The organism is Candidatus Nitrosotalea sinensis (assembly GCF_900143675.1).
Classification (GTDB): Archaea; Thermoproteota; Nitrososphaeria; order Nitrososphaerales; family Nitrosopumilaceae; genus Nitrosotalea; species Nitrosotalea sinensis.
In genome coordinates this window covers 172,643-230,313 of the sequence record NZ_FRFC01000001.1, presented here as the reverse complement: position 1 = coordinate 230,313, position 57,671 = coordinate 172,643, and the positions used below count along the sequence as shown (strand labels likewise).

Below are 57,671 nucleotides of genomic sequence, written 5' to 3'. Positions count from 1 at the left end.
TTGCAAAAAAATATCCAAACATCAAGGGCAGCATACTAATTGAAGGCGTAGAACTTGCAGAAAGACATGGCCTGTCCTGTATAATCTCAAACTCTAGCATCAAGGAACTCAAAAAAATGATAGACATTGGAGTTCCGCCAATTGTCATACTTCCTGGAGTAAAAGATGTAGTGCAACATGCATCACTTGTAGTTGGATATGATGACACTGAAAAGACAATATTTCACTATATACCAGAGCCTGAAAAGATTGGCGCAATACCTGAAAAAATATTTGATGAGCAGTGGCAACAAGATGATAGATTGATGATACTTGTAGTACCACAAGATATTCTCTCTGACATTGGTTCATTTGACAAAGATATGGTGCAATCTAATCGCCTGTGCTTTGATGGGGAAAAACAAAGGCTGCAGGGTGATAGCGTACAAGCAATTTCTACACTAAGAAAAGCAATTGATATTCACAAATCCAACTCTACTGCCATGTGTCTTTTGGCAGGAATTCTAAATGATCAAAACTCGCAAGATGCAGTGACATACTATACAAAAACAATACAACTAAACCCAAAATATTATCTTGCATACAGGGGTCTTGGAAATTACTATCTAAAGACAAAAGACTATGCAAATGCCGAGGAATACTATTCCTTGGCACTTGAGATAGACTCTGCCAGGTTTGCACCATTATACAAAAACAGGGGACTTGTAAGATACGAGCAGAAAAAACTAGAGGAGGCAAAGCAAGATTTTGTAAAATATCTAGAGCAGATGCCTGATGCGCGTGACAGATCTGGAATAGAGCAGGCAATAGCAGAACTGTGATACCACAAAAGAAATTTAACACTAGATAATTTTTTACAATACAAATGGACTGCATCTTCTGCAAGATAGCAAATGGAACAATTCCTGCAAAGAAACTCTATGAGACTGAAAAATCACTTGCATTTCTTGACGCCTTTCCGCTTGCTCAAGGCCACACACTTGTCATACCAAAAAATCACTATTCCAAGATACAAGAGATGAGCAAAGCTGACAATCTAGACCTCTTTGATACAGTCCAAGTAATGGCAGCAAAACTTGAATCAATATCTTCTTCTTGCCTTGTTGCAATACACAACGGAAAAGAGAGCGGCCAAGAGGTTCCGCATGTGCACGTGCATCTAATTCCAAGGAAAGCATCTGATGGTGCAGGTCCAGTACACAGCATGTTTACAAAAAGACCTTCTCTTGGCAGTGATGAAATTAATGATATATGTAATATGATAACCGGAACAAAATAAGTGCGGAGTGCGGGAATTGAACCCGCGACCTTCAGCTTGGGAAGCTGACGTCCTGCCAGGCTGGACTAACTCCGCCCGAACAAAATTTGGTGTCTAACATTATATAGTTTAGTTGATAAACAAAATGCATGGATGCCAAATGCCCACAGTGTGAAAAAATTGCAATTCTTGATGATGATGCAACATACGTCAAGTGTCCTAACTGCGGATTTGAGGCAGAGTATGAGAAATATCTTGATTTGATGAGAGAAAAAGTGGGCGAGATGTCGGAGAACTTTCAGTTTGACAGACCAGGCTTTTAGATTACCAATACGAACCCTTGTCTGAGCAGTCTAGGTGAGCCCCACAATTCGTGCATATCATATGGCATGCCTGCATTGCAACCATTATCTTGTCACAGCGAGGACACTTGATCTGCTCTGTCATATAACGAAAAACGTTTTTGCATTTTTAAAAGATTTAGTGATAATGTATCATATCAAGCCCCAAACGTTAATTAATAGTTCAAAGATTTTTTTCACTACTTGGCCACATTCAAGCTAAACATATCCGATAAGAAGGGAAAAACCATTACCAAGGAGGTAAAGGATAAGGACGCAGGACCATTCTTGGGCCTTACAATAGGTGCTGAGGTTGATGCTGCTCTAGTCGGAGAAGCAGGAAAGCTCAAGATAACTGGCGGTAGCGACAAGTCTGGAGTGCCATTGCGTGAAGACATTCACGGCGGTGCTCGAAAATATATCATGCTATCAAAAGGAGTTGGACTGCGAGAAGCTGAAAAGGGCCAGAGAATTAGAAAACTTGTACGAGGAAATACTGTATCAGAAGAAGTCTACCAGCTAAACTGTTTCTATGATGGAGAATTGAAGGTAGAAGAAAAACCAGCTGAGACAGAAGAGAAAAAGGCATAGGTTAACATATTACGCATTTTTTAGTTTGTGCGTGCATTGGAAAGAAACTCTTCCAGAATGGTATACAAAAAAATACGGTTATCAACCATGTGTAAATATTGGAACTGCTGGCCATGTTGACCACGGAAAGACCACTCTAATTCAAGCTCTCACCGGTGTGTGGACAAGTGCACATAGTGAGGAATTAAAACGAGGAATTACAATCAAAGTAGGATATGCCGATGCTGCATTTTACAAGTGTAAAAGCTGTGAAGTACCACTTGGATATTCTGTGACACCCACATGCAACAATTGTGGTAAAGAAAGTGAGCTCTCACGAGTTGTAAGTTTTGTAGATAGTCCGGGACATGAAAGTCTTATGGCAAACATGCTTTCTGGGTCTGCATTGATAGACGGTGCAATGCTCCTTGTTGCTGCAAACGAAAAAGTTCCGCAGCCTCAGACAAAAGAACACCTTCTTGCATTACAGACACTTGGGATAAAACAGGTTGTCATTGTACAAAATAAGGTTGACCTGGTGTCATATGAGCAAGCAATGGAAAACTATGCCGACATTGCCAAGTTTGTCAAGGGGACTAGTGCTGCCAAGGCACCAATCATTCCAATATCTGCCCAATCAAAACTAAACATAGATGCACTAATTGGGGCAATTGAAGATAGCATACCAACACCTGAGAGAGATGACAAAAAGGATACTGTCATGCATGTGTTAAGATCATTTGATATCAACAAGCCTGGAACCAGAATAAAGGACATCAAGGGTGGAGTCATTGGAGGAAGCATAATCCAGGGCACGTTTAAGGTGGGAGATGAAATTGAGATAAAGCCAGGACTTGCAAATGAAAAGACTGGAAAATACGAGTCAATCTTTACGGAGATTGCATCACTTGGAACAGGTGCAGGTATAGTAAAAGAGGTAAAAGCTGGTGGACTGATAGCACTTGCAACAAAATTAGATCCTGCGATGACTCGTAGTGATTCCTTGATAGGCTCTGTCATAGGCAAACCAGGTACACTTCCTGAAAATTCCTATAATGCAAAGATTGAGGTAAATCTGTTTGACACTGCAGTAGGCTCTGGAGAGGAGATCAAAGTCTCTGCAATACAGACAGGCGAATCATTGAGGCTAAGTCTTGGAACTGCACCCTTGCTATCTAAAGTAACAAGTGTACGTGGTAAGACAGTAGAGCTGCAATTCAAGAGACCTGTATGTATTTTTGAAAACAGCAAGGTGGCAATAAGTCGAAGAATTTCTGAGAGATGGCGACTGATTGGTGCTGGTGTAGCAAGTGGTTAAGATAGTTTGTGATTCTAGCTTTTTGATGATTCTTGCCTCTAAAAGAATAAAAAATATCTCTAGCGTGGAAACTGAGATTGGTGCACTAGAGTATGTTGTGCCAGACATGGTTGTAAAAGAACTTGAAGGACTGGTGCATGATGATAAAAAAAAAAGCTCTGCACAAAATGCGTTGCGCATAACACAAAGTTTTCCAAAAATATCAATATCTGGCAAGTCTGTTGATGATGCTCTAGTCTTGTATGTAGAAAAAAATGGGGGAATTGTGGCAACAATTGATGCCAAGCTAAAGACTAGGATAAAACAAAGTGGAGGTTCAGTTCTTTCTGTGTCAAATGATAAGATCATACTTGAACCGGGTAAACTTTAATTCTGGTTGAAAGAAATTTGTCTTGTGTTTGAATACAAGGGCATCAAGATACGCTGGCTAGGCCATGACTCGTTTGTACTAGATAATTACATCAAAATAATCATAGACCCATACAAGATAACAAAACATGACAAGGCCGATCTCGTATTGGTATCACACAATCACTTTGATCATCTAAGTGTTGATGATCTAAAAAATGTCTGCACAGAAAAGACTGTGATAGTTGCTGCAAACGAATGCATCAATATGATAACTGGATTTGCATTCAAGGAAAAAATTGGCATGTTTCCAGGTCAAGAAAAAACAATACTTGGCACAAAGATACGTGCAGTGCCTGCTTACAATCTAGACAAGATAAACCCCGACACCAGAAAACCATTTCATCCAAAAGAAGACAACAAGGTTGGCTTTGTAATACAGATGGGAGATGTTGTAATATATCACACTGGAGATACTGACCTGATCCCAGAAATGACTGACATACAGCCTGATATCGCTCTTGTTCCTGTAAGCGGTACATATGTAATGACTGCAAAAGAGGCTTCCCAGGCAATATCTAAGATAAAACCCAAGATTGCAATACCTATGCACTATGGTACAATTGTTGGTAGCAGCAAAGATGCAGATGACCTAAAAGAGATGGTCACGTCATGCCAGATACAAATACTTGAGAAAGAAAAGTAGCTCTCTATGGCACAGACTCCAGTTTAATCTCCATGGATTTATAAACCCAAAAAATTCCATTTAAAACTGGTTTGTTACAAGATGCCAAACTATTCACTGTACGAAACTTTGATTTTCATCTCAAGCATCTGCTGATAATAGGAATTCTTGCAATATCATTTTCCATATCTGTAATGGTCCGCTCACAGGCAGCAGATTATGGATTCCAACTAAACGAGTTTGACCCGTTCTTCAATTATCGTGCAACACAATATCTTCTAGATCATGGTCTTGATGCATACGTTCATTGGCATGATGACATGAGTTGGTATCCAACAGGCAGAGATGTCTATAGTACTGCACAGGTGCCATTGCATGTAACTGATGCGGTATTGTACAAGATATTTGGCGGCGGTATGAGCCTTTATGACTTTACCATACTATTTCCTGTGATATTTGGTTCCATGACTGCAATAGTTGTATTTGCTCTGGTTCGCGTACTTGGTGGTACAAGTGCAGGATTGTTTGCATCATTGTTCTTTTCCTTGTCTCCCCCAATCATAGTAAGAGGAACAATTGGTTGGTTCAAGTCTGAACCGCTTGGCTTGTTTTATGGGCTGCTTGGAGTATACCTGTTTCTTAGCGGACTAAAATCTAAAAACAAAAAAGTAGCAATCGCAAAACTATCTGGAGGTGGATTCTTCCTTGCAGTGGGCTTTGCATCCTGGGGTGGAATTGAATTCTTCTTAATACCGCTTGCAATATTCTTTGTAGCATTACCGTTTATACGAAAAGATCACAACTTTTTGCTGTGGGCAGTTCCATTGTTTGTTGCAGTAACAATGGCAATAGCAGGCGGGTTGTTTGCAAGACCTGGTCCGTCATTTGTATTTGGGGCACGTGGACTTGCAATGATTGGGCCTGCCATACTTCTTGTGATAATAATTTTTGTTCAAAAGTACAGCAAGGAACAACACCGCGTACGAAACAGTCTGTTGGTTCTTGTCGCCCTTCTAATAATTGGCGGTGTCATCATGGAATCAAGTGCATTCCATACTGTGAGTTTCCGTTACCTCAACGCTGTAAACCCATTCCTTACCTCTGAAGACCCGCTTGTTGACTCGGTTGCAGAACACGCCACTCCAACACTTACGCAAAACTTTACGTACTTTTCAGTATTGATGCTGTTTGCGGGCCTTGGCATATGGCTTGTCTTTAGAAAACGGGACGGCAACTCTAGGTTTTCAGTAAGAAATGAGATGATAGTTTTTGCTTTGATAATTGGTATGGTTGGGGCATATTCTGGCTCTACATTCTCTAGACTCGAATTACTTACATCGACTTCTGTCATTATATTGTCGTCTATAGGACTTGCAATTCTTGTGGGCGACATACTAGGACGTGATACAAAACCAGTTAGTGTGACAGAACCAAAGAAAGGTGCAGGAAAGAAAGATGCACCCACAAAGAAGGCTGAATTGCTTGGAAGACTTCCAAAGATTGCATTTGTTGCAGTAATTGTTGCTTTATTGCTTGTTCCTACACTTTATCCTGTAAATGCAAATTGGATAACAATGACCAAAGCTCCACCTACCATACTAAATGGAGGCTCAAACTTTGCAATTGCAACAGACGACTGGCCCAATGCAATGAGCTGGCTAAAAAATAACACACCGACAGACTCTGTAGTTGCATCATGGTGGGATTATGGATATTGGGTGCAGACTTTGGGAGATAGGAAGACACTTGCTGATAATGCCACTATTGATACTCATGTAATTGCAAATATTGCAAGAATGCTCTTGAGTTCTCCTGACCAAGCATGGCAAATGTTGCGAGACTCTGGATCAAACTATGTACTTGTATATGTGGTAGGACAAAAGTTCACTTCAGGCAACCAAGACCTATACGTTCTTGGCGGTGGAGGAGATGAGAGCAAGAAACAATGGTTCATGAAGATAGGAGGCCTAGATTCTTCCAAGTTCTTACAGGATGATTCCTTTACACCTACAGACTATTTCTGGAACAATACATTGCTTGGAAAGATGTTTCCATTTACTACTGTTACATACTACGATCCAAATACCCATAATGAATCACCAACATATTCAACCGGATACACTGCAATCTACTCAAAGACAATCAAATATCCTGCAGATGGCACAGGACCACTACGACTGATATACTCTTCACCAAGCATTGACAGAAAAGACTCGGGTGTATTCTCTGAAGTCTTGATATACCAAGTAAATCCTGATTACAAGCCAGGCACACAGCAAACAACGCAGCCAAGCCAAGTAATTACCAAGCCAACAAGTACCACACCTGCAGGAGGAAATATTGCAGTGATTAACACCAAGTTTGGACAGATAAAATTCCAGTTACTAGATAACGTGGCACCAAAGACAACTGCCAATTTCATAAAACTAGCACAATCTGGTTTCTATGATGGAACTGTATTTCACAGAATAGTTCCAGGATTTGTAATACAAGGGGGAGACAAAAATTCCATTAATGGTTCAAGAAGCACGTGGGGACTAGGAGATGCTGGATATACCATCCCGCCTGAATTTAGCACAAGTGTCAACTTTACAAAATACATGGTAGGTATGGCGCGAGGCTCTGATGTAAACAGCGGAAGCTCCCAGTTCTTTATCACACTTGATGATACCCCGTGGCTAAACAACCAGTATACATTGTTTGGTCAAGTCATATCAGGCCAAGATGTTGTTGACAAGATAGCTGCATTAAAGACAAATTCTGACTCTCAACCTGTCGATGCTGATTCTGCTCGAGTGTCAACAATTACAATCGAGTCAGGCAATAGCACCAAATAATATTCTGTTATAATATCGTAGCAGTGATTTTACTTGTATCTGTCTGATATACGGTATCTTGCATACTTGTCGTCTGGAGAATATTTTCCTGGGTGTACCGTAACTGTCTGGTGACCGCACTTGGGACACTGGTCCTTTAGCGTGTATCTCTTACAATCTGGACATTTTCTCATCTGAAAGTGCATTTTCTAGCCTTCTCTTGTTTTCTTTGATTCTTCTCTTGTAAATTTGAATGTGCCACCCTTTTTCTCAATTGTATTCTGGACTGTGGCCAAGATTGGCTTGAGTTCCTTTTCTGCTTCCTTAAAGTTTGGGGCTTCAAGTGAAATACGATACTTGGGAGCACCAATGTATGTGACAGATATCTCCTTTTTGTCTTTGGTTGCATCAATTAATGCATTTTTGATTATCTCTATGCCGTTTGACTTGTTACATGTAAGCTCAAAGATTCCCCGTATCTCAACATGGGGAACTTGAATTTTTGAACCAAGCTCAGAAATTACTTCAAGTGCCTTTGCTGGAATCTTGAGGCCATCCAATACTGTTGTACCCTTGGCGGAAACTTCTGAAAATGCGTCATATATGGAGCCAAACTTGTCCACTAGAACATTTTCCAATTTAGCCATCTCTGACTCGGATAAACCTGCACGAGACTTGAGGTTATCAACTAGAGCGTCTTCTTTTTCTCCTCGCTTTATCTCCAAGAGTTTCTTTTTCTTTTGGTCTGATGATACCTGCTTTAGTGATAGGTCTATCTCAGATCTTCGTGGGTCGACACGCTTTACAAGAAGGACCTTTTTTTCTCCAATCTTGAGGAACTTGCCCACATTTCGTATCCAACCTGTTGCAATCTCAGAAACATGCAAGAATCCTTGAATATTGTTAAATTCATCAAGGGAAACATAGGCTCCCTGATCTACTATCCTTGTAACTGTTGCAATGACAATCTCTCCAACTTCTGGAAAGTCTTGTACAGTTGTTGTCATGGATTTTCAGACCTGATGTACATAATTTAATGTTGCTGGTGACTGGAATAGTTAATTTACAAATATGTATATTTTCTAAAAGTCAATTCCTTTCTTTGCTTTGATTCCTGACTTGAAAGGATGTTTTATTTCTCTCATCTCTGTTACAAGGTCTGCTTTTTCAATGATTTCATCTCTTGCATGATTCCCGGTAAGGACTATGTTGACATCATCTGGTCTGGCTGCAATTACATCCAAAATATCTTGCAGATTTATCAATCCAAGGTTTAGTGCATAATTGATTTCATCTAGTATTACAAGATTGTATATTTTGGAAGTTATCTTTTCTTTTGCAACCTTGAGTGCCTCTTCTGCCATCTTTTTATGATCTTCAATGGGACTCTTGTCATCTAATATTCCTACAAATCCCTTGCCAATTGCTGTAAGCTCAAACTCTGGTTCTAGTCTCTTTGACGATGTCATCTCGCCATAGTGCCAGGAACCCTTGATGAATTGTATCATGCAAATTTTATGATTGTATCCGACTGCTCGAAGGGCCATACCTAGTGCTGCTGTAGTTTTTCCCTTGCCCTTTCCTGTATACACTATGACTAGTCCTTTTGTCAATGCCAAACAATTTTTGTGTGTTAGGTAAAAAGATTGGGATTAAAACCACAGCTTATAATGTTGTATGAGAAAAATTTGGGTGATATTGGATGGTAAAAAATTATAGTTATGATATTGTTATAGTGGGAGGCGGGCCTGCTGGGCTTTCTGCAGCATGGGGTGTAGCAAAAAAAGGTCTCAGCGTTGCTGTACTTGAAAGAGATGAAGCAATAGGACAGTATGTAAGAACAAGTGGAGTTACGTGGATAAAAGAAGCGCAATCTTTTGGAATTCCTGCAGAGTGTTACAATGAAATACGAAACTATGCATTTTATTCTCCAAATAATTATGTGATAAAAAAAGGCCAGACTGCGCATGCGGCAGTGCTTGATGTGAGAAAGACGTACCAGTTTCTTGCATATGAGGCAGCAGCAAAAGGTGCAGATATTTTTCTTCGAACAAGCGCAACTGACGTGATACAAAACAATGGAAGACTGGTTGGGGTCAAGGCAACCTCATTAAAAGAAGAGTTACAGTTTGACGCCAAACTTGTAATTGATGCAAGTGGCTTTTACTCTGTTGTTGGGAGAACGCTTGGAATTGTTCCCCCGTGGAAGAGGTTTGGGGCAGGTGCAGAATATGAGGCGTATGTGGATAATGTAACTCCTGACACATGGCATCTTATGGTGGGCTCGCAATATTCTCCTGCTGGATATGCATGGGTGTTTCCACTTGGTAAAAATAAAGTGCGCATAGGAGTGGGGGTTGGCAAGCCAAATTCTCAGGCAGATGCAAGCAAGTTGCTAGTTGAGCTTGTGCAAAAAAAACCAAGACCGCTTGATTCTCTAGGGAGAATTGTTCCAATCGAGTTTCATTATGGATTGATTCCAAATGAGGGGCTGCGCCAATCTACAATCTCTGATGGCCTTATCATGGTGGGAGATTCTGCCGGACAGGCAAACCCGCTAGTGCTTGAAGGAATTAGATATGCCATAGAGTTTGGCAGAAAAGCAGGAGATATTGGGGCAGAATGTGTGTCCAAAGGGGACACATCACGAAAATCATTGCAATCCTATGAAGATGCCATGCGAAAATCAATAGGTTCCAAGATTGCATCTGCAATAAAGGTCCAGTACAGGTGGCTTGATCTTAGTGACTCTGAATGGGACAAGGAGCTTGAAATAATTGACGAGCTATCAGCAGAGGAATTTCTTGACTTTATCAAGGCAGATTTTGGAATGGCAAACATGTTCAAGCTTGCAGCACACCATCCAAAGCTTGCTCTACGGCAATTATTTCAAATAATCAAAAACACTGGCAATGATAAAGAGGCATGAAACTACCAAGAATTGTTCTTGCAGGTGTTACAAGCGGTGTAGGAAAGACATCCATTACTTGTGCAATAATACATGGAATTCAAAGCAGGGGGTACTCAGTTCAGCCATTCAAGGTTGGGCCTGACTTTATAGATCCGAGTTATTTGACGTCTGTCTCAGGCAGAACTGCCCGCAATCTTGATGTCTGGATGATGGGAGAAAAAGGAGTTTTGAAAAATTTTGTACAAAATTCAAAACAAAATCTATCTGTAATTGAGGGCGTCATGGGATATTATGATGGATTTGACGGCAAGTCTAGTTATGCAAGTACATACGATGTTGCCAAGATTGTAAAATCAAACGTAATTCTTGTACTTGATGCAAGCAAGGCGGCCCGCTCTATTGCTGCAACTGCCATGGGGTTTGTAAAATTTGAGAAAAACTCTAGGATATGCGGCGTAATACTGAACAAAATTGGAAGCAAAAGGCATGAAGCATTGTGCAGGGATGCCATGAAAAAAACTGGACTGCCAATACTTGGTGTCATTCCAAGAGATAACACTATTCAACTAGAGTCAAGACACCTTGGACTGGTTCCGGTACCTGAGAATAAAGATCTTGAAAAAAAGATCAAGTCTGTTGCAAGACATGTCTCCAAATTTATTGAAATAGATGAGATAATCAAGATCTCAAAGGATTCCTCGTCTCTGCCAAAAGTTTCTCCAAGAGAGAAAAAGAAAACAAAAACAACAATAGCAGTTGCACTAGATGAGTCCTTTAATTTCTACTATCAAGACAATCTGGATATATTATCAAGTCTTGGGGCAAAACTTGAATTTTTCAGTCCATGTCATGATACCAAAATACCTGATTGTGATGGGATCTATATTGGTGGTGGATTTCCAGAGGTGAAAGGCTCACTGTTGCAGAAAAATCAAGCCATGAAAAATATTGTAAAAAAACTTGCACAGGATGGCATGCCAATTTATGCAGAATGTGGGGGATTGATGTATCTTACCAACTCTATACAATACGACTCGGGAAAATTCAAGATGGTCGGTCTGTTTGACGCGACGACTATAATGGAGAAAAGTTTAAAGCTAAATTATACAAGTGCCAAAGCCAGGCCTGGTTCTCCATTTTCATTGTCTGGCATGATCAAGGGACACGAGTTTCACTATTCTGAGATTGATCTTTTGTCAAGGGACTCTAAATTTGCATATGAGATGTCAACTGGTATTGGAATCAAAGACAAAAAGGACGGGCTTGCCGTATACAATACTCTTGCATCCTACATGCATGTACATTTTGCAGGCTCGCCGGTTGCTGATAATTTTGTAAAATCCTGCATCTCTTATTCTAAAAAATAAAAGCTACTCAGGTAGATCTCTTTGCTATGATTTTGTATAATGCATTGACAATTGCAGAGGCGCATGGGCTTCCGCCTTTTCTGCCAATGTTTGTTATGTATGGTGTATCTAGCGTACGCAATTCATCCTTTGATTCTACTGCACAGACAAATCCTACTGGAATGCCAATTACAAGTGCAGGTGATGTGATTCCTTCTCGTATCATCTGTATGACTTCTGTTAGGGCAGTGGGAGCGTTGCCTATTGCTACAACACCATGGTCCATCTGTCTTGCTACAAGCCTCATAGATGTCTGGGCACGTGTCTTGTTGAGCTTTTTTGCTTCTTCAATTACTGCAGCATCTGATATGTTGCATATGACTTGGTTTCCAAATTTTTTCATGTTATCCTTGTTAAATCCTCCAATTACGCCGTTGACGTCTGTTATGATGTTGCATCCCTTTTGCAGTGCATCTGTAGCACTGCTTATTGCATCCTTGTGAAATACAATCTTGTTTGCTCGTGCAAAATCAAAATCTGCAGTAGAGTGGATTATTCTTTTTACTATTGTCCACTCGTCTTCTGAATATGGGTGGGAACCAATCTCGCTGTCTATTATTTCCATGCTCTTGTCTTCTATGGATTGGCCCTTTTGTGTAATCATCTCTCTACCTCTCCTGCTCTCTCAATTATAAGATCAACCATTTTTTCATCAGTGCCTAGGTGCTGTGTTATCAATACTTGTTTCATCTTGTGTTTTTCTAGTGCAGGCACAAGATCTACGTTGATATCTCTTTTTACATGTGCACCCTCATGCAAAAAGTAAAAAACAACAACCAGGACCTCTGGATCCCTTTGCTTGCATATTTTTATTCCCTGTTCTATGTTTGGTTCTTCTATTTCAAGAAAGCAATAATCTGCATTTCTGTATGACTTGGCAAGCTCATCTGTTATGTACTTGATTGAGATCTTGGCATTTGGATCCTTGCTTCCATGGCCAATCACAAGAACATCTACCTTGTTGTTTGGCAATTTTACTCCTTCTTTTTCTAGAGCTGACTTGATTCTGTTTTCTACAAGTCTCACAAGGGTAATGTGCATGGACATGGGTTTGGTTACAAGAAACTTGACGTCTGTGGTTGCTTGGTGTTTCATTACTTGTGTCACTGCAGCCTTGACTTTTTTTCCTGGATACAAAAAGTATGGAACTATTGTAAGAGAATCTATCTTGTTTTTAAGAGCCTCTTTGATGCCTTCTTCGATATACGGAGGCCTTACCTCCAAAAAGCAGTAATTTGCAAAGACATAGTCTCCTTTTTTTTGCACCTCTTTGCAAATTACTTCAAGCTCTTGGGCTGCCTCCTGCTCCTTGCTTCCTCTGTCTATTAGTAAAATTCCACGCTTCAAGTTGTACTCCTTGCTATTGCAATTGTAAGGTTTGGCGGAAACTTTTGCTTTTGCACTATTAAATCTCCTCCTGATGCCTTGATTGCAGATGCCTCTGAGACACTTGGAGTGCCCTCAAAGCTCTGTACCACATCTGATGGATTTGGTATGGTTATTGTTGCTAATTCAGATTTGTCAAAATATACTAGTGGCACATTCATTTCCCTTGATAATTCCTGTAATCCCTTTACGTCTGCTTCCTTTTTAATTGATGCAAACTTGGCAACAGAGTTGGCACTAAGTTTGAACTTGGAGAGGCAAAACTCCATTCCCTCCCTTATGGTCTCCTTTGTGGTATCCCAGTGGAGTCCGACCCCTACTACCAGTGTTTTTGGCCTATATGTCACAGAACGGCCGTCTAGTTCCTTGTTTTGGAGTATCTTGTCTGAAATTATGAGAAATCCCTTACAGTCTGAATTTACCATCTCGTCAAGTGAATTGTAAATGTGGACATTTTTTGGAAGTTCTTTGTTGGGCAGCCACCAGTCCTTTCTTCCTGCATCTTGGAAGACTCCAATTTTTTCTTCGTTTACCATAAAGGCGCTAACCTTTGTCACTGTAGAATTTTCATCTATTGTCCAGCCGAACTCCTTTCCTACCAGGTCTACTGCAATTGTCTTGTTTACATCTGCCGCAGTAGTAATCACAGGTGTTGCTCCTAGAGTCTTTGCTATTTTTTCTGTCAACTCGTTTGCACCGCCAAGGTGGCCTGAGAGTGTACTGATTACAAATTTGGCAGTATCATCAATTACTATGACTGCCGGATCTGTCTTTTTGTCTTTCATGTGAGGAGCAACAAGTCTTATCACTGCACCAAGTGAGAATATGCATACAAGTGCGTCATAGTTTTGGAATAACTCCTGTACCTTCGATGTTGTAGAATCTTCAAACCACTCTATGTCTTTTCCATTTTGGAAAAACTTGGAGGGGCAAAATATCTTCCATGTTGAAAAATTATTCTTCAGGCGTAATGCTGTCTCTATGCCATTTTTTGTTATTGCAAGTACTGCTGTCTTGTTCACGATGTTACCTTTCTAGGTCTCAAGATATTTGTTACTCTTTGGATACAGTCCGATTATCTTTCCGTCAAAATCAAACATTATTACCTCGATCTCAAACTTGTTGTCTGAATATTTTCCAAGCTGCATGTGTGCTTCCTTGCATATCATATCAAAGTAGCCCTGAACTTTGTTTTCGTTTGTTATCTCAAAGACATGTCTTGCAGTGTTTGCAGATTTTATTTTGTCAACTATGTCTTGGGATGCTCCGCATTTTTTTGCAAGCTCTGAGAGAAATTTCATGTCCACCTTTGAGCCTTTGACATGGGTCTGCTTTACACCCATTGCCATCTTTGCAAGCTTGCCAATAAAGCCTGCAACATGGGCCTTTTTGATGCCTTTTTTTGCGCAGACTTGAACTGTATATCCTGAAAAATCTCCCATCTGGACAAAACAGTGGTCTGGAAGGGAAATTATCTTTCTTGAATAATCCTCGCTTCTTCCACCTGTTGTAAGTACCACGGTGTCATCACCCATTGCCCTTGTTACCTCTATGCTTTGCCTTATTGACGCTGCAAAAGAGGCAGTAGAATATGGCACAACTATGCCGCTTGTTCCAAGAATTGAGATGCCTCCAAGTATTCCAAGCCTTGGGTTGTCTGTCTTTATTGCAAGCTCTCGTCCCTTTGGGACTGATACTAGCACCTTAATTCCATTTTTTGCAAGAATGTCTTGTGCTATCTCTAAAATGTTTTCACGTATCATCTTTGTTGGGGTTGGATTTATTGCAGCCGCGCCAATGTCAAGTCCCAGTCCTGGTTTTGTAACTCTTCCAACCCCTTCTCCTCCATCAATTTCTATCTTGCCTACATTTTGGTCAAGTGTAACTTGGGTTATTATTTCTGCGCCATGTGTTACATCAGGATCATCTCCGCCGTCTTTGATTACGGTACATGTGGCAGAATTTTTTTCAAATTTGCAATCTGTAATTTTTATTTTAATTTGTGATTTCTTTGGAAGCGTTACATCGATATGGTCTATTTTTTTTTGGTTTATTATGCAAACAAGTGCTGCTTTGGCGCCTGCAGTTGCGCATGTTCCAGTTGTAAAGCCGGTGCGCATCTTTTCTTTTGGCTTGTCATCTTCCATGGATATTTCCTTGTTTTACTGCGTATTAATCCCTTGAGATATTACTTGAGTATGGTTGATAGAATTATCCAGAGTGCCATGGCACCAAGCCCGCCATACAGTATGAGGTGCGTACTGATTGGTGAGCCCTCCTTTTCCTGGTTATGTTCATAATCCTGAGTTGCACTTGCCCCGAAATCTCGTCTAAACTCTGCAAAGTTTGGACCGAAATTAAATTCGCTACCTGTTCCCTTGTCGTACTTTTTCCAAAAATCAGAGTACTTGGTGGCAACTTCGCTCTCTGAGATTTTGTCTTTTTTCTTTTCTTCGCTTCGAAGTTGCTGGTACGCCTCTGTTACCTTCTTGAATGCCTCCCCGTCACCCTTGTTCCTGTCTGGGTGGTACTTGAGGGAGAGTTGCCTGTATGCATTTTTGATCTCCTTCTGGGAAGCTCCTGCCTGTACTCCCAGGATATTATGGCACTCTGCCGTATTCAATTGGTATACCATCATACCTAACCACCAAGACCAAAATTAATTTGTCGGCAAAATGCTTGATTTTGGTATGAATGTAGCAATCACGGGCGCAAATGGCTTTGTGGGAAGAAATGTTGGTGCACATCTTGCAAAAAATGGATTTACAATAACAGGAATTGCAAGAAAAGCAAAGGATGAGAAATTCCCGATCATCCTCTCTGAAGATTTGGCAGAGGCAAGGCTTGGAAATGTTATACAAAACTATGATGCATTGATTCACTTGATTGGGCAGGGAAGACAGAATGTACGTGATACGTATGAAAAAGTAAATGTCTCCCTTACAAGAAATGCCGTGGCTTTATGCAAAAGGGCTGGAATAAAAAAAATAATTTACATGAGCGGTCTTGGTGTTGACAAATCTACAACACTTGGGTATTTCATATCAAAGTATAACGCTGAGCAAGAGATTGTAAAATCTGGACTTGACTATACAATATTTCGAGCATCGTATATTGTTGGCAAGGACGATCCATTATCAAAAACTTTGAGGGAACAGATACGAAAAAGAAAAATCATAATTCCTGGATCGGGCAACTATAGGTTCCAACCGATCTTTGTAGGTGATGTCTCTGAAATAATTGGAAAAGCCATTGTGGAGAAAAGATTCTCAAATAAAATAATTGATCTTGTAGGGCCTCAAATAATCAACTACAACTTGTTTGTGAAAAAATTTCTTCATGGAAGAAATGTACCGATACAAAGGCTTGACTTTGAAGATGCATATCATGATGCGCTGCATGGAAAGGGGTCTTTTGGTGTAGATGACTTGGCTATAATGGCAGGTGACTATATCGGGAGCCACAAAAAACTTGCATCGCTTGCAAAGATGAAATTTATCAGATGGGACGAGATTCTAAAGTCCGGCAGCCTTTCTTAGTGTGTCTGCCTTGTCTGTCTTTTCCCAGCCAAATTCAGACTCACTTCTTCCAAAGTGTCCATATGCTGCAGTCTTTTTGTATATTGCATTTTTGAGCTTGAGATGAGATATAATCGCAGAAGGCCTCATGTCAAAATGTTTTCTGACAATGTTTTCTATCTGATCCTCTGGAATCTTGCCTGTGTCAAATGTATTAACCATCAATGAAACTGGTTCTGCTACGCCTATTGCATATGCAACCTGGACCTCACACTTGTCTGCAAGTCCTGCCGCAACTACATTTTTTGCAATGTATCTGCACATGTAACATGCAGACCTGTCAACCTTTGACGGGTCTTTTCCAGAAAATGCTCCTCCTCCATGTCTTCCCATTCCGCCATAAGTGTCCACAATTATCTTTCTTCCAGTAAGACCTGCATCTCCTGGTGGACCGCCTATGACAAATCTGCCTGTTGGGTTTACGTGAATCTTTATCTTGTCATTCCATAATGAGCCGCAGACTGGCTTGATTACTTTGTCAATTACTTGTTTTCTAATCTCTTCATTTGATATCTCTGGAGAATGCTGTGTTGATATTACAATCGCATCAATTCTCTTTGGTTTACCGTTCTCATACTCTATTGTAACTTGAGACTTGCCATCAGGTCTTGCCCATGGAAGCTCTTTTTTCTTTCTAGCTTCTGCAAGTCTGCTTGTAAGCTTGTGTGCAAGCAAAATTGGCATTGGCATTAAATCATCAGTTTCATTTGTAGCATATCCGAACATCAGTCCTTGGTCTCCTGCACCCTGATCCTTGTTATCTGTTGCAGTAACTCCCATTGAAATGTCTGGACTTTGTGCATGCAATGATATCAATACGCTACACGAATCTGCATCAAATCCATATTGTGGATTGTCGTAACCTATCTCTCTGATTGTTCTTCTTACTACGTCCTGTATGTCAAATCTTGCCTTTGATGTAACCTCGCCTGCAACAAGTACTACGCCTGTTGTTGTTAGGGTTTCAACTGCAACTCTTGAATCTGGATCTTGCTTGAGAAATTCGTCTAGAACTGCATCTGATATCTGGTCACAGATCTTGTCTGGATGACCTTCAGTTACTGATTCTGAAGTAAATAAGTAGCTTCTAGGAGAGGCCATGATATAACTTCCTATAATTCGTTCTCTAGTTTAATGAATAATACGTTGTTTCCTCGTACTATGACTCGGCCATAATTTGCAATGACTTTGCCATTGCTGATTTCTTCGGCATCTGTCATGATTAGATTCATGTAGGAATCTACGTTGTTCATCTTTCCTTTGTATTCAATTTCACTTTTTAGTCTAACAGTAACTTTTTTGTTTATTCCCTTTTGCAGTGTAGTTAAAGGTCTTTTTGGTGTTGATGCCTGTGACAATCACAAATCACTTGTCACCACTTCTTGAAATAGGGAATAAAAGGGTTCTGTTAATGTTAAAATTGCAAATAATGCGACAACAAATTCTCCGATGACCACTTATACCAATCTTTGATATGATTTTGTAGGTTGGCATTTATCTCCACAGGTCTTTTGGGATTAGATGAACTGCTTGGCGGAGGCATTTCCGCTGGCACAATAACTGATATCTCTGGACCTGGTGGCAGTGGCAAGACACAACTTGCAATGCAGATATCGCTAAACTCTTTACAACAAAGTACGGTGCTATACCAGGATACCAGTGGAGGGTTTAGGCCTGAAAGAATGTTGGAAATGATAAAAATGCGAGGCCTTGAACCATCGCTCTTAGATGATGTCATTGTTGCAAGGATAACAAATACTGCAGAGCAGCTAGAATATGTAAAAAAAATTCCTGCTATGCAGCCAAGGCTGGTAGTGATTGAAAACATCACTGACTTGTTTTCATTTGAATATTCCAAGGAATCAAGCATGCTTGAAAAACATGTCCTGTTTATCAAATACATGCATGAGCTGAGTTTTTTGGCAGTTCAGAACAAGATTGCCGTTGTTGTGACAAATGTTGTAAGAAACATGGACGGCAGAGAGGTTGAAAACCTGAATAATTCAATTAGCATGTTTGTGCACAAAAAAATAAAGTTACAAAAAGATGGCAAAAAGTATCAGGCTCAGGTACTGCCGTCCTTTGGGGGAAAAAAAGAGATCTTGTATACAATAACACAATCTGGGATTGAAGCACCTTAAGATATTTATCACTGGAGGTGTTGGGTAATCTATGGCAGGAATTTTTGATTATATACCAATTATATCTGCCGTCTTGTTTGGCATAGGTCTGGTCGGTGTGATGGTATACGAGCGAGCTAGAACAAGACAAAGCACAGAGCAACAAGAGCCTGCTTCCTGAACTTGAGACAAAGTTTCGTAATCTTGGGTTTGTACATCTAACTGAGATACAGCAACGGGCAGTTCCTGTAATATTTCAAAAGATTGATTCACTGGTCATTGCACCGACAGGATCTGGAAAGACGGAGACTGCTGTAATACCGATATTTGCAAAGGTTGCGACATCAAAAAAACAGGACAAGATAAAGGTGCTGTATATCACGCCACTTAGGGCGCTAAACCGGGATGTCTTTAAGAGGATAATAAAATATGCTGAAAATGACGGCCTTCGAATCGAGGTGCGACACGGGGACACGTCGCAATCTATGAGACGCAAGATAAACTTGGCACCTCCTGATGTCTTGATAACTACGCCTGAAACTCTGATTATACTTCTTACACAGCCTGTCATGCTAAAGGCGCTGGATGAACTTGAATGGATTGTAATAGATGAGGTTCACGAGTTACTTGGAAATGAGAGGGGCGCCCAACTATCACTGAGTCTTGAAAGGCTGCAGGCAAACACAAAATTTCCGATGACAAGGGTTGGGCTTTCTGCAACTGTGGGAAACACTGAAGAAGCTGCCAAGTTTGTGGTTGGAACAAAAAGAAGATGCAAAGTAATACAAGATGATTCCATTAGAAAATATGATGTAGAGGTAAAATACATTGAAGGGACAATTACCGATGTTGTAGATTATGTAATTGACTATGTATCAAAAAACTATGCTGCATCGCCTGTATTGCTGTTTACAAATACAAGGGGCGAGTCAGAGTATATTGCATCGGTCCTAAAGGAAAGGTCAAGCATATCAGTGGAATTACACCATGGGTCATTGTCGCAACAAGTGCGAGAAGAGACAGAGGACATGCTGAGGGCCGGAAAGCCTGGAATAGTTGTATGTACGTCATCACTTGAGCTTGGACTTGATATTGGCTCTGTGGAACTTGTCATTCATTATGGATCTCCAAGGCAAGTATCAAAATTGATGCAAAGAATTGGGAGGAGCAGGCACACAAGGGGATCTTCTGCAAAGGGATTGATTGTTACAAACAACCCTGATGATGAAATTGAGGCACTTGCAATACTTGACAGGGTAAAAGAAAAATCAATTGAGGACCAGATAGTCCATGATGGCGCACTGGATGTCTTGGCGCATCACTTGGTTGGAATGGCAATGCAGTTTGGCAAGATGTCACTTGACAAGGCGTTAAACATGATAAATCAGGCATACTCGTTTCGAAATGTAACAATAGAGCAACTAATTGAGGTGCTAGAAGTTTTGCAGGGTGGAAACATTGTATCACTTGATAAACAAGAGATGTCATTTACAAAAAGGGGACGCTCGTTTAGGTACCACTTTGAGAATCTGTCCACGATTCCTGACATATTGAAATTCAAGGTATTTGATACTGCATCTAAAAAAATAATCGGAAGCCTTGACCAGAGATTTGTAGGCGACAACGGGGAGCAGGGAAGTGTATTTGTGTTGCGTGGGATGCAGTGGAGAATTCTAAATGTTGATGATAGCTCCCTTAAGGTAAATGTAGAACCAATCCAGTCTGCTGGGATAAATGTGCCATACTGGGAAGGGGAGAACATTCCTGTGGACTATACCACTGCAAGAAGGGTAGGCATGGTAAGGACAAAGACGATTGTTGCTCCGTTTACAAACATGGTAATCCAAAATCTAAAGCTGCATGTGATACCTGACGAGAAGAACATCGTAATAGAATCACAAAGATCAAGGAATACAATTGTGATTCATTCTTGTTTTGGTACAAGGATAAATGCAACACTTGCAATGTTGTTGTCATCAATGATATCTGCAAAGAGCGGATATCTTGTTGATTCAAGGTCTGATGCATACAGAATCATGCTGTCATCAAATGGAAGAATTTTAGAGCAATCTGTGCGGGATGTGATATCTGACAAATACAATCTGGAGGATATAGTGCAGGCATCGATTGCGGGAACCCACAATGTAAATTGGAGGACATGGTGTGTTGCAAAAAAATTTGGCATGGTTGGGAGGGAGGCAGTATATGACAGAAAGTCTGCAAGATTTTTGTTTGAGAGGTACTCCAAGACTCCGCTTGCTAAAGAGGCACTGCGGGAGCTATACCATGACAAGTATGATATTTCAAACACGGAACAGCTATTGGAAAATATCAACCGGGGTATCATAAAAATAACATGGGTTGAGGTAGAGTCTTTTACAAAACTTGCAGAGCCAATACTTGATCATACCACAAAATACTATGCATCCCCTGCAAACATGGACAAGGGAATACTTGATCTTGTAAAGGCCAGATTGATGAAAAGCAAGCATAGGCTTGTTTGTGTAAGGTGTGGCAAGTGGGAAAAAGTTGTGGAGACAGGGCAGATAAGTGATATTCCACCGTGTCCGTACTGCAAGTCGCGACAGATATCTGCCACCTTTTACTCGGACTATGACTTGCCAAAAATAGTGCAGAAAAAAATTGCTGGAAAAAAGATAACTGCGGAGGAGAGCCACAAGTTTGCTCGTGCATGGAAGGTATCATCTTTGATTGCAAACTTTGGCAAGACTGCGCTTGTTGTGTTATCTGGATATGGTGTGGGTGCAGATACTGCTGCAAGAATCTTGCGCAACATGATAGGTGAGGAGGAGCTTTACAAGCAGATTTACGAAGCAGAAAGGCAGTATGTCACCACTAGGGGATTTTGGGACTAGTTCTTTCTTGTAATTGATGAATGTGATGTAAGGAAGAGCTCTATTCGTCCCTCAAGGCCTGCCTTGGCGTTTACTGCAGTTACTGTGATTATCTCGCCTTGGGTGAACTGTTCTAAGAGTCGTGCCTGTGATCTCCATCCTTTGAGCCATATCTGTCCTGTATCATCTTCGATAAATGTCTCTGACAGCAGTACGGTCTCTCCTGTTTTGGTTTGAATCTCTTTTTTTTCTGGAGTCTTGAGAATTATTGCTTCCACGCAGTATAGTGACTCTGATGGCTTGACATCTTTTATCTTTGTTCTAATATCTGCCAATGTTGAAATTGTGGAATCGTCAATCTTTCGTACAAACGAGTCTGTCTCTAACATTATTGATTTTCCATACACCTTTGATGGCATGCATTCTATGACGTCTCCAAGTGTGATGCTGTTTGTTACAAGTGCTGTATCTGTGATGCTTACAAGCTTTTTGTCTTTTGTTGTGCCAAGTATCATGGAATTTCCTGAATCGCTTTTTGAAATTGATAATACACGAACTACAATTGGCTGGATGTCTGTTGCGCCGTCTATCTCAAGGACTGTTCCTTCGTCTCCGTGAAGCTCAAGGCCCATCTGGCCTACTTTTGTCTTGACACCAATCAGTCTTGTCTTGGCGCCAGATGTTACTACTTTTGGTACGGTACTTGGGTCCTTGTTCCAAAGTACAACTCTGATGCTGTTTCCGTCCTTTCCCTTTAGTCTAAACTGCAATGATCTTCCTGGCTCTCCCTTGAAATTTGTAAATTCTGATGTGCGCAAGTTTCCATCAAGGATTCCTGTAACAACTAGGTTCTGCTGGTTTTCTTTTACATTGCTTACATCGTCTGTGATGTCATCCAAAGATGGTATGGTGCTTGTTGTGCCGTTTGGCTCGATATTGGAACCCGAGCCTACATTGATTATTGGATTTCCTTTCATGTCGGATTTTACATAGGCCTTGATTATCTTGACTAGGTCTCCTGGTTTTAGGGTCTCAATTCCTGGCAGGTTTGCCTTTTCATCCCATAGTTTTACCTGTGCTCTTGAATCGCCGTCATATACTGTCATGGTTCTCAAGAGAAACTGGGAGCCGTCCTTGCGGGAGAATTGCTTTACTGGATATACATTCATGACACGTGTTGCAAGTGTAATCTCTTTTGCGCCTACATAGAGGTCCTTGAGGCCCATCTCTACCTTCAACTGTTCATTTAGTGAAGCTCCCAGGTCTGATGCAATAAGAAATAGAGCTCCCTGGTCTGTAAGATAGCCCGCACCAATCTTCTCTTTTTTCTTTTGTATCATTTCGTCTATTTGGGCTCGGGTAAGATCAGGCCTTTGCTCTAGCAATCTAGCTAACAATGAATCAAATTCTGACAATCAAGACCTCATGGATGGTATATGATATAAAAATTGTTTCAAGATGTGCGATCTTTTTTTGCATTATATTTGAGTCTAAATTCTAGTTATAGAGGGAAAGACAATGTACAGCATTCAGGTAGATTCGTTATCAAAATCATATGGAAACTTTGTTGCAGTTGATGGTATTGACTTGGAGGTTGAGCGCGGCACAATCTTTGGTTTTCTGGGACCAAATGGGGCTGGAAAAACTACGACAATGAAACTATTGACTACGTTGATTGCACCAAGCAGTGGAAAAATCAATATCTTGGGAATTGACGGTGTAAAATCTCCGCTTGAGGTACGCAAAAAAATTGGGGTTGTATTACAGCAGCCAAGCTACGAGCCGACGCTTAGTGTTGAAAAATCGCTTGAAAAATATGGCATGATGTGGAATGTTGATTCAAAAACAAGAAAAATGCGCGTTGAAGAACTGTTGGTTGCATTTGATCTTGTAGATATACGAAAAAAGAAAAATGATGATTTGTCCATAGGGCAGAGAAGGCGGGTCCAGGTTGCACGGGAGTTTATGCATGACATGGATTTGTTGTTTTTAGACGAGCCAACAGTGGGACTTGATCCGTCTGCAAGAAGAAATCTGCTTGATTACATCAAGGCGCGAGTACGGGATGGGCTGACTATATTTTTTACAACTCATATTTTAGAAGAAGCAGAATATCTATGTGACAAAATTGCAATAATTAACAGGGGAAAGATAATTGCAGTTGATACCCCCGAGGAGCTAAAAAACAAGTTTGGCAGGCAAAAGACCATCAAGATGCATCTTGAACAAAAACAGGATGTGTCTGCCCTTCTTGGAGAAATACCTGGCTGTACCATAGAATATGATTCTGGGACTGTGATAACAATACACTCTGACAGGTCTGAGCAGGTGCTGCAAGATGTATTGAGAATCCTTGCATCAAGTGGTATCTCAATAGAGGACCTAAGCGTGGTGCCAACAAGTCTTGAGGAGATATTTCTTTCAGTGGTGAAAAATTCTAATGAATCCAACAATTCGTCTAGTAAATAGGAATTTGACAATATCCCTGAACATGGGATTTGTGATATGGCAGATTGTATTTCCGTTGATTTACATCTTTGTTGCAGGATTTGCGTATACTGCATTGATACACAAGGTGCCGTTTGGGAATGTGTCCCTTGGGTATCCTGCCTTTATTGCAACGGGGATGATTGGGTTTAACATAATGAACAGTACGCTAATTTCTGGAATAATAATCTGGAATGACAGGCGGCATGGGATGTTTGAGCAGATACTTGTAGGTCCGTTCACACGGGCGCAGTATATTTTGTCAAATGTCTATACAATTGGGATTATTGGACTTGTTAGCGCTGCAATGATTACTGCGGTGGGATACCCGCTGTTCTTCCAGGATGTCAAGTTCAATGTACTTACTGTACCGCTTGTTGTATTTGCTTCAATTACCGGTTCTATATTGTTTGGTTCTATTGCGTCAATCATATCAACTAGGCTAAAATCAAGTGAGGGGTTTAATGTTGTGATAAATACGGTGTTTCTGTTTTTTGCATTTGTTAGTACGGCATTTTATCCTGCCCAGGGGGCACCGCCAATTTTATCATCTGCATTTTACTTTAATCCTCTGACATATCTTGTTGATGTGGTGCGTGCTGGGATATTTGGGCACTTTGATGGGTTGGTGGCCCAAGAGATGATAATTCTTGCTGCAGGTGCAGGTGTGTTGTTTGTTGTTGCAACAAGGATGCTCTCAAGGCTTGAGGTATGACAATCTTGCAGACGAAATTTCCTTTAAATTAAAGTTTGACGGTATCATACCATGCAAGTAAGACAGAGAAGCGGACTTTGGTTCTTGTTGCCTATCTTGTTTAATGTAGTAGGTGGTATCATTGCGTATTTTGTCATACGGGAGGACGATCCTAAAAAGGCAAAGAACTGTTTGTACCTTGGCATAGTTCTTGCTGTCATACCTGTATTGCTGGTTATAGTTCCGATACTGATTGGTATCACATTAATCCCACACATTGGATCACCTGCAATGCCAAACATGCATTACATGTGAGCTATGGTCTGTAACATTTAAGTAAATAAAAGATCAAAAATTAAACAATGAAGTATAGAGTACTCATACAGAAAGATGAAGATGGCGTCTTTGTAGCAAAATGTCCATCTTTGCCTGGTTGTATATCTCAGGGAAAAACACGAGAAGAAGCTCTTGATAATATCAGAGACGCGGCAAATGGGTACATACAAAGTTTGAAGAAACACAACGAACCTTTGCCTTGTATAGAAGAAGAACTGGTTGAAGTAAGTGCCTAAAATTCCAATAGTTTCATCTATTGAGGTCATCAAGGCACTAGTAAAGATTGGCTATCAGACAGATCACCAAACTGGCAGTCATATTATTTTGCGACATCCGCAAACTCGAAAAAGACTTACAGTTCTAAATCACAAAGAAATAGCCCGAGGTACTTTGAAGGCCATAATAGAAGCTGAATTGACAGTTGCCGAGTTTACAGATCTCCTGTGATCTTTTGTCACTTTGGAGTTTAATAGCCCGGCCCAGATTCGAACTGGGGTCAAGGGCTCCAAAGGCCCCTATGCTTGACCGCTACACTACCGGGCTTCTTTGAAACCTTGATTTGTATTCCTTTATAATGTTACTTGAAAACATGTATCAAGCCTTTCAAAGGTGTTTTAGAAATTCTTCTCTTGAGATGCCACTCTCTTCAAGAATTGCTCGCACTGTTCCCTCGGGAAGAGGATCATAGCGTGGAATGGAAACTGCAAACCCGTCAGAGTTTTTCAATATAATATGACTTTCCCTTTCGCGCACTGGGTAAAAACCAAAACGACTCATGGCTTTAATCTCACGCCAACTGTGGTTCCTGAGGCTCAACTTATTTCTATAATCTCTTTTCGCTTTGTCTGTGTTTCTTCATTTAGTGTCTCAAGTACAAGCGAAATGGCTTCTTCCATGTTCTTTTTTAGCTCATCAATTGTTTTGCCATAACTTATTGCACCTTTCAATTCAAGGCATCTGCCTGTGTATCCGCCCTCAGGCTCGTCTTGTATTATGATGGTGAACTTGCGTTTTTCTGCCAACATTATATCTAGCAATATGTTATATTTCTAGTTGCTTGATCTTCTTGTATATTTTCATGCCCCTCTGCATCTTGGTATGAAACTATACGCTTTCCTTTTAGTCTTGATACGAGAAGCTTATTAGACCTGATGGACAGTCTTTGATTCATGTCGCGTCTGTTGCTTGTTGTGTTACTAGTAGTATCAGTATGCATGGCAATGCCTGCCATATCATATGCGGAGACGCCAAATGTAATCATCTTTGTGCAGATAAAGGTGCGTGACTCGTCAGGCAACTTGGTCTCATACATAGAGTCAACCAAGATTACACTTGTAAACGCAAATACTCTTGGCAAACTGCTAGACCAGGACTCGCCATATATTGCAAAGACCTTCATGCAAAGTGAGGGCCAGAAATTTGAGGTGATCAAAATCAACGATACCATAACTCAACCGTCGCAGACTGTAGTATCACAGAATATCGTATCTGCGACAGACGGCAAGAGCTCAAAGGTTGTGCTTGTTGCAGAACATGATGGATACCCTGTTGTGAAAGGTGATGTCACTACTGCATACTGGACAATAATTCGTCCTGCCTAGTTCTCTTTGATAGCAACACGCCTATACCTATTGCGAAAAATACAACAAGTGAGACAAACCTGTAGGGTTGGTTTGTCTGGTCTGTAGTTGACATTAGTACAGGTGCTGTGAGCAATATTGTTAGAATTGACACCAGTATGGAATCTGCGTGCAACACTCCTTTTCTTGCTGCAAAAAAGAGCATCACTGTAACTGGCAATAGGAAAGTGATTGTAACATAATCAAACCTCATCTGAAGTGTCATTGATGTAAAGCCCTGCCAGAAAGAGTCGTGTTGCATGTTTCCATTTGTGACACTTGCGTTAATTGCGGCAGAGCCTATTACAAGTATTACAATGATTACTCCGTATGATATCAATGATATGATCTTTGAGCGTTTGGGGATTTGGGAGCGGGATATGAAATACAGCATTGCTGGTAAAAATGCAATTGTTAACGCCTTTGAAAAAATTGATGCAAAAAATGACACAGGAGAGGGAGGCCAGAACTTTTGTATCAGGTATAGTGCAAACAGGTATAGCAAAATCCATGAATTGTCATAGCTTGCGGTGGTGCAGTAGGCAAGAAACGTTTGGGCCTGCAATAAAATAATCATTGCTACAACACCTGAGATTCTTTTTGATGTGATGCTTTTTGTGAAAAAATATGTGACAAGTAATAATGCAATACTTGTGATAAATGGTATTACCCTGATGTTTCCAAAGATATGTAGTGATGCTGAGAGCAGCATGTATCTTATGTGAGGCTCAAAGGAATGGGTAAATTGCGATATGTTCCAGGACTGGACTCGCTCTTTTACTCCTGCATAGTCTACCCAGGTCTCTTCCTTTGCAAGGGTTCCTGCAGTCAATGCTATGAAAATTCCAAGTATTACAATTACTACAACAAGGGCTTGTTTTTTTGTCAGATCAAAGTTTGTTATTTTATGTATGACTGGCCTGTACTTGCATTCTTTCTTCTTATAGTATGCTATGCCGATTGCCAAGAGAATCAGGTTTATTGATATAATTGGTATTGCCAAGATTCCTGGCTGGAATGGGTTGACAAACTCTGGCATTGATATTGGGCCCTGAAATGGGCTTGTTGCTCTTGTAAGCAGCGCTGGAAAGATTGCAGGTATGATACTAAGAAACACGACTGAGACTGTTGGAAGAAACACTGCCCAGGCAAGAATCTTGGATTTGTCCATTGGTGACTTGCCTTGAATGTCTTTTGTATTATTTGAAGAATTATCCTTGTTATCCTTTGGTGTATCCCTGGATGAATCTTTTTTGTTTTTGCCCAAATTCTCTTTTTATTTTACAAAGTACCCTGCTTAAATCTTGAACCCTTTTATGCATCGATGCCATGAAAAATACATGTGTTTCCAGTGGAAATTATTTTGGGCAGGTGTTATGGTATAAACAAAAAAGAGATAGATGATATCATATCCCAAATAGAAAAGGAAGAGTCGGTATTCAAAAAATCCGCACTTGACCCGCTGATGCCACCTGGTACCATCATGGGAAGAAAAAAGCAGACAGAGCAGTTGGTGCGATATCTGGTTGGGCACAAGAATGGATATGTTGTACCGTACATTTCTATATATGGGAGGAGCGGGTCTGGCAAGTCTTCTCTTGCCAAGTTTGTTTGCTCTAATGTCCCGGGGATATCATATGTGCTTGTGAATCTTCGCAAGGCAAAGACTGTCTTTGGAGCTGCAAACTTGATACTTGCAGAACTTGGTGTGCCTGGACTGCAAAATGCTCAAGGAATAAACTTGGCAATTGATTCCGTACAAAAGGAAATAATCTCCATGTTACGCAAGCAGGGAAAAAGGCTCTTTGTCCTGGTACTTGATGAGCTTGATGCAATATTTTATGACAAGCGCGGCAAGCCGTCTGATTTTGTATACAAACTGGTTGTGCTTGCAGAAAAGATGCGAGAGCAGGGGCTCTTGTTGTGCATAATTGGGATATCAAACAATGTATTGTCAGAGTATGGTCTTGATGATAGGGTCCGCTCAAGGATTGGCTCATCTGAGATATTCTTTGAGCCATATTCAAAATCAGATATTCTTGGCATACTCAAGGAAAGATCTCAAGAGGCATTCTCAAGTAAGATAAATCCAAAGGTGCTTGAATATTGTGCTGACATGAGCTCATCAGAGCATGGTGATGCAAGAAGAGCAATTGATCTACTGAGGGTCTCTGCAGAAATTGCCATATCACGTAAGGAGCCTCTTGGGATATCGCACCTTGAGATGGCGCAGGAAGAGTTGCAAAAAGACAGGGTGGAAAGGACGCTTGCAAATGCGTCATACCACATGAGGTTGGTGTGTGGCGGGCTTGCTAGGGTATCGTATCTTGATGGTGGCCAGTGGTACTCGACATCTGTTCTGTACAAGCAGTACTGTTCTGTCTTGCAAAAGGGTACAAGGCAGCTTGGTTATAGGAGAATATCTGAGATGCTAACAGACCTTGAGAACACCGGCCTTGTCATATCGCAGACTGGCTCCAAGGGAAGAAATGGGTATGGTACTTTGTACAAACTTGTTGTACCTCCTGAGGTTGTTGGAAATCTGGTATCAAAGGAGTGGTGGGATGGCATAGTGGCAGCAAAGACTGCCCATGAATCTGCACAAAACAAGGCTTTTGGTTCAGGAGCAGGATTGTCCTCTTCAAGAAAAGGACTGTTTGGGGACCTGGTAAAAACATTAGAGCAGAACAGCAAAGAGGAATGGAAAAGATATGTTGGGCTTTAAGAAATGCTGTAAGGACTTGTCTTAAATTCGGTATTTTGGTAAAATCATTGGGGCATCTTGTCTCTGGCATTGCAGTTTGATGTGCTAGTCTCTTGTCTTTACTACTGTCTGATACATTTCCATAATTTTCTTGTATAGTGTGTCTTGGCTGTATTTTGTTTGCAGGACGTGGTTTCCTGATCTTCCCATCTCTGATGACTCTGAGGGATTTTTTGAGAGGTGCAGCATGTGCTCTGCCCAGAGATTTTCATCATGCGGGTCTATGACAAGGCCGTTTTGCTTGTGGGATACAATGTCTGACATGGGTCTTAGATCTGACACCAGGACTGGCCTTGATTGGTCAAATGATTCCAGTATGACAAGCCCAAAGCCCTCACAGAGGCTTGGGAATACCAGGGCATTTGATTCTGATAGGGTTTTTATTTTTTCATCTGCATCCACATAGCCCTTGAACTGTATGTTTTTTTCTAGTTTGAGGTCCTGGACCATTTTTTGTAGTGTTTGCTTGTGTGGTCCGCTGCCAATTATTGTTAGCTTGATTTTGGGTTCTGTGTTTTTTATGATGTCTATTGCTTTTATGACGACCTCGAGATTTTTGTAAAAGACCAGCCTTCCAATGTATACAAACTGGAATGGGTTTGGCGGTATGTTGTTTTGTGGTGTCATGTCAACTGCATTGTGGATGACATGGATTGGTTTTTTTGCACCGAACTTTATCAGGTCATCTCTTGTGGCTTCACTTACTGTATGGATGCAGCTGTATCTTAGCTTGATTGAGAGTTTTTCAAAAAGTGGCGCTACAAGTACGTTCAATCTTGATATGTCGCTTTGCTTGCCCCATTGTTTCCAATAATTTTTTCCGCAAAGCGAAAAGATGTCATGGACTGTAGTGATGTGGGGTTTGGAGGTAAGGCTTGATAGTATAGAGCCTGCAAGTGCCGGGGCAAAGTTGTTTGAATGGATGATGTCTATCTTTTCATTCTTTATTGTCTTGAGGCCTTGTCTTACTGCATTGATGGTATATCTTATGTTGTCTGAGAATCCTGGCGGCAGTCCTCCCCTGTATTGCAGTACAGGCGGCACAAAGATTACTTGGATGTTCTTGTGTTTGATATAATTCTCACCTTCAATCTTGTTTGTTATCACAAATACCTTGTTGTCCTCTGCAAGCTTTTTTGCTATGATGCTAAAGACATATTCTCCACCCCCTCTAGTTGTTGAGAAGAATTGGGAGAGCAATAGCACATTCATGGTATTGCTAAAAGTATGGATACTGTTAACTTTTCAGTTTTCAAATAGATTCAACACCGCATTATGTCAATATGAAATTGAATTTTCTATCTATAATTCCACAAAAACCGGCACTTGACAAGAATTTAACATAGGAGTTTCTTCCAATCAAACATTATTGAAGTTCAATACCTTTTAACTAAACATACGTAGGTGTGTCTTGAATGTCAGAAGACGACTTGGGATTAAACCACCCAACTGGGTTTCGCCATTATCGAAGTTATGTTGGATCCTCCAAGAAATATGACATAATGGCAGCACATCAATTTAATTTACTAACTTCACTAGGATTAAGAGAAAATCACACTCTTCTAGATATAGGATGTGGTTCCCTGAGAGGTGGTCGTCTTTTCATTACCTATTTGCTGCCCAACAAGTATTTTGGAATCGAACCGGAAGAATGGCTTCTTGAGGAAGGCATAAAGAAAAATCTCGGTCAAGAAATACTAAGAATCAAGAAACCAAAATTCAGCAACGAAAAAGAATTCAAGCTTAGAGTCTTTAATCAAAAATTTGATTATATTCTAGCCCAGTCTATCTTTTCTCATGCTACACAGAAGCAGATTCTTACTTGTCTTTCAGAGGCAAAGAAAGTAATGACAGAGTCTTCTTTTTTTGTTGGTACCTTTTATCTGGGTGATGCCAATAACACTAAAACAGAGTGGGAATATCCAGGACCTGTTACATATACAAAGGACTTTATGAAAAATGCAGCTACAGAGAATAAACTGGAATGCAAATTTCTAAAATATGAACACCTCAACGGACAAACTTGGATGGTGATTACAAATTCTGCAAATATCCAAAAAATTCCAGATTTGTAATCTAATACACATTATGTATTTTGATGTATGTGGTGGAAATTTCTCTGGTAAGAGTGAGTCCATACAAGACTTTCTACGATGATATTGTATGGATGCTTTTTAACTAGGTAGAGACCAGATGTTTCTGCATGCCTTTTTCTACACCTGAACTGTTTTTGCAAAAAATCAGAAGACAATTTGCTAAACCGCGTGTAAGTATACTCGTGCCAGCCTTCAATGCCAGAGAGTTTATTTGTGAAACATTGGATTCACTGAATGATCAGACTTTTCAAGACTTTCAAATTCTAATTTCTATCGACAAGTCAGATGACGATACTGGAACCATTGTGGAAAGATGGTGTAAAGAACATGAAAACATCCAAACAAAGATCTTTTACCAAGCACACCTGTTGGGTTGGGTACAGAACATCAATTTTCTTCTAAAACAATGTACGACAAAATATTTTATTATGATGCCCCATGATGATTTAATTCACAAAACATATCTTGAAAAGTTATTTCATCATATAAAATCAAATCCGTCTGCATGTGTAGTTTTTTCTGATGTTCAGGGATTTGGAAAACAGAATCTGCTTATTACCCAAAGCTCAGTTAAAGGGGACAAGGCAGAACGCGCGCATGAATTTCTAATCAATCATCTTGCTGCAGTAGCATCCAGAGGATTGGTAAATAGGAAGATATTGTCAGATTTCATACTGCTTTCTGAAAATAACTATTCCAATATTGCTATTGATACAATCTGGAATATGCAAATGAGCTTGATGGGAGAAATGATTAGAATTCCAGAGGTTTTATACTATAAACGATACCAAAGTAATTCGGTGCATGAGCAATGGTGGAAATTTGGAAAAGAGGACGCAATAAAAGCTTGGTTAGAACACTGCACAGATTGTCTAAAATTAATTTTTAGGGCCGGATTTGAACAAGATGAGATGATCTCGTTGATAAGAGCCACAAAATCAAGGCTAATCCAAGATGCTAGATATATTTGTCCGAATAAAGAATTGTCGACACTAAGTGAGAAGGAACGCACTTGGTTAGTGGATGAATTTGAAAAAACAATACTGATTTTAAGTGAAGCAAAAATAGACCAATTCCATAGAATTTTAGAAAACGTATGAAAAAAGCTCTAGTTTTGGGTGGAGGCATTCAAGGTTGTTGTGTTGCACTCATGCTGAAAAAACATGGGTACGAGGTAAGTCTAATAGATAAAAATGAAAATATTCTAAACAGAGCAAGTCTTAACGGCACAGGAAAGATTCATCTGGGCTTTGTCTTTGGGGCAGATCCTTCCTTGAAGACTGGAAAGAATCTTTTGCTAAGCGCACTTTATTTTGCACCATATCTTGAATATCTACTTGATGCCAAAGTGGACTGGGAAAAATTCAAGTCTACTAGTTTTAATTATTTAGTAGCAAAAGACTCTATGCTTTCTCCCACTCAGGTGAATGCATATTTTCAGACACTTGAAGACTCGTATTTAGATCATATAAAAAATAAGAATCTGATGTATCTGGGAAAGAGACCACAAAAACTATTTCAAGAAACCACCATTCCTGAACAAGTTAATCCTGATCTCTTCCAAGCTTGTTTTGCTACAGAAGAAGTTTGTTTGTATCTTGAAAGCTTTAATGAAGTCATAAAGAAAAAAATTCAATCTGAAAATATACCGTTATATTTGAACCGGCGTGTAACAAATGTAAAAAGAATTGATGATGGATTTATAGTGGATGCTAATTCTGGTGACGGCAGTAACCAAATCAAATCAGATCTGGTGTTTAGTTGTCTTTGGGAGGGCAATATGGACTTGGATAAAAAAATGGGCATTATGATCAAAAAGGACTATAACCTTAGACTCAAATTTGGAATAATTACGAAATCTCCTTTAGCACTGAAGAGACTCTCATCTTTTACCATCATACAAGGACCCTATGGTGATTATGTCAGCTATCCTCAGAGAAATGCTGCTTATTTTAGTTGGTATCCTTCTAGCATGAAAGGAATGCTAGTAGACCAGAAGATGCCATCAGACTGGGATGCTCTTTGTGATGGGCATATTCCTGATACTATGGGAAGAATATTGGTTAATGAAAATAATGTACACTTTAGTCATCTAATACCAGATTTACCAGAATTTGAAACCATAGCAATTAGATCTGGGGTAATTGTGGCTAATGGATACAGCGATATTTACGATGTTAATAGTAAATTACACGAACGTAATGAATTCCCCATCATGCAAAATGACGGCTACTTTTCTATCAACACAGGTAAACTTACCAATGCTCCGCGTAATACGTATTTGTTAGAAAAAATGCTTGGTCACGAAAATTTCTGAATTCTTGATAAGTTCTAATCTTATAATAATAAAATAATCAACCAATGGTTCATTATTTTGATAAATCATTATTTTGATAAATCATTATATTGATAAATCATTATATTGGAACTCTGATCTTCAAATCTTGTCTTGATTACTCCATTAAAATTAAAGAAATATGATAAAAGTGGAATGTGCCAAGTTTATGACAAATGGCCGGAACTGGCAAAAGAATTTTTTAACATGAATCAGGATTCAATTGATTTTAAGGGAATTGATCATATGGTATTTGTTGGAATGGGTGGTTCAGGAGCACTTGGAGACACTTTATTTTCTTCACTTTCAAAAACCAATATGCATCTATGCGTTGTAAAAGGATATCACCTTCCAAAAACTGTGGACTCCCACACTCTTGTAGTTGCTTCTAGTGTGTCAGGAAACACACCAGAAACACTCACAGTACTTGATAAGGCAAACAAAACTAACTGCAAAATTGTTGCGTTTTCATCTGGAGGTAGAATGGAGAAATATTGTAAAAAAAACAGAATAGAATACAGAAAGATTCCTATGTTAAATTCTCCAAGAGCTTCCTTCCCTGTGTATCTCTACACCATGCTGAATATTTTAAATCCAGTTATACCATTAAAAAATCATGATGTTATAGAATCTATTCGTTACCTAGAAAAAACTCGAAAACAAATAAGCTCATCTAACTTGAATGATAGTAATCCATCTATTGATCTAGCATCTTGGTTGTCTGGTGTTCCAGCAATCTATTATCCAATGGGTTTGCAAGCTGCAGCTATACGATTTAAAAATTCATTACAGGAAAATGCCAAAATGCATGTATTCGCAGAGGATATTATAGAAGCGTGCCATAACGGAATAGTTTCTTGGGAAAGACCATCTATAGTGAGGCCGATATTGATACAAGGAAAGGACGACTATGTCAAAACAAAAAAACTCTGGAAAATAATAAAAGAATATTTCAATCTGAATAAGATCGATTTCAAGGAAGTATATTCAATTAGAGGAAACATACTCTCTAAGATAGTAAATCTTGTTTACTTGCTGGACTACGCAACAATTTATCGTGCTATTTTGAGTAACATGGATCCAACTCCTATAAGATCCATTGACTTTATTAAAGAACGAATGATGTAAAAATTATCTTAACCACGAAAATCATTACTTCTAGAAAATGACGTTATCTGGAAGAATAAAATGATTTTATGAAATATAATTCAACTAATCTCTGTACTATTTTTATTCATTCTATTTCTTAGCGCAAATCTCAATGTGATTATGCCAATCAATACGGTAGACCATGTAATCATGAATCTGATGAATATAGTCAAAGTAAGTGCCAACGAGGTAATAATTCCAGATCTGACTAGTAATCCGGCTATGCTCAAATCAGTGATTCCTATGCCACCAGGCAAGAAGGATATGGCGCCTACCACTAAGGAAATTCCTGTAAACAAAGTTGAATCTATGAAACTATAATGAATACCAAACGCTAAAAAGCACAAATAAATTGCTATTGCATCTGTAAAAACTGCAATCAATCCAAGACAAAAGCACTTGACAAATACTTTTTTTTGCGTTAGCATCAGTAATGTACTAGAAAAATCTGTCATGTTTTCAAATATTTTTTTAAAAATTCCAATCTTGGGTAGTTTATTCACGAGAAAAATTTTATGACTCTTGATTATGGCTAAAGATATTATCAATAATATCCAAATAATTCCTACAATAATTTCAATTTCAAAATCACTTTTAAAGAATAACATGACTGTAATTATAACTGTAAGAGCAAAAAGATTGTGATATTTTTCTGCAAGAACAACAGGTACAGTCTCCACATATTTTTTGGAATGAATCTGTTTTAGGAAATGAGTTTTTATTAGTTCACCTAATCCACCAGGAGTAATTAGCATGGAATAACCTGTAAATTGAAATATAATATTTTGCTTAAGAGATAATCTGATATCTAAAGAATCTAGCAAAACTTTCTGTCTCAAACTATAGAAAAATAATGAAATGAGGTGTATTCCAAGAATTAAAGGTACAAAATATAAATTAATTTTTTTAAACTCAGAAGAAAATTTCTCTAGATCTGCAAATAATATGAATATGGTGTAAAAAACTATAATCAGAATAATAAATAAAATAACTCGGTTTAGATTAAATTCTATTTTCATTTTCAAAATTCCATACAAGCAAGTAATAATTATATTGAATTCATTTTTTATACATTCAAATCTTACATGAAATGTTCATTTTATATCATTTTTCGCTTAAAAGTACTGAATTCATCAATTGAAGATAATGCATCCCATGGAAAAACCTCTCCTTTTTTCCATCTAGACCATCTTTCTATGTCTGCATTAAGCATTATCTTTACTAGATCCTCAAATTTTGTTTTTGGCTTCCAATGTAATTTTCTTCTTGCCTTTCTTGAATCACCTTGTAAAACGTGAACTTCTAATATTCTGAACAATTTTTTATCTGTCTTTACAAATTTCTTCCAATCTAAATCTACAAGTGAAAATGCCTGTTTGACAAAATCGAATACTGTGTGGGGTTCTCCTGTTGCAATCACATAGTCATCGGCCTCTTTTTGTTGCAACATCTTCCACATGCATTCTATGTATTCAGGAGCATAACCCCAATCTCTTATGGAGCCTAAATTTCCCAAGTAAAGATGTTTGTCAATTCCTAAAACGATTTTTGCTACGCCGTTAGTTATTTTCCTTGATACAAATTCTAATCCTCGCAGTGGTGATTCATGATTGAATAATATCCCATTACATGCAAACATACCGTATCCTTCTCGATATATTTTTGTAACATGAAATCCGTATACCTTGGCAACTGCATATGGACTTTGGGGCATGAATGCGGTCTGCTCATTCTGTGGATACGATTTTACATTACCAAACATTTCACTTGAGGAAGCCTGATAGAACTTTATTGAAGAATCATATTGACGTATACTTTCTAAAATTCTTGTAACAGCAAGTCCTGTAAATTCACCACTTGTAATAGGTTGATCAAACGATGTTCCTACATAACTCTGAGCAGCCAAATGATATACTTCATCAGGTTGTGATACTTTTACAGCTTCTGTAAGTGAAGACTCATCGATTAGGTCTGCAGGAATTAAGTTGACTTGATCAACTATGCCTAAATGAAGTAATCTCCAAAAATTTGGAGATGATACCCTTCTAAACGTACCATATACTTTGTATCCTTTCTTTACTAAAAAATCAGCCAAGTACGCTCCATCCTGGCCAGTAATTCCGGTGATTAGAGCTGTTTTTGACATGTTATACGATAATGCTTGAAATTAATGGCTACATTAGTTATTCGGTTGATATTGATATTAGTTATTTCTAAATAATTGTTGAATTATAAAAGATAAACGCATACCTATTTTTTCAAAAGCTAGATTTTCTTCCACAAATTTTCTCCCATTGAGTCCCAACGTCCTGCACAAAACCTGATTGGACGCTAATCTAGATATAGCTTGAACAAAGCCTACTAAGTCCTCTGAATCTACTCTGATTCCTGACTTTGTATTTTCTATGTATTTTCCAGGCGATCCATTTGAACAACATATTATTGGTCTCCCAACAGCCTGATACTCTAGTAATTTGGTAGGTAATGTTGAATTTAAAGCATATTCATTTTTCATTGGTGCAAGCAGTACATCAGCTTTTGATAATTCAATGTAGATCTGATCAAGTGGAACAATATTTGTATCAACTATAAAATTCTCAAGTCCCATCTTTTCTTTTTTCTCATGAAGCAAGGTTTGAAGTGTTCCTCTTCCTCTAATTATAAATTTAATGTTTTTATTTTTCAATTCTTTGGCTGCCTTTAAAATCAAATCAAAATCATATGATTCCACCAAAGAGCCAGAATACATTAAAACAAAATCATTTTCACTTTTTTTATCTACATATTTGTAAATGTTCGTATCTACTCCATGAAGCAAAACCTCTATTTTTTTTCCATTTATGTTATACGAATTACAAATTAAATTCTTAGCTTCATCAGTTAACGGTAAGATATATTCAGGATAAGAATAGGAAAACTTTGCCAGTTTATCAAGGATATACCTGAGCATTCCTGATTTCACATAACCACGTTCATAAATTGCCTCAGGCCATAAATCATCTACAACGCGGATCACTTTTCCCCCTCTTAATTTTGAATAAACATATGCTGGTATGATGGCGAAAAGATTCGGTTCTGATGCAAAAATCACATCAGGTTTTACATGAAATAGTGGAAATAATGAGGAAATTATAAATGCAAAATGCAAAATGATTCTATTTCTTGCTGACGTATGTAATAACGAAGGAATCCATACTTTTATAACATTAAAACCATATGCAGTTTCTTTTTTCATAGTTTTTTTTCTATTAATTTCAGAAACCTTGGCATGTAAATGAGGATGGGCAGTAATCACCGTTACTTCGTAACCTTGCTGAGCCAGACACAATGCATAATTGTATGCCCTCGTACCGCCACCCGAAATATCCGGAGGAAAATATTGGGAAATAATCAAAACTTTCTTAGCTGACATTTTTCAACATGGAAATACACTATTATAGATATATTAATGATTAAGGTGTCATTTGTAGTTCAAGTTATGGTTGTAATATAAATAATAACAATCATCTCTAAGAATTGGTAATGATTCAAAATATGATGTCTGTGGATCTAGAAGACTATTATTGTGATCTTCCATTTCATACATGGAACAAATTTCAAAGTAGAGTAGTCATGACAACAAAAACTCTACTTGATTTATTTGATAGGTATAAGATACGTGCTACTTTTTTTACTTTAGGATATATTGCTGAAAAACATCCAGAACTTATAAAAGAGATAGTGTCTAAAGGTCACGAAATATCAAGCCACGGATATTATCATATGGATCTTAGAAGCATGACTAAGGATTCATTCGAACAAGACCTTGTGAAATCACTTGAAATACTTAGGACGATTGGAGGCGAAAAAGTTCTTGGATTTAGAGCGCCATTTTTTTCAATCTCAGAAAATAATCTCTGGGTTTTTGAAATTATGAAAAAATATCTAAAATATGATTCAAGCATATTTCCCACAAAGACTCCTCTTTATGGCATATCTCATGCTATACGGAATCCATATATGATATCTAACGAAAATCCTTTGAAGGAAGAACTAAATGGTCCTTTACTTGAAATTCCTATGGCAACACTGCGTATTCCTTTTTTAGGTAACCTCCCTATTGCTGGAGGGTTCCATCTAAGATTTTGGCCAACTAGTCTTCTAAAACTAGGAATTGCTAAAATAAACAAATCTGGTTTTCCTGCCATGATTTACATTCATCCAAAAGATCTAGATCCCCATATGCCTAGAGTACCTGAATATGCATGGCATTACTATTGGGGATTAGATAACGCAACCAAAAAATTTGAATCATTGCTGAAGAATTTTCGATTTTCATCAGTGCGAGAAGTCATGTTCTAAAGTTGTGTCATGTCAATAAATCCAAAAAATAGGTGTATGAAAATTAAATAACAGCACAATTATTCTAAGATAGATGACAATAATAGAAGTAAATGAAAATACAAGGCTATTGCTTGTACGAAGCGGATTTTCATCTAATATTTTAGATAATTGTAATAATTCTAGGTTCCTAGCAATTGAAGAAATTGACAAGAAGATAATAGGAGTGTGTTTTGTCGGTGGAATATTAAATTCGAATGGAATTGAAATTCTTGAAGAATTTCGTGGCAAGGGTTTGGCAAAAAAATTACTAAACGAAGTACTTGAAGAATGTAAAAAAAGACATATTTCATTTATGGTGGGAGTTTTCAAACCTACTAATGTAGTCTCAATTAAAACGCATATCAAAATTGGTTATGTCCCAGTATTTGCTTTCTATTATAACAAGATTGAAGGCCAAGAAATAGTAGTAATATTGCCTCTAAATAAAAAAGGAGTTTTTCTAATGAAACTGCTCGGATTCTTTAATACAAGAATGGGGAACTTAATTTTTGCTATTCTTTTAAAAATGTTAAACCCTTTATTGAAAAATCTAATTGCTTTTAGTGGAAGCAAAATGCCCAAAATAGAATTTTTTTATGCCGTTAGGAATTTTAACAAAGTTCAAAAAGTAATGTCGGATATTAATTTGAATTAGTAAATTATACAAATTCGTTATTTTCTAAGAAATACTCCTGTCTTTTATAATTTTGATTAGATAGTTACAAGAAATTGTCTCCAATTCTATATCTTAACCGAACGCCTATCTGGTGTTACATCCCATGGAAACTGTTCGCCTTTCAGCCATCTATTCCATCTTGAGATATCTTCTTCTACCATTATTTTCACTATGTTCTTTAACGAAGTCTTAGGCTTCCATCCTATCTTTTTTCTAGCTTTAGTATAGTCGCCTCTCATATATTGGACATCAAAAGGACGGAAGTTTTCCTTAGATGACTCAATCTTGGAGATGGAAATACCTGCAACTTTGCATGCTTCGTTAACAAAATCCTTGATTGAATGCACTCTATTTGTAGCAAGTATGTAGTCATCAGATTTCTTTTGTTGCAACATTTTCCACATTCCTTCCACATATTCTGGGGCATAACCCCAATCTCTTTTTGCAGAAAGATTACCTAGTTTCAATGTTTTTTCTAATCCAAGAGAAATTTTTGCCACTCCGTTAGAAATTTTTCTAGTTACAAATTCTACTCCTCTGATTGGAGATTCATGATTAAAAAGAATTCCATTCGTTGCATACATGTCATATCTATTTCTATACATATTGACAGTCCAATATCCTAATACTCTGGCAATTGCGTAAGGGCTGACAGGATGAAATGAGGTTTTTTCATTTTTAATTTTTGATTTTTCTATACCATACATTTCACTTGATGATGCATGATAGAATTTGATCTTTGGATTAAATTTTCGCATCTCATCAAGAATTCTGATTACGCCTAAACCAGTTGTATCATATGTATATAAAGGCTGATCAAAGGAAACACTGACGTAACTCTGAGCAGCCAAATGATATACTTCGTGAGGATCTGAATTTCTTACAGCATGTGATAGTGATTCCACATCTGTCATTTCTACAGGAATCAAATTTACTCTATCAAAAACTCCTGTATAGTGTAGCCTCCAAAAATTATTCGGTGATGATAATTTTCTAAATGTTCCAAAAACTCTGTATCCTTTTTTAAGGAGGAATCTTGCTAAATATGCCCCATCCTGGCTAGTAATACCAGTAATTAATGCTCGTTTAATGACTATTACCTCACAGAATTGCTATGCGTAGATTGTTAAAAATCTAATGCTGCATTTTCTTTAATATTTGAATAACTACAAAATCTTCCTTTCATGCAACTGCATGTTTTTACGATTATTTTAGATGTAAAGATTTCGTATATGCTTCAATTACATCTCTTGGCGTACCTACTAACTCACTCTTTCCATTATTTAGAAACATTGCCCTATCACATTGATCTTGAACTGGTCTCATATCATGAGTAACTAACAATATGGACTTTCCTCTTTTCTTAAATGAAATTATTGCATCAAATGCCTTTTGTTGAAATGACAAATCACCTGCATAAAGAATCTCATCCAGAATAAGAATATCAGGATCTACTTGCACTGCCGTAGAAAATGCTAATCTTGAATACATCCCGGATGAAAAATTTTTTAATTTCGTGTCTGCAAACTTTTCTAATTCTGCAAATTCCATTATTTGATCTACTCTTTCAAGTATCTGTTTCTTTTTGAATCCTAATAGAATTCCGTACTGAACCACATTTGTTTTAGCGGTAAGATCTAATTGAAAACCTATGCCCAAGCCCAAGAGTGGAATTAACAATCCATTAACTCTAACGGTTCCTGTGTCTGGCTTATAAATTCCTGAAATAATACGAAGCAAAGTAGTCTTTCCAGCTCCATTTCTACCTATTATGCCAAACATCTCTCCTTTTTTTATTGTAAAATTAATGTTCTGCAATATTTGTAGATCCTCATAATATTTTTTTTTGTTGAACCACCCAACTAATGCTTCAAAGACTGAATTCCGTTTTTCATGATAAATTCTGAAGGTCTTGGTAACATCTTTTACCTCAATAGAAATTTCTGACATCTATAATTCCTCTATTATTTTTGGTTCTAGCTTTTTAAACACAATGTATCCTGTTCCAAATATTGCTAGTACTATTGCAAGACAAGTTAGTATTGATTCACTACTTGGAATAGTATTGTATAATACAAGATCATGTGTCATGTCGATAATTCTCACCATGGGAGAAAAGTAAAGTATATCTTGAATTTTTGAAGGCAAAATATCCGATTTGTAGAATATTGGAGTGAGAAAGAATCCTAATTGTAAAACAACAGTCCAAATAAATTGTATGTCTCTATAGCGTACATTCAAAACAGAGAGAGGAAGAGATATGCCCACAATTAAAATAAATTCAAGACATACTACGAATGGAAGAAGAAGAGCAGTTATTGGTGGAATGAATTGAAACGCTATGAGGAAAACAGCAAATGCCATCATTTCAAAACAAAACATGAATAATGCTGTAAGTGCGGAGCTTAGTGAAGGAATTTCTCTAGGAAGATAAATCTGTGTTAGTATGCTACTTCTGGTGAGAATACTGCCTAATCCAGTCTGAGTACCTCTTGCAAACATATTCCACATTATTATTCCCACAAGAATGTATAGGGGGAAATGTTCTATCTTGGAATTAAATAAATTGGTAAATATGATGTATAACGTTGCAAGTATTAACAAAGGTTCTAAAAATGTCCAAAAGAATCCTAATATGGAATTTCTATATCTTATTTTAAGATCTGATATTGCAAAATTATATATCAAAGATTTTCCTTTCCAAAGTTTTGTTCTAATATTGGCCAGATAGTTCTACCAATTGCTCTCAATTTCAAATTCCATATTAGTATTCTCTATTTTGCATGAATGTCTTAGAGGTATATTCGATAATTTGTTAAAAGAGTAAATAAGACATTTACAAATAAGAGTAAGATATGTCATGTGAAAAAGTATCCTATGTGGTAGTGAGTTATAACAGTGAAAAATATCTTGAAAAATGTCTGGATTCTATTCTTTCACAATCTCATAAATTCCATGAGATCATTATAGTGGATAATAATTCTATTGACAATACCTTGTCAATTGCTGGCCGATTTTGTAATATTGATGAAAAAATTGAATTAATCTCAAATAACACTAATGAAGGTTTTGCAACAGCTATCATACAAGGTGTTTCAAAATCATCTGGAGAATATGTTGCAATTCTGAATGCTGATGTATATCTTGATCCCCAATGGTGCAGTTTTTTACTTGAATCATTTTCTAAAGATGACAAAATCGTTTCGGCGTCAGGTAATGTATTGCTTCCTGATGGTTCTCTTCAAAGTGCAGGAGGTATGATGGATAAATATGGTGCCGTAATACAACGTGGCTCGTCTTTATATGAGTCTCTGAATTTAGAAAAGAACTTTCCAATTTTTTATAATGATGGTTCTTCATTCATTTTAAGAAAAAAATTATTTGAGTCAATTGGGCTTGATACAAAGTTATTTCTGTATTATGAAGATGTTGATCTATCGTGGAAAATCAATATGTTCGGTTATAAAATAAGCCATGTTTCAAAAGCCATTTCTTATCATGATGTGGGTCATTCTTTTTATGATATAAATCCACGAAAATTTTATTTTATAATAAAAAATCGACTCTATTTATGTCAAAAGAATTATTCTCTGTCAACTCAAATGCGTAGACTTCCAGTTATATTTTTCTTAATTTTAATTGATGCTATAATTTATGATATTTTCAAACCTCAAAAAGGCTTTATCATACAGTTTTTGAGAGCAATTAAATGGAATATTTCCAATTTAAAATATATTGTTAAAGAACAAAAGAAATTAAATGCAAAACGAATCCTGACTGATGATCAAATAGATGCAAACTTGATACCAAAATCTATAGAGTTATCCATTATTACAAAGAAACTAGGTTAATCCACATTTGTGTTTTGAGATTTAGTAAAAAGGTTATCAGAATAGCACAAAATTATTATCTAATATTTCGAAATTCTGATGAATCCTGTAGTATTTGTGGCATATCTTCTAATTTGATTATTCCGTTCATGATTTGTGCAAAATAATATTCCAAACCCTCAAAATCAGGTTTTCGTCTCAGGTATTCTGTATAATATCTTGAGATTCTACCTTTAACATTTTTTTCATATTCTGCTGAAACGATGGGAATAATAGTGATCTTATCTAATGCAATTCCTACCTCTCTATTTTCATAACCAGGATTCAAGGATCGGAGATTTAGTGTATCTTTAATCATCAATGTCAACTGAGTAAATTTCTTATCATTTTTCAGTGATTCCTTAGACACTATTGTCTCTATAATTAATGGTGTGATATCAGGATAAATAGGATTATGGATATTTTGGACCAGAAATAAACTTTCCATTGACACTCCATTAATCAAAAGTCTTAAACTATCACGAATTTCTATAGACGCTTGTCCGATAATACGTAATTGAATTCTGAGATCACTTTCTGGAGAAAGAGGTAAATCAATTGTTGATATCGTTGTTGGTCCGGTCCATCTGTAAAATTTTTTTGCCGCATCATTAATTTCTCTTCTAAACCATCCGGTTCCAAACATTTTTTGACTAAAATCAAAATTGATAGAACTGGTACTGTTTTCATAGTGATAGTCAAAGTGTTCCTCATAATGTTTTTCTAAGAGCACATACATCATTTCCCTAAATGATAACTTATCTAGATTAGGCTTGTAATATCTTTCTTTAAGATCATCCATCATTTGAAAAAGGCGCTGTTCAAACAATTCTTTAGCATATTCATATAATTCATAATCTAACTTTGTATATTCCTTGATTATTTTCATAGTATGTTCACTTATGTCGTGCATGCTGGTCTTACGTGGTGCTACCATTAAATTCCAAATAGATCTTATTGGTTTCCACCCAAAAGTATAATACAACAAAAATAATGATTCCTCAAATCTTTCAACTAATCCAAAAAATGAAAATTCTAAGAGTCTTTGTTTGGCGGTTTGTAATAATAACTCATCAGAAATATCTGGATGTATAAATTCCTCTACTGTGTCAAAGAAAAAAGCTCTTTTATTCATTTTATAGTATTGTGCAATAGATCTTATGTCTAAATCAACAGCTAGGTGTCTAATTTGGTAATTAGTAAACACTGGAATTTTTTTGGGATCTTGTAATGCAGAATCCGAAGTTTCTATTTCTGAAAGAAAGTTTTCATGTACCCAATTGTTAGTTGTAGGTGCAAGCTTCATGTGATCATAGTATGAGATTGTTCTTTGTATAGGATCACGTAACATGGTTAGATAAAGAATATTTTGTGGAATTATTTTGTATATTGTGTGACCGAAATGACCACGTATCAGCTTATACTTTGTAAAATCCTCAGGAAGATCTAATATCAATTTTCGGTATACCTGTTCAGGAAATATTGATTGATAATCAAAAAAACTATCAAGAACAGATGTAAATGTTGTGCCGGCAGTTTTTGGTATATGAAGAAAATATAAAACATCATTTTGTTCCAATTTAACTGGAAACTTTGTTCTACTCAAATTATTTGATTTTAGGTTTCACTCTATTTATACAACACAGTTAGTATGTGTTTGAAATTCTATTCTGAACCAATTCTCTTTCAGAAAGAGAAGTTCAATTTATTATCCTTGGTGAATTCTACCTCAAATTGATTTCTTTATTTATTGTGCAATTCATTTTTTGGTTTCCCAACTGAATACCAAAAAAGAACTGGCACCTTTTTTAATTGCGTATATTCATTATCTTTATTTATTAAAAATTCTAGATGTTCTACAGCATCTTTATCTCCTTTTTTAAACTCATCAATATTATTCCAAAGTATTTGATATGCTATCCCGCCATTCAAATCTCTTTCATAAATTATATCAAAATATTTTGAAAATAGGGGTCGTATCAAATCCGAATGAATGGCTTCTGTCGGCTCTACACGAAAATTCTCTATTGGAGGACGTAATGAATGGGTTGATCTAAATTTAACTGGTAAGGATTCCATTATCTCTTGCATCCTTTTTACATGTTCTTCAGAATATTGGTTCCTTGAAGGTCCTACATATTCCCAATTGAACATGAGACCATTAGGTTTCAAAACCTCGGTGAGTCGTTTTAATGCATATTCTATATTTTCGGCGTGATGTAGGATTGCTACATTAAAAACAGCGTCATATTCTGCATTTGAAATATTCTTCATCTCATTTATGTCAGAAATAAAATAATTGATGGGTCTATTTCCTTTTTGTTCTTTTGCTGTTGTCAAATATTCCTCTGAAATATCAAAAGCATCAAAATGCTTGGCTATTCCAAGATCAAATAGCGTGCGCTCTACCCAACCATTACCGCATCCTACAACAAGCACCTTGTGAAATGGTATGTATTGTTTAAAGCGTTTTGGAATGTCTTGCATCCAGTTAGTATTTTCATCGCCTGTAGAAAGTCTATTGAGATAAGATTTGATTTCATCCAAATGATTCCAAAATTGTGCTGAATAATGACTAAAGTATGCTATATTCTTACTCTCATCTGATTCTATGATTGATTCTGTTACTTCTCTCAACGTCATACGTTTTTCCACAAGTGAGGTTATGTAATGTTCAAGACCCTCTTTGTCAGGGGGTCTCAGGAGAACCTCACGATATAAGGTATCAAGAAACTCCTTGTATTTCCTAACTTGATTTTCGTTATGTTTTTGTTCTTTTATCATAAACACTCTTCATTTTGAATCTTGAAGTTTCTCTAATATTAATACAGTCAAAGGGCAACTAACTGATATCAATTTTATAATCCCACGTTAAGTTTGGATTGTAAAACGGATCTCCCTTCTTGACCATAGGCCATTTCTTTACAAAATGATAATGGTTTTCTACTGTGTAAAATCTGGTTGAATGTTCCTTAATTTTACTAGATCCCTCATGTAGTATCCTAGCGTATGGTGTGTATACTACTCTGTATCCTCTTTCTATTGTCTTTAAACAAAGATCCGTATCTCCATAATAAAGATCAAAATTATTGTCAAAACCTCCAATCATGTCAAAAACTTCTTTTTTTATGAGAAGACAAGCTCCTGTTACAGAAGAACAATTCCTTACTGTATTTAGAGATCCAAAATATCCTGGATTGTTACCGTTGACTCCTTGTAGAGGATGAAAACCAGCACCTGATGGTAGTATTACCATTCCTGCATGTTGTATCATATTATTTGAAAAAACTAGTTTTGCACCTACTATGCCTATTCCTTTTTGCTGACAAATCTTTACCATTTCTGTCAACCATTCTGGTTCAAGTATTGCAGTATCATCGTTTAAAAATAATAAATAATCTGTTGACAATTTAGATGCAACTAAATTATTCATTTTAGAAAAATTGAAAGGATGTTGATATCTAATTATATTATGTGGTAAAGATGTAAGATAAGACAATGTCTCCTTGTTGGAACTATTGTTATCGATTATGATTATTTCATAATTCTTATACGAAGTTTTGATCTTGAGGGTTTTGATACATCTTTGAAGTAAATCAAAATTATCTTTTGTTGGTATTATGATGGATACTTTTGGTTCGTTTTTCAAGGTAAGATCAATCTTGAAGGTATTCTCTATCTTTCCTTTTTTCGGAATTCCTTCTAAATTCCTACGTTTTAGTGTTCTTGAAAGAACTTCCAAAACTTCTTTTTCATAAATTGTTGCAGAACGGATCCTTTTCTCACAACTTATTAGTACAGTTGGAATATGACATATTTTATCTGTAATTTCTGTCAAACGTAAAAGCAAGTCATAGTGGTTTGTTTCAAGCAGTTTATCATTAAAACCTCCAGATTGAATAAAAATCTTCGAATTCACTAGATAAAAGTTTGATATGTAATCATAACTCAAAAAAAGATCAGGTGACCAGTCTGGCTTAAAGAAAGGATTTATTCTTCTATTTTCACTTAATTGATCCTCATCAGAATATATGATATCATAGTTTTCATTTGTACTGTTCAAAGACTTGATTATTAGATACAATGCATTTTTTGTCAAAAGGTCTCCAGATGTCATGAACATCATGTAATCCTCATTAATTGACATACAAAGTTGGTTTAGATCATTTGATGTAATCAGAATTTGATGTGAAATACTTGATTTGGTTGATGACATCAACTCGGAAGCATCACGAATGTCCTCATCACTGGAGTGAAGGTATACCTTTAGATTTCTATACGGCTGTGAAATGATAGATTTTAATGATTCTTTTAACTGGTCTTTGTTTCTTTCAGTAACTTGAAGTATAACTGCAATTGTAGGAAGTTTGGAGAATTTTGATAGTTCTTCCTCAAATTCCTTTTCTTCGAAGGCATGTATTTGATGAATTCTTAACCACTCATGATATGCTTTAACTTGTGAATATGGCTGCTCTTTTCTAGGAAAATCAGGATCAGGAGAAAAAATTGCCAATTTTTCTCTTTTCAATTGTAAATATGCTGCATTGATAAAATAACTAAATCCAAACTCACGTATTGTCACAGATGCCAATCTTGAAAGTTTCAAAAATTTTTTGTATCTTGATTTGAGAGTCATTTCATCAAAATTTGTGTTAATTTGAGTGCGTCATCAACCATTCTTTGAATGGTAAAAGAAAATCCTTTACGTCTGGATTTTCTAATCCTACTTCCCTTGCCCATGGTATGATTCTTGAATAGTCAAACTGAATAAGATCTTGTCCTGATATTTCTCTGAGACCAGGAGTTATGTTGCAAATTGTAGTAAGTGTTCTGTAAGCAGACAAATCAAGTGATTCATCATAATCAAAATTATTCTCATATTTTACAGTAGTTCTTATCAATTTTAATAATTCTGATGCTGTTGTTTGCCATGAATATTTTCTTGATGTTTTTAATGCACCATCTGCTAAGATCAACCTCAATTTTTCATTTCTGGAAACTTCAATAATTTTATCTGCTATGTCAGAAGTATCATAAGGGTTAACATACATTCCTCCGTCTCCGACTATCTCAGGAAGACCAAATACATTGGAAGTAATTACTGGTATTCCACAAGACATTGCTTCAACTGCTGGCAAACCAAATCCTTCATGCAGTGATGGAAAAATTAATGCGTCTGCTCCCTGTAATAACTCTACTAAGTGTTCTTCAGAAACAAATCCAAGTATTATTACTCCATCTATGGACTCTGCGGCATTGTATACCTGAGGTTCCATTTTTCCTACTATAATCAACTTTTGTTTAATGCCTTCTCCGCGTGCCTTCTTGAAAGCCTCTAACATTCTAAGTATGTTCTTTCTGGCAAAATTGGTTTCACTTAAGTGAATAAAATATGGAGAATCTCGTATGAAGAATTTTCCAAGAATTTTTTTTCTAGCTTTAAATTTATCTGGTGGTGGCTTGAACTGATCATGGTCAACTCCTAATGGAATTACATGTATCTTTTCTTCCGGAATTCTCAGATATTGTATCATTTGTTCTTTTTCGGAGTTTGAAGCTACATGAATTGTCATTACATGATCTCCAAATCTTTCCCATTTGGGAACTTCTCTCTCTATTATTGGTTTATTGATTTTCCAATCTTCTTTTGTTCTGTATACCTGTTCGCCTAAAATAACCTCATCAATTCCAATTAAGCCTATCATGAGATTGTTACATGATAATGATCCCTCGCGCGGAAATTTGTATCCTCCCATGTTGGGTATGCTTACACAATCAAAATGTTCGTTAAAGTCACCAATACCTATGTCCTCATACTTTAATGCAGCTATCGTGAAGGTTTTTTCTATATTCATAATTTTACCCATCTCGAGAAATACCTTTTTCGCAATAAGGTTCAAACTAGTAGCTTTTGCCAGTGAACCGTAGTCTACTGTTATTCCTATTCTCATAACGAATTAAATTAGTACTAGGTATTAGATTCTTTATCTAAAGGAATTATTTCTTCTTTTATTAATAATTTCAAATAGAGTAGTGATGGTATCAATATTATGGAAAGTACTATTGATGTTAAAATTGGGCCTAAGATTTTTAATAAATACAAATCTGCCTGTAGACCACTAAACTCCAATATTATTGACTGTGTTAACTGACTATTCTGAAACGTCCAAAAAACTGATGGATCGAGATGAAGTGGATACTTTCCTATTGGATCTAATCCGAATAAACCCTTTGTACCTCCCATTTGGCCCCACACAAACCAAGTTACATCTTGAATTAACCAAGCAAAGGAAAAAAAAGATCCTACTATAGAAGTGATGATTACAAACAGCCTGAAAGGTATGTTGATTCTTTTTTGAATACTTGCTCCTAGAGGGATTATTAAAAATGGTATTATTGTTAGCATGTATCTAGCACTCCAGGCAATAAAGCCATGCCAATGAAACCATGTACCAAAGAAGATCAATAATGCTGCAAAATAACTCAATATGAAAATACAATCCTCTCTATTTTTCTTGTAAAAATCAAATAAAGAAATGAATGCACTAAACAAGATGGGTGAGAAAACAAAGATGCCTGCACCTGGACTAAATAATAAACCAAATATTCCTACCTGAATGGGAGTACTGTGTCCTATCACCACACCGGTGGCATATGCAAAACCATACACAGAACCTTCTACAGCACCAGCCAAGAATCCATGTCCAAATCTTACTATACTTACCAATTCCAATATGATGGCAAAAAAAGCTAAAGGTATAGCAAAACTTGTAATGTTTTTTAGTTTGTTAGATGTTCTCATTATGTCATAAATAACATATCCAACCAGTATTGCCACAAAAATTCCCATGTCATATCTTACGGTAACACCAAAACCTAGTGACAGACCCATAAAAAATAGGTTAATGGCCGAATAGTTTTTCTTAAATCTTCTATAAAATAAAAACGCTGTTAAAATTAATAAAACACTTTCTACATTACTAAAAGCAGTAGTACTATATGCCCATTCTATGCTAGCAAATGCATATACAAAAGAAACAATAGCAGAAGTTTTCTGACTATACTCATACGTACGACAGATTAAATAGAAAACAGCTACGGATAAGGAAGCTATGACGGGACCATAAAATAGGTAAGTAAAAGTTTCCTCATGGGTTTCGCTATTTCTCCACCATACATAAAAAGAATCATTGAAATCATTTGTACTAAAACCATAGCTTGGAATGATATGAAAATTTTTTTCAATTATGAGAAAAGGCATGTATGATATAGCATGTCCTATGGGAGTCTCTGAGCAAAGTATTCCGTTTTTACAGATAGATGCAGTGCCATTCCAATAACCATGATTTTGAATGAAAAGACGTACTTCTGGTGGAATATTGTCTTGTGCAGGCATATTATTTACTATTTGATCTGCTTGAACAAATGGAAAATATTCGTCTGGAGTTGCCCTGTGTCCATGTGAAGTAAATGAATAAACACTAAAACTAATGAGCAAAATTAAAAGAAAAATCTTATGATCTTTGGTCTTTATAATCAATCTAGTCATAATTTCACAGAATATGAAATTTTACAATGGACTGGATTAAATGAGAAAAACAAACCTATCATTGATGTTTTTAATTTTGCTTCCAGTATATCATCTTAATTATATTGCCATTAGAAATCTATAATCAAACTCTGAAATTCTCAAACCTGTGATAAATTTTAAAATATTAAGATCATTTTTCTCATATTTATATGCAAAGACCTGATGATACTTTATTTCACAAGTTCCAGTCATATTTTCCATTTTGTTGCGTAGACTTAATTTTAATAAAAAATGGGAAATTTTTACTAGTCAAACGATCTATCTCTCCCTATAAGGGAAAACTTTGTCTGCCTGGAGGAATCATGAGGAGAGGAGAAAAACTAGAAGCTGCTGTTAAAAGAATAGGTAGAGAGGAATTGGGTATAGATGTGGAAATCAAGACAAGTGTTGGATTTTATGAGAAAATCTATCCAAACAGACATGATGTTACTCATTGTTTTCTTGTAATAACGAAAAAAGGAAAAATACACTATGACTATCAAGCCAAAACCGGTAAGTTCTTTAAGAATATACCAAAAGAGACTGCACCATTTTTTAAAAAAATGCTAATTGATGCTGGTTTTTCCTGAACTATCTTGTAGTAATTCATACCATTCTATAGTTCTTTTCAAGCCTTCTTCCAGTCTTACCTGTGGTTCAAATCCGATTTCTCTTCTTGCTTTTTCTATGCTTAGACAACGACGAGGCTGACCGTTTGGTTTTTGTTTATTCCATACAACTTGCGATTTGACATTCATTAATTTTATCAGAATTTCCGCCAATTCTTTTATGGTGACTTCATTTCCACTGCCTATGTTAATTGGTTCACTTTTTTCATATCTTTCAGCAGCTAATATGGCAGCTCTGGCGGCATCATCAACATACAAAAAATCTCTGGAAGGAGTTCCGTCTCCCCAAATTTCTATCTCAGAAATATTAGAGTTTTTTGCATCATGTATCTTTTTGATGAGGGCTGGTATTACATGAGATGTATTGGGATCAAAATTATCTCCTGGCCCATATAGGTTAGTCTGAACTAAGACTATGGAATTGAAATTATATTCCTGACGATAAGATTCAGATTGTACCAGCATCATTTTTTTAGATAATCCATAAGAAGCGTTAGTTTCCTCTGGATATCCACTCCAAATCTGTTCTTCAGAAAACGGTACATCCACAAACTTCGGATAACTGCAAACTGTACCTATAGCAATAAATTTTTCTACCTTGTTCTTTCTACTCTCTTCTATCATCAAGGTGTCCATCATAATATTATCATAGAACACTGAGGCAGGGTGTTCCTTATTGTATCCTATACCTCCAACATTTCCAGCAGTATGAAACACAATATCTGCACCCTTGGTTATTTTAGAACAATTCTCCGGAATTCTTAAATCGCAATCAATTGAACGAGGCACGATTATATCTGAAATCCCTTTTTCTTGAAGCATCTTAACTATCTGTGAACCAAGAAATCCTGAACCTCCAGTTACAACTATTTTCTTTCCTATCAGATTCATTCTATGTCAATGGTTAATCTGTTACACCAATAATAATTTTGAGACATCTAAAAACTTCTCTACCGTTTCCACAGTTTTCGTTCTATAAACTGTGCTATGGTATCTACAATATATTCTCGTTGGTCTCTTCCCATTCTGTGATGATTTCCAAAAAAGAAAGAATTACGCATGGCTATTTTTGAATTGTTAAGCGTACCTCTTGCGTAGTGAGGTATATACTTGATAGACGGCTGTTCTAGTAAATTTCCAGACATTATGGGTCTTGTTTCTATGTTGTGCTTCTTAAGATATTTAACCAACATCTCTCTGTTGAAGGGTGCGTCATTTCTTATCGTCATAGGATAACAAAAACATACTTGATGTGTTCTAGGATCATCCTTAGTAAGTATGAAATAATCTTCATAAGTTGCAAATCTCTTTGTCCAATATTTTGCATTTTCTTTTCGTATTTTGATAAATTTATCTAACTTTGAAATCTGGTGAATTCCAAATGCTCCTTGAATTTCTGTAGGCCGCAAATTATATCCTAAATTTACAAATAAATACATAGGATCTATTGACGGATATTTTTTACTTAATGCCGTCTTATTTCGTAAATCGCGTATCCATCCAAATGCTCTAAGTGCCTTGGTTAACTCGTATATCTCCTTGTTATTAGTTACTGTCATTCCTCCTTCTATTGTCGTTATATGGTGTGATAAAAAGAAACTAAAAGTTCCTATGTCACCAAAAGTTCCCACTTTTTTACCTTTAAATTCCGCACCATGAGCTTCACAACAATCTTCCATTACATGTAGATTTTTTTTTCTAGCGATTTCTGTTATCCGCCCCATATCACAAACATTTCCCAATAAATGAACGGGTAGAAGTAGAGATGTGTTCTTTGTTACAGCTTCTTCTAACTTATCTGGATCTATGCAAAAATTTTCTAGACTGATATCTACAAATTTAGGCTTTAAATTCAAATTTGTGAGAGGGTAAACCGTTGTAACCCATGTGACGGCTGGAGTAATTACTTCACTATTTTTGGGTAGTCTTTTTGAGTATGTTGGATTTGTTAAAGCTGATAACGCAACTAAATTTGCTGATGAACCAGAATTAACCATTGCTGAAAAATTAACATGAAGATACTTTGAAAATAATTGTTCAAATTTCTTAACTTTTTCTCCCATGGTAACTTTGGTAGTTAAAAGTGAGTCAAGTGATTCAATTACTTCATCTGCGCCAAATGAAGGTTCCACCAATCTGATCTTCGTTTTACCTGGTACAAAATCATCATAATCCTCAAATCTCTTTTTAATTATCTTGATTATTTCTGTTGGAACAGATTTCATGTGATAATATATCCATTAAAAAGAACTATTTGAATCATCACAAAATGTGGTTAATGACAGTTCTGAATGTGATAAAAATAACATATTTTCAATGAGGCGCGTTAGTGACTTTTCTTGACATTCATAATATTTTTTATAGGCATGATTGATTGAAATTCAATTGTTTGTCATTGCATGTATTCCAGCGTTTAATGAAGAAAAGGTAATAGGAAACCTCATAAAAAAAATGTTGAGTTATGTAGATGAGGTGGTAGTCTGTGATGATGGTTCTTCGGATCAAACATCTAAAGAAGCTGAAAAGGCAGGAGCAGTTGTTATCAAACATCAACACAACGAAGGAAAAGGTGCTGCCTTGAAATCTCTATTTCAATATGCTAGGAAAAATGATGCTGATATAGCTATCACCATTGATGGTGATGGTCAATTCTTACCTGAAGAAACTCCTAAATTAATTAAACCAATACAAGACAAAAATTCAGATATCGTAATAGGATATAGATTTGATGATGAATCTGATATGCCCTCATACAGGAAGGTAGGAAATAAAATGCTTGACAAAATTACAAATCTGGCCTCTGAACTTCCTTTTCGTGATACACAAAGTGGTTTTAGAGCATATTCGAAAAAAGCTCTGAATTCAATTAATTTCTTAACTGATGGGTTTGGTGCAGATTCTGAAATTCTAATAGATGCATCAAAAAAAGGATTAAAAATTTCTGAAGAAAAAGTCACAGTTATCTATAATACCGGAGGAAAGACATCTACAAAAAATCCAGTATCGCATAGTAGTGATGTGATAGGATCCATACTAGAACTTGTAGCTCTTAAACATCCGCTAAAATACTTGGGATTACCAGGCTTCATACTTCTAGTTATAGGAGTTATCTACTCTGTAGTAGTCATATCTATTTTTAATTCGACAAGATATTTCTCAATTCCATCAACCATGTTGGCATTGGGATCCCTTGTAATTGGTTTAATGTTGTTATTGATGTCGGTAGTACTATTTAGTATAAACAGAGCTACAAGAAGAATATCGTAAAAAATTTGTTTTTTCGAAAATTGGCAATCTCTTCAATTTAATAAAATTGAATCTTTCTTGAATGGATATATGATGAAATATATTTATCTTGTAATTTCTATCTCAATTCATGCCATTCAAGTTTACAAAATTAAAAATCCCAGATGTCATACTTGTAGAGGCTTCATCGTTTGAAGATGAAAGAGGTTATTTCATGGAAACCTTCAAGGAATCAATCTTTAGATCCAATGGAGTGAACACAAGATTTGTTCAAGACAATTATTCTCATTCAACCAAAGGCGTCCTGAGAGGATTGCATTATCAAAAAAACCCAAAAGCACAAGCAAAACTGGTTATGGCAATTACAGGAGAGATACTTGATGTTGCAGTAGATATACGTAAAAACTCGCCCACTTTTGGAAAATGGGTAAGTGAAATACTCTCTGACAAAAATCATAAAATGCTCTATGTCCCTGAGGGCTTTGCGCATGGATTTTATGTGACAAGTGACAAGGCAGATGTAATTTACAAGGTTAACACTGAATATTCCCCAGAAAATGAGCGGGGAATTTTATGGAATGATCCTGATGTATGCATCAAGTGGCCTACTGACAAACCAGTCATGATACAAAAAGACCTTGAACTACCTTTATTGAAAAACGCAGACAACAATTTTGTACATCGATAATAAGCCAGATCAAAATAAATAACAATCTTGACATCTTCAAGGCGTGAGACTACTAGTTTGCGGAGGGGCAGGATTCATTGGCAGCACATTTATCAAAAATCATCTACAAACAAAACCAAATGATATAGTAACAAATCTCGATAATCTGACAATTGGTTCAAACATCAATAATCTGAAAGAAATTATAAAAAATAAAAATTATCATTTTATAAAAGATGATATTAAAAACTTGGAAACAATATCCATTCTTGCCAAGGAAAGCGATATCATAATAAATTTTGCAGCGGAGACTCATGTTGACAGGAGTATATCAAATCCAAAACCATTCATAGAGACAAATGTGTTTGGGACATATTCTATTTTAGAAGCTACAAGAAAACATGATAAATTATTCATCCATGTATCCACAGACGAAATTTACGGAGATGCAGAAAACAAAAAATCCTTTGATGAATCTGATATCTTAAAACCAAGTAATCCCTATTCAGCTACAAAGGCATCGGCAGACCTTCTAGTGGAATCATATCACAGAACATACGGAATAAAATGCATCACAACAAGATGCACAAACAATTTCGGGCCATACCAGTTTCCGGAAAAGCTAATACCTAAAACAATAATCCGGGCATCCAGAAACCTCAAGATTCCACTATATGATGGAGGCTACCAGATACGAAGCTGGATCTATGTCCTAGACCATGTTCAAGCCATTGAATCCCTGATTGAAAAAGGAAAGTCAGGAGAGGTGTATAACATAACATCCTGGAATGAAATTACAAACAAGGTCATTGTAGAAAAAATTCTCAAGATAATGGGCAAGCCTCTAGATATTATAGAAAAAGTAGGAGACAGGCCAGGTCATGACAAGCGATACTCGATTGATTGCTCTAAGATACAAAAAGCAACAGGTTGGAAACCACGATACGAATTTGAACAAGCTTTACAAGAGACAGTTTCTTGGTATCAAAACAATCCACAGTGGTGGGAGCCTCTAGCAAATGAAAAGACACTTCATCCACAACCGTGGACTGTAAACTGGTAAAAATGAAATTTCTTATTACTGGTTCAGCAGGACTGGTTGGGAGCCAGGTCGTTCAAGACTTGGCAAAATCAGAACATCAAGTATATTCGTGTTATGGCCAATCAAAACCTAGCAAAGGCACCCCAGTCCAGCTTGACCTTGTAAATAATGACAACATAATCCAAGTTGTAGACAACATCAAGCCTGATGTAATCATACACTTGGCAGCAATGACAAATGTTGATCTTTGCGAAAAAGAAAAAGAATTGGCATTGAAAATAAACGCAAAAGCTACCCAAACCCTGGCAAAACAAGCTGCAAGACATGATTCTTTTTTTGTCTATGTATCAACTGATTATGTATTTGATGGAAAAAAAGGAATGAAAAAAGAATCCGACATGCCAAACCCCGTTGATTACTATGGATATTCAAAATATCACGGCGAATTGGCGGTACAAGACATGACATCATCCTGGTGTATTGCACGAACAAGCACTCCGTTTGGAATGCATCCTACAAAGAAGAGTTTTCCACTATT

61 protein-coding genes and 2 tRNA genes (2 of these 63 running past the window's edge) are annotated in these 57,671 nt (G+C 37.1%); 32 read left to right on the top strand and 31 right to left on the bottom strand.

What is annotated here, in order from left to right; all coding sequences use genetic code 11:
• Together NSIN_RS01265 and NSIN_RS01260 are read left to right on the top strand one after the other, a co-directional pair.
• Positions 1-821 carry the 3' portion of a tetratricopeptide repeat protein gene (locus NSIN_RS01265; protein ID WP_101008987.1) on the top strand. 124 nt of this gene lie to the left of the window's left edge, so only the last 821 of its 945 coding nucleotides appear in the window; its start codon lies beyond the left edge, outside the window; it ends in the stop codon at positions 819-821.
• A 44-nt stretch (positions 822-865) separates the two neighbouring features.
• A complete protein-coding gene (locus tag NSIN_RS01260) occupies positions 866-1,279 on the top strand; it encodes an HIT family protein (protein ID WP_101008986.1) in 414 nt (137 codons plus the stop codon).
• A 1-nt stretch (position 1,280) separates the two neighbouring features.
• Here the strand turns inward: NSIN_RS01260 and NSIN_RS01255 are convergent.
• A tRNA-Gly gene (locus NSIN_RS01255) sits at positions 1,281-1,354 on the bottom strand.
• 53 nt (positions 1,355-1,407) lie between these two features.
• On the opposite strand from NSIN_RS01255, the gene NSIN_RS01250 reads away from it, so the two are divergent.
• Entirely contained in the window at positions 1,408-1,581 is a 174-nt protein-coding gene (locus NSIN_RS01250; RefSeq protein WP_101008985.1) for a zinc-domain-containing protein, read from the top strand.
• A gap of 1 nt (position 1,582) precedes the next feature.
• Here NSIN_RS01250 and NSIN_RS09640 read toward each other — a convergent pair whose 3' ends face one another.
• The gene (locus tag NSIN_RS09640; protein WP_281259585.1) at positions 1,583-1,705 is read right to left on the bottom strand and encodes a hypothetical protein; all 123 of its coding nucleotides are present in this window, start codon (positions 1,703-1,705) and stop codon (positions 1,583-1,585) included.
• A 98-nt stretch (positions 1,706-1,803) separates the two neighbouring features.
• On the opposite strand from NSIN_RS09640, the gene NSIN_RS01245 reads away from it, so the two are divergent.
• From NSIN_RS01245 to NSIN_RS01225, 5 genes are all read left to right on the top strand, one after another.
• On the top strand, positions 1,804-2,190 hold the full coding sequence (locus NSIN_RS01245) for a S6e family ribosomal protein (RefSeq protein ID WP_101008984.1): 387 nt from the start codon (positions 1,804-1,806) through the stop codon (positions 2,188-2,190).
• Positions 2,191-2,221: 31 nt separating this feature from the next.
• On the top strand, positions 2,222-3,487 hold the full coding sequence (locus tag NSIN_RS01240; protein WP_101008983.1) for a translation initiation factor IF-2 subunit gamma: 1,266 nt from the start codon (positions 2,222-2,224) through the stop codon (positions 3,485-3,487).
• Positions 3,480-3,857, top strand: coding sequence for a PIN domain-containing protein (locus NSIN_RS01235; protein WP_101008982.1), 378 nt, complete (start codon positions 3,480-3,482; stop codon positions 3,855-3,857). Before NSIN_RS01240 ends, NSIN_RS01235 begins: the two co-directional genes overlap by 8 nt.
• Positions 3,858-3,881: 24 nt before the next feature.
• Positions 3,882-4,541 (top strand): MBL fold metallo-hydrolase, encoded by a 660-nt coding sequence (locus tag NSIN_RS01230; protein ID WP_101009025.1) that lies wholly within the window; start codon positions 3,882-3,884, stop codon positions 4,539-4,541.
• A gap of 71 nt (positions 4,542-4,612) precedes the next feature.
• Positions 4,613-7,357 (top strand): peptidylprolyl isomerase, encoded by a 2,745-nt coding sequence (locus tag NSIN_RS01225; protein WP_245871862.1) that lies wholly within the window; start codon positions 4,613-4,615, stop codon positions 7,355-7,357.
• A 29-nt stretch (positions 7,358-7,386) separates the two neighbouring features.
• Here NSIN_RS01225 and NSIN_RS01215 read toward each other — a convergent pair whose 3' ends face one another.
• The 3 genes from NSIN_RS01215 to cobO form a co-directional block, all read right to left on the bottom strand.
• Positions 7,387-7,542, bottom strand: coding sequence for an RNA-protein complex protein Nop10 (locus NSIN_RS01215; protein ID WP_101008981.1), 156 nt, complete (start codon positions 7,540-7,542; stop codon positions 7,387-7,389).
• Between the two features lie 3 nt (positions 7,543-7,545).
• Positions 7,546-8,343 carry a translation initiation factor IF-2 subunit alpha gene (locus NSIN_RS01210; protein WP_101008980.1) on the bottom strand — a complete coding sequence of 266 codons (798 nt, stop codon included), beginning with the start codon at positions 8,341-8,343 and terminating at the stop codon, positions 7,546-7,548.
• 75 nt (positions 8,344-8,418) lie between these two features.
• Positions 8,419-8,949 carry a cob(I)yrinic acid a,c-diamide adenosyltransferase gene (cobO, locus tag NSIN_RS01205; protein WP_101009023.1) on the bottom strand — a complete coding sequence of 177 codons (531 nt, stop codon included), beginning with the start codon at positions 8,947-8,949 and terminating at the stop codon, positions 8,419-8,421.
• Between the two features lie 89 nt (positions 8,950-9,038).
• On the opposite strand from cobO, the gene NSIN_RS01200 reads away from it, so the two are divergent.
• On the top strand, positions 9,039-10,265 hold the full coding sequence (locus NSIN_RS01200; protein WP_101008979.1) for an NAD(P)/FAD-dependent oxidoreductase: 1,227 nt from the start codon (positions 9,039-9,041) through the stop codon (positions 10,263-10,265).
• Positions 10,262-11,614, top strand: coding sequence for a cobyrinate a,c-diamide synthase (locus tag NSIN_RS01195; RefSeq protein WP_101008978.1), 1,353 nt, complete (start codon positions 10,262-10,264; stop codon positions 11,612-11,614). Before NSIN_RS01200 ends, NSIN_RS01195 begins: the two co-directional genes overlap by 4 nt.
• A 7-nt stretch (positions 11,615-11,621) precedes the next feature.
• Here the strand turns inward: NSIN_RS01195 and NSIN_RS01190 are convergent, their stop codons facing one another.
• Genes NSIN_RS01190 through NSIN_RS01170 form a run of 5 tightly spaced genes read right to left on the bottom strand, consistent with a single transcriptional unit; the run spans position 11,622 to position 15,677 of the window.
• Positions 11,622-12,257 carry a precorrin-8X methylmutase gene (locus tag NSIN_RS01190; protein ID WP_101008977.1) on the bottom strand — a complete coding sequence of 212 codons (636 nt, stop codon included), beginning with the start codon at positions 12,255-12,257 and terminating at the stop codon, positions 11,622-11,624.
• On the bottom strand, positions 12,254-13,000 hold the full coding sequence (locus tag NSIN_RS01185; RefSeq protein WP_101008976.1) for a sirohydrochlorin chelatase: 747 nt from the start codon (positions 12,998-13,000) through the stop codon (positions 12,254-12,256). The genes NSIN_RS01190 and NSIN_RS01185 overlap by 4 nt, the downstream gene beginning before the upstream one ends.
• Positions 12,997-14,061, bottom strand: a complete 1,065-nt coding sequence (locus tag NSIN_RS01180) for a cobalt-precorrin 5A hydrolase (RefSeq protein ID WP_101008975.1) — start codon at positions 14,059-14,061, stop codon at positions 12,997-12,999. The genes NSIN_RS01185 and NSIN_RS01180 overlap by 4 nt, the downstream gene beginning before the upstream one ends.
• Before the next feature lie 12 nt (positions 14,062-14,073).
• Positions 14,074-15,186 carry a cobalt-precorrin-5B (C(1))-methyltransferase gene (locus tag NSIN_RS01175; RefSeq protein WP_101008974.1) on the bottom strand — a complete coding sequence of 371 codons (1,113 nt, stop codon included), beginning with the start codon at positions 15,184-15,186 and terminating at the stop codon, positions 14,074-14,076.
• Between the two features lie 41 nt (positions 15,187-15,227).
• Positions 15,228-15,677 (bottom strand): J domain-containing protein, encoded by a 450-nt coding sequence (locus NSIN_RS01170; RefSeq protein WP_245871861.1) that lies wholly within the window; start codon positions 15,675-15,677, stop codon positions 15,228-15,230.
• Between the two features lie 52 nt (positions 15,678-15,729).
• On the opposite strand from NSIN_RS01170, the gene NSIN_RS01165 reads away from it, so the two are divergent.
• Positions 15,730-16,578, top strand: coding sequence for an SDR family oxidoreductase (locus NSIN_RS01165; RefSeq protein ID WP_245871860.1), 849 nt, complete (start codon positions 15,730-15,732; stop codon positions 16,576-16,578).
• Here the strand turns inward: NSIN_RS01165 and metK are convergent.
• A complete protein-coding gene (gene metK / locus NSIN_RS01160; protein ID WP_101008971.1) occupies positions 16,555-17,718 on the bottom strand; it encodes a methionine adenosyltransferase in 1,164 nt (387 codons plus the stop codon). The genes NSIN_RS01165 and metK overlap by 24 nt on opposite strands.
• An 11-nt stretch (positions 17,719-17,729) precedes the next feature.
• Positions 17,730-17,975 (bottom strand): U6 snRNA-associated Sm-like protein LSm6, encoded by a 246-nt coding sequence (locus tag NSIN_RS01155; RefSeq protein ID WP_101008970.1) that lies wholly within the window; start codon positions 17,973-17,975, stop codon positions 17,730-17,732.
• 129 nt (positions 17,976-18,104) lie between these two features.
• On the opposite strand from NSIN_RS01155, the gene NSIN_RS01150 reads away from it, so the two are divergent.
• Together NSIN_RS01150 and NSIN_RS01145 are read left to right on the top strand one after the other, a co-directional pair.
• Positions 18,105-18,758, top strand: coding sequence for an ATPase domain-containing protein (locus tag NSIN_RS01150; protein ID WP_101008969.1), 654 nt, complete (start codon positions 18,105-18,107; stop codon positions 18,756-18,758).
• A 149-nt stretch (positions 18,759-18,907) separates the two neighbouring features.
• Positions 18,908-21,613, top strand: coding sequence for a DEAD/DEAH box helicase (locus tag NSIN_RS01145; protein WP_101008968.1), 2,706 nt, complete (start codon positions 18,908-18,910; stop codon positions 21,611-21,613).
• Here the strand turns inward: NSIN_RS01145 and NSIN_RS01140 are convergent.
• Positions 21,610-23,007, bottom strand: a complete 1,398-nt coding sequence (locus tag NSIN_RS01140; protein ID WP_101008967.1) for a single-stranded DNA-binding protein — start codon at positions 23,005-23,007, stop codon at positions 21,610-21,612. The two genes, NSIN_RS01145 and NSIN_RS01140, sit on opposite strands and share 4 nt — an antisense overlap.
• 103 nt (positions 23,008-23,110) lie before the next feature.
• Here NSIN_RS01140 and NSIN_RS01135 point away from each other — a divergent pair, with 103 nt between their 5' ends.
• From NSIN_RS01135 to NSIN_RS01115, 5 genes are read left to right on the top strand one after another with little or no spacing between them, the layout of a single operon-like run.
• Positions 23,111-24,061 carry an ABC transporter ATP-binding protein gene (locus NSIN_RS01135; RefSeq protein WP_101008966.1) on the top strand — a complete coding sequence of 317 codons (951 nt, stop codon included), beginning with the start codon at positions 23,111-23,113 and terminating at the stop codon, positions 24,059-24,061.
• Positions 24,033-24,794 carry an ABC transporter permease gene (locus NSIN_RS01130; protein WP_101008965.1) on the top strand — a complete coding sequence of 254 codons (762 nt, stop codon included), beginning with the start codon at positions 24,033-24,035 and terminating at the stop codon, positions 24,792-24,794. The genes NSIN_RS01135 and NSIN_RS01130 overlap by 29 nt, the downstream gene beginning before the upstream one ends.
• A gap of 51 nt (positions 24,795-24,845) precedes the next feature.
• Complete coding sequence (locus tag NSIN_RS01125; protein ID WP_101008964.1) at positions 24,846-25,088, top strand: hypothetical protein; 243 nt, start codon at positions 24,846-24,848, stop codon at positions 25,086-25,088.
• 47 nt (positions 25,089-25,135) lie between these two features.
• Entirely contained in the window at positions 25,136-25,345 is a 210-nt protein-coding gene (locus NSIN_RS01120; RefSeq protein ID WP_101008963.1) for a type II toxin-antitoxin system HicB family antitoxin, read from the top strand.
• A complete protein-coding gene (locus NSIN_RS01115; protein ID WP_101008962.1) occupies positions 25,338-25,556 on the top strand; it encodes a type II toxin-antitoxin system HicA family toxin in 219 nt (72 codons plus the stop codon). Before NSIN_RS01120 ends, NSIN_RS01115 begins: the two co-directional genes overlap by 8 nt.
• 23 nt (positions 25,557-25,579) lie before the next feature.
• Here NSIN_RS01115 and NSIN_RS01110 read toward each other — a convergent pair.
• The 3 genes from NSIN_RS01110 to NSIN_RS01100 form a co-directional block, all read right to left on the bottom strand.
• Positions 25,580-25,652 (bottom strand) — tRNA-Gln (locus NSIN_RS01110).
• 60 nt (positions 25,653-25,712) lie between these two features.
• A complete protein-coding gene (locus NSIN_RS01105) occupies positions 25,713-25,886 on the bottom strand; it encodes a type II toxin-antitoxin system HicA family toxin (protein WP_101008961.1) in 174 nt (57 codons plus the stop codon).
• Between the two features lie 35 nt (positions 25,887-25,921).
• Complete coding sequence (locus tag NSIN_RS01100; protein WP_101009022.1) at positions 25,922-26,134, bottom strand: type II toxin-antitoxin system HicB family antitoxin; 213 nt, start codon at positions 26,132-26,134, stop codon at positions 25,922-25,924.
• A 144-nt stretch (positions 26,135-26,278) separates the two neighbouring features.
• On the opposite strand from NSIN_RS01100, the gene NSIN_RS01095 reads away from it, so the two are divergent.
• A complete protein-coding gene (locus NSIN_RS01095; RefSeq protein ID WP_133124023.1) occupies positions 26,279-26,710 on the top strand; it encodes a hypothetical protein in 432 nt (143 codons plus the stop codon).
• Here the strand turns inward: NSIN_RS01095 and NSIN_RS01090 are convergent.
• Positions 26,676-27,995 carry a hypothetical protein gene (locus NSIN_RS01090; RefSeq protein WP_101008959.1) on the bottom strand — a complete coding sequence of 440 codons (1,320 nt, stop codon included), beginning with the start codon at positions 27,993-27,995 and terminating at the stop codon, positions 26,676-26,678. The two genes, NSIN_RS01095 and NSIN_RS01090, sit on opposite strands and share 35 nt — an antisense overlap.
• A 75-nt stretch (positions 27,996-28,070) precedes the next feature.
• On the opposite strand from NSIN_RS01090, the gene NSIN_RS01085 reads away from it, so the two are divergent.
• Positions 28,071-29,453 (top strand): Cdc6/Cdc18 family protein, encoded by a 1,383-nt coding sequence (locus NSIN_RS01085; RefSeq protein ID WP_133124022.1) that lies wholly within the window; start codon positions 28,071-28,073, stop codon positions 29,451-29,453.
• Between the two features lie 84 nt (positions 29,454-29,537).
• On the opposite strand, the gene NSIN_RS01080 is transcribed toward NSIN_RS01085, so the two are convergent.
• Entirely contained in the window at positions 29,538-30,704 is a 1,167-nt protein-coding gene (locus tag NSIN_RS01080; RefSeq protein ID WP_101008957.1) for a glycosyltransferase family 4 protein, read from the bottom strand.
• 203 nt (positions 30,705-30,907) lie between these two features.
• Here NSIN_RS01080 and NSIN_RS01075 point away from each other — a divergent pair, with 203 nt between their 5' ends.
• The 4 genes from NSIN_RS01075 to NSIN_RS01060 all read left to right on the top strand — a co-directional run bounded on the left by NSIN_RS01075 (position 30,908) and on the right by NSIN_RS01060 (position 35,051).
• A complete protein-coding gene (locus NSIN_RS01075; protein ID WP_101008956.1) occupies positions 30,908-31,567 on the top strand; it encodes a class I SAM-dependent methyltransferase in 660 nt (219 codons plus the stop codon).
• A 128-nt stretch (positions 31,568-31,695) separates the two neighbouring features.
• On the top strand, positions 31,696-32,688 hold the full coding sequence (locus NSIN_RS01070; protein WP_101008955.1) for a glycosyltransferase family 2 protein: 993 nt from the start codon (positions 31,696-31,698) through the stop codon (positions 32,686-32,688).
• Positions 32,685-33,905 carry an FAD-dependent oxidoreductase gene (locus tag NSIN_RS01065; RefSeq protein ID WP_101008954.1) on the top strand — a complete coding sequence of 407 codons (1,221 nt, stop codon included), beginning with the start codon at positions 32,685-32,687 and terminating at the stop codon, positions 33,903-33,905. Before NSIN_RS01070 ends, NSIN_RS01065 begins: the two co-directional genes overlap by 4 nt.
• Positions 33,906-34,037: 132 nt before the next feature.
• A complete protein-coding gene (locus tag NSIN_RS01060) occupies positions 34,038-35,051 on the top strand; it encodes an SIS domain-containing protein (RefSeq protein ID WP_245871857.1) in 1,014 nt (337 codons plus the stop codon).
• A gap of 80 nt (positions 35,052-35,131) precedes the next feature.
• On the opposite strand, the gene NSIN_RS01055 is transcribed toward NSIN_RS01060, so the two are convergent.
• The 3 genes from NSIN_RS01055 to NSIN_RS01045 form a co-directional block, all read right to left on the bottom strand.
• Complete coding sequence (locus NSIN_RS01055; RefSeq protein ID WP_101008953.1) at positions 35,132-36,091, bottom strand: lysylphosphatidylglycerol synthase transmembrane domain-containing protein; 960 nt, start codon at positions 36,089-36,091, stop codon at positions 35,132-35,134.
• 80 nt (positions 36,092-36,171) lie between these two features.
• Entirely contained in the window at positions 36,172-37,218 is a 1,047-nt protein-coding gene (locus NSIN_RS01050) for a GDP-mannose 4,6-dehydratase (protein ID WP_101008952.1), read from the bottom strand.
• 57 nt (positions 37,219-37,275) lie between these two features.
• Positions 37,276-38,484: a glycosyltransferase family 4 protein gene (locus NSIN_RS01045; RefSeq protein WP_101008951.1), complete on the bottom strand. Its 1,209-nt coding sequence runs from the start codon at positions 38,482-38,484 to the stop codon at positions 37,276-37,278.
• Positions 38,485-38,684: 200 nt separating this feature from the next.
• Here NSIN_RS01045 and NSIN_RS01040 point away from each other — a divergent pair, with 200 nt between their 5' ends.
• Entirely contained in the window at positions 38,685-39,413 is a 729-nt protein-coding gene (locus NSIN_RS01040; protein WP_245871856.1) for a polysaccharide deacetylase family protein, read from the top strand.
• 73 nt (positions 39,414-39,486) lie between these two features.
• Entirely contained in the window at positions 39,487-40,089 is a 603-nt protein-coding gene (locus NSIN_RS01035) for a GNAT family N-acetyltransferase (RefSeq protein WP_101008949.1), read from the top strand.
• Positions 40,090-40,175: 86 nt separating this feature from the next.
• Here the strand turns inward: NSIN_RS01035 and NSIN_RS01030 are convergent, their stop codons facing one another.
• From NSIN_RS01030 to NSIN_RS01020, 3 genes are all read right to left on the bottom strand, one after another.
• The gene (locus NSIN_RS01030) at positions 40,176-41,186 is read right to left on the bottom strand and encodes a GDP-mannose 4,6-dehydratase (RefSeq protein WP_320410661.1); all 1,011 of its coding nucleotides are present in this window, start codon (positions 41,184-41,186) and stop codon (positions 40,176-40,178) included.
• Positions 41,187-41,316: 130 nt separating this feature from the next.
• Positions 41,317-42,060 (bottom strand): ABC transporter ATP-binding protein, encoded by a 744-nt coding sequence (locus NSIN_RS01025; RefSeq protein WP_101008947.1) that lies wholly within the window; start codon positions 42,058-42,060, stop codon positions 41,317-41,319.
• On the bottom strand, positions 42,061-42,798 hold the full coding sequence (locus NSIN_RS01020) for an ABC transporter permease (protein WP_165775212.1): 738 nt from the start codon (positions 42,796-42,798) through the stop codon (positions 42,061-42,063). It abuts the gene before it with no gap.
• A 167-nt stretch (positions 42,799-42,965) separates the two neighbouring features.
• Here NSIN_RS01020 and NSIN_RS01015 point away from each other — a divergent pair, with 167 nt between their 5' ends.
• On the top strand, positions 42,966-43,961 hold the full coding sequence (locus NSIN_RS01015) for a glycosyltransferase family 2 protein (protein WP_101008945.1): 996 nt from the start codon (positions 42,966-42,968) through the stop codon (positions 43,959-43,961).
• A 55-nt stretch (positions 43,962-44,016) separates the two neighbouring features.
• Here the strand turns inward: NSIN_RS01015 and NSIN_RS01010 are convergent, their stop codons facing one another.
• From NSIN_RS01010 to NSIN_RS00990, 5 genes are all read right to left on the bottom strand, one after another.
• Positions 44,017-45,558 carry a sulfotransferase family 2 domain-containing protein gene (locus NSIN_RS01010; RefSeq protein ID WP_245871864.1) on the bottom strand — a complete coding sequence of 514 codons (1,542 nt, stop codon included), beginning with the start codon at positions 45,556-45,558 and terminating at the stop codon, positions 44,017-44,019.
• 164 nt (positions 45,559-45,722) lie between these two features.
• Positions 45,723-46,763 (bottom strand): methyltransferase domain-containing protein, encoded by a 1,041-nt coding sequence (locus NSIN_RS01005; RefSeq protein ID WP_101008943.1) that lies wholly within the window; start codon positions 46,761-46,763, stop codon positions 45,723-45,725.
• A 58-nt stretch (positions 46,764-46,821) separates the two neighbouring features.
• Positions 46,822-48,615, bottom strand: a complete 1,794-nt coding sequence (locus NSIN_RS01000; protein WP_101008942.1) for a glycosyltransferase family 2 protein — start codon at positions 48,613-48,615, stop codon at positions 46,822-46,824.
• Between the two features lie 16 nt (positions 48,616-48,631).
• Positions 48,632-49,930 (bottom strand): glycosyltransferase family 4 protein, encoded by a 1,299-nt coding sequence (locus NSIN_RS00995; protein ID WP_101008941.1) that lies wholly within the window; start codon positions 49,928-49,930, stop codon positions 48,632-48,634.
• Between the two features lie 17 nt (positions 49,931-49,947).
• The gene (locus NSIN_RS00990) at positions 49,948-51,528 is read right to left on the bottom strand and encodes a glycosyltransferase family 39 protein (RefSeq protein WP_101008940.1); all 1,581 of its coding nucleotides are present in this window, start codon (positions 51,526-51,528) and stop codon (positions 49,948-49,950) included.
• A gap of 191 nt (positions 51,529-51,719) precedes the next feature.
• Here NSIN_RS00990 and NSIN_RS00985 point away from each other — a divergent pair, with 191 nt between their 5' ends.
• Positions 51,720-52,139: an NUDIX hydrolase gene (locus NSIN_RS00985; protein WP_101008939.1), complete on the top strand. Its 420-nt coding sequence runs from the start codon at positions 51,720-51,722 to the stop codon at positions 52,137-52,139.
• Here NSIN_RS00985 and NSIN_RS00980 read toward each other — a convergent pair.
• Positions 52,116-53,069, bottom strand: coding sequence for a GDP-L-fucose synthase family protein (locus tag NSIN_RS00980; protein ID WP_101008938.1), 954 nt, complete (start codon positions 53,067-53,069; stop codon positions 52,116-52,118). The two genes, NSIN_RS00985 and NSIN_RS00980, sit on opposite strands and share 24 nt — an antisense overlap.
• 59 nt (positions 53,070-53,128) lie before the next feature.
• Positions 53,129-54,403 carry a DegT/DnrJ/EryC1/StrS family aminotransferase gene (locus NSIN_RS00975; RefSeq protein WP_101008937.1) on the bottom strand — a complete coding sequence of 425 codons (1,275 nt, stop codon included), beginning with the start codon at positions 54,401-54,403 and terminating at the stop codon, positions 53,129-53,131.
• 160 nt (positions 54,404-54,563) lie between these two features.
• On the opposite strand from NSIN_RS00975, the gene NSIN_RS00970 reads away from it, so the two are divergent.
• From NSIN_RS00970 to rfbD, 4 genes are all read left to right on the top strand, one after another.
• Positions 54,564-55,445, top strand: coding sequence for a glycosyltransferase family 2 protein (locus NSIN_RS00970; protein WP_101009020.1), 882 nt, complete (start codon positions 54,564-54,566; stop codon positions 55,443-55,445).
• 109 nt (positions 55,446-55,554) lie between these two features.
• Positions 55,555-56,112, top strand: coding sequence for a dTDP-4-dehydrorhamnose 3,5-epimerase (rfbC, locus tag NSIN_RS00965; RefSeq protein WP_101008936.1), 558 nt, complete (start codon positions 55,555-55,557; stop codon positions 56,110-56,112).
• Between the two features lie 43 nt (positions 56,113-56,155).
• Positions 56,156-57,154, top strand: coding sequence for a dTDP-glucose 4,6-dehydratase (gene rfbB / locus NSIN_RS00960; protein WP_101008935.1), 999 nt, complete (start codon positions 56,156-56,158; stop codon positions 57,152-57,154).
• A 2-nt stretch (positions 57,155-57,156) separates the two neighbouring features.
• A protein-coding gene (gene rfbD / locus NSIN_RS00955; RefSeq protein WP_101008934.1) for a dTDP-4-dehydrorhamnose reductase crosses the window boundary here: on the top strand, positions 57,157-57,671 show its 5' portion. It continues 373 nt past the right edge of the window; the window shows 515 of its 888 coding nt (coding positions 1-515); its start codon is at positions 57,157-57,159; its stop codon lies off the right edge, out of view.

What these genes read in the sequence shown, in the direction of transcription:
- NSIN_RS01260 (WP_101008986.1), top strand. Translation starts at nt 866, where the DNA reads ATGGACTGCATCTTCTGCAAGATAGCAAATGGAACAATTCCTGCAAAG.
- NSIN_RS01250 (WP_101008985.1), top strand. Translation starts at nt 1,408, where the DNA reads ATGGATGCCAAATGCCCACAGTGTGAAAAAATTGCAATTCTTGATGAT.
- NSIN_RS09640 (WP_281259585.1), bottom strand. Translation starts at nt 1,705, where the DNA reads ATGACAGAGCAGATCAAGTGTCCTCGCTGTGACAAGATAATGGTTGCA.
- NSIN_RS01215 (WP_101008981.1), bottom strand. Translation starts at nt 7,542, where the DNA reads ATGCACTTTCAGATGAGAAAATGTCCAGATTGTAAGAGATACACGCTA.
- NSIN_RS01210 (WP_101008980.1), bottom strand. Translation starts at nt 8,343, where the DNA reads ATGACAACAACTGTACAAGACTTTCCAGAAGTTGGAGAGATTGTCATT.
- NSIN_RS01200 (WP_101008979.1), top strand. Translation starts at nt 9,039, where the DNA reads ATGGTAAAAAATTATAGTTATGATATTGTTATAGTGGGAGGCGGGCCT.
- NSIN_RS01195 (WP_101008978.1), top strand. Translation starts at nt 10,262, where the DNA reads ATGAAACTACCAAGAATTGTTCTTGCAGGTGTTACAAGCGGTGTAGGA.
- NSIN_RS01190 (WP_101008977.1), bottom strand. Translation starts at nt 12,257, where the DNA reads ATGATTACACAAAAGGGCCAATCCATAGAAGACAAGAGCATGGAAATA.
- NSIN_RS01175 (WP_101008974.1), bottom strand. Translation starts at nt 15,186, where the DNA reads ATGGAAGATGACAAGCCAAAAGAAAAGATGCGCACCGGCTTTACAACT.
- NSIN_RS01170 (WP_245871861.1), bottom strand. Translation starts at nt 15,677, where the DNA reads ATGATGGTATACCAATTGAATACGGCAGAGTGCCATAATATCCTGGGA.
- NSIN_RS01165 (WP_245871860.1), top strand. Translation starts at nt 15,730, where the DNA reads ATGAATGTAGCAATCACGGGCGCAAATGGCTTTGTGGGAAGAAATGTT.
- metK (WP_101008971.1), bottom strand. Translation starts at nt 17,718, where the DNA reads ATGGCCTCTCCTAGAAGCTACTTATTTACTTCAGAATCAGTAACTGAA.
- NSIN_RS01135 (WP_101008966.1), top strand. Translation starts at nt 23,111, where the DNA reads ATGTACAGCATTCAGGTAGATTCGTTATCAAAATCATATGGAAACTTT.
- NSIN_RS01130 (WP_101008965.1), top strand. Translation starts at nt 24,033, where the DNA reads ATGAATCCAACAATTCGTCTAGTAAATAGGAATTTGACAATATCCCTG.
- NSIN_RS01125 (WP_101008964.1), top strand. Translation starts at nt 24,846, where the DNA reads ATGCAAGTAAGACAGAGAAGCGGACTTTGGTTCTTGTTGCCTATCTTG.
- NSIN_RS01120 (WP_101008963.1), top strand. Translation starts at nt 25,136, where the DNA reads ATGAAGTATAGAGTACTCATACAGAAAGATGAAGATGGCGTCTTTGTA.
- NSIN_RS01105 (WP_101008961.1), bottom strand. Translation starts at nt 25,886, where the DNA reads ATGAGTCGTTTTGGTTTTTACCCAGTGCGCGAAAGGGAAAGTCATATT.
- NSIN_RS01100 (WP_101009022.1), bottom strand. Translation starts at nt 26,134, where the DNA reads ATGTTGGCAGAAAAACGCAAGTTCACCATCATAATACAAGACGAGCCT.
- NSIN_RS01095 (WP_133124023.1), top strand. Translation starts at nt 26,279, where the DNA reads ATGTCGCGTCTGTTGCTTGTTGTGTTACTAGTAGTATCAGTATGCATG.
- NSIN_RS01080 (WP_101008957.1), bottom strand. Translation starts at nt 30,704, where the DNA reads ATGAATGTGCTATTGCTCTCCCAATTCTTCTCAACAACTAGAGGGGGT.
- NSIN_RS01075 (WP_101008956.1), top strand. Translation starts at nt 30,908, where the DNA reads ATGTCAGAAGACGACTTGGGATTAAACCACCCAACTGGGTTTCGCCAT.
- NSIN_RS01070 (WP_101008955.1), top strand. Translation starts at nt 31,696, where the DNA reads ATGCCTTTTTCTACACCTGAACTGTTTTTGCAAAAAATCAGAAGACAA.
- NSIN_RS01065 (WP_101008954.1), top strand. Translation starts at nt 32,685, where the DNA reads ATGAAAAAAGCTCTAGTTTTGGGTGGAGGCATTCAAGGTTGTTGTGTT.
- NSIN_RS01055 (WP_101008953.1), bottom strand. Translation starts at nt 36,091, where the DNA reads ATGAAAATAGAATTTAATCTAAACCGAGTTATTTTATTTATTATTCTG.
- NSIN_RS01050 (WP_101008952.1), bottom strand. Translation starts at nt 37,218, where the DNA reads ATGTCAAAAACAGCTCTAATCACCGGAATTACTGGCCAGGATGGAGCG.
- NSIN_RS01045 (WP_101008951.1), bottom strand. Translation starts at nt 38,484, where the DNA reads ATGTCAGCTAAGAAAGTTTTGATTATTTCCCAATATTTTCCTCCGGAT.
- NSIN_RS01040 (WP_245871856.1), top strand. Translation starts at nt 38,685, where the DNA reads ATGACAACAAAAACTCTACTTGATTTATTTGATAGGTATAAGATACGT.
- NSIN_RS01035 (WP_101008949.1), top strand. Translation starts at nt 39,487, where the DNA reads ATGACAATAATAGAAGTAAATGAAAATACAAGGCTATTGCTTGTACGA.
- NSIN_RS01025 (WP_101008947.1), bottom strand. Translation starts at nt 42,060, where the DNA reads ATGTCAGAAATTTCTATTGAGGTAAAAGATGTTACCAAGACCTTCAGA.
- NSIN_RS01015 (WP_101008945.1), top strand. Translation starts at nt 42,966, where the DNA reads ATGTCATGTGAAAAAGTATCCTATGTGGTAGTGAGTTATAACAGTGAA.
- NSIN_RS01005 (WP_101008943.1), bottom strand. Translation starts at nt 46,763, where the DNA reads ATGATAAAAGAACAAAAACATAACGAAAATCAAGTTAGGAAATACAAG.
- NSIN_RS01000 (WP_101008942.1), bottom strand. Translation starts at nt 48,615, where the DNA reads ATGACTCTCAAATCAAGATACAAAAAATTTTTGAAACTTTCAAGATTG.
- NSIN_RS00995 (WP_101008941.1), bottom strand. Translation starts at nt 49,930, where the DNA reads ATGAGAATAGGAATAACAGTAGACTACGGTTCACTGGCAAAAGCTACT.
- NSIN_RS00990 (WP_101008940.1), bottom strand. Translation starts at nt 51,528, where the DNA reads ATGACTAGATTGATTATAAAGACCAAAGATCATAAGATTTTTCTTTTA.
- NSIN_RS00985 (WP_101008939.1), top strand. Translation starts at nt 51,720, where the DNA reads ATGCAAAGACCTGATGATACTTTATTTCACAAGTTCCAGTCATATTTT.
- NSIN_RS00980 (WP_101008938.1), bottom strand. Translation starts at nt 53,069, where the DNA reads ATGAATCTGATAGGAAAGAAAATAGTTGTAACTGGAGGTTCAGGATTT.
- NSIN_RS00975 (WP_101008937.1), bottom strand. Translation starts at nt 54,403, where the DNA reads ATGAAATCTGTTCCAACAGAAATAATCAAGATAATTAAAAAGAGATTT.
- rfbC (WP_101008936.1), top strand. Translation starts at nt 55,555, where the DNA reads ATGCCATTCAAGTTTACAAAATTAAAAATCCCAGATGTCATACTTGTA.